Annotated in this window: 57 protein-coding genes and 7 pseudogenes (1 of these 64 running past the window's edge); 34 read left to right on the top strand and 30 right to left on the bottom strand. The window is 71.4% G+C overall.

Going from position 1 to position 54,086, the window contains the following annotated elements; all coding sequences use genetic code 11:
* Both AB0I51_RS21585 and AB0I51_RS21580 read left to right on the top strand, forming a co-directional pair.
* Nucleotides 1–510, top strand: partial view of a permease gene (locus AB0I51_RS21585; protein ID WP_362977424.1) — the 3' portion only. Its footprint begins 540 nt before the window's first position; only the last 510 of its 1,050 coding nucleotides appear in the window; its start codon lies off the left edge, out of view; the stop codon is at nt 508–510.
* Between the two features lie 30 nt (nt 511–540).
* Nucleotides 541–783, top strand: a complete 243-nt coding sequence (locus tag AB0I51_RS21580; RefSeq protein WP_362977422.1) for a thioredoxin family protein — start codon at nt 541–543, stop codon at nt 781–783.
* 263 nt (nt 784–1,046) lie between these two features.
* Here the strand turns inward: AB0I51_RS21580 and AB0I51_RS21575 are convergent, their stop codons facing one another.
* From AB0I51_RS21575 to AB0I51_RS21560, 4 genes and pseudogenes are all read right to left on the bottom strand, one after another.
* A complete protein-coding gene (locus AB0I51_RS21575) occupies nt 1,047–1,205 on the bottom strand; it encodes a hypothetical protein (protein ID WP_362977420.1) in 159 nt (52 codons plus the stop codon).
* 316 nt (nt 1,206–1,521) lie between these two features.
* A pseudogene (locus AB0I51_RS21570) lies at nt 1,522–1,769 on the bottom strand (IS5/IS1182 family transposase); the annotation flags it as partial.
* Nucleotides 1,766–3,019, bottom strand: a complete 1,254-nt coding sequence (locus AB0I51_RS21565; protein WP_362977418.1) for an MFS transporter — start codon at nt 3,017–3,019, stop codon at nt 1,766–1,768. The pseudogene AB0I51_RS21570 and the gene AB0I51_RS21565, both read right to left, overlap by 4 nt.
* Entirely contained in the window at nt 3,016–4,374 is a 1,359-nt protein-coding gene (locus AB0I51_RS21560; protein ID WP_362977416.1) for a rhodanese-like domain-containing protein, read from the bottom strand. Before AB0I51_RS21560 ends, AB0I51_RS21565 begins: the two co-directional genes overlap by 4 nt.
* 86 nt (nt 4,375–4,460) lie before the next feature.
* On the opposite strand from AB0I51_RS21560, the gene AB0I51_RS21555 reads away from it, so the two are divergent.
* The 3 genes from AB0I51_RS21555 to AB0I51_RS21545 all read left to right on the top strand — a co-directional run bounded on the left by AB0I51_RS21555 (nt 4,461) and on the right by AB0I51_RS21545 (nt 5,975).
* Entirely contained in the window at nt 4,461–5,129 is a 669-nt protein-coding gene (locus tag AB0I51_RS21555) for a metalloregulator ArsR/SmtB family transcription factor (RefSeq protein ID WP_362977414.1), read from the top strand.
* Nucleotides 5,126–5,272: a hypothetical protein gene (locus AB0I51_RS21550; RefSeq protein WP_362977412.1), complete on the top strand. Its 147-nt coding sequence runs from the start codon at nt 5,126–5,128 to the stop codon at nt 5,270–5,272. Before AB0I51_RS21555 ends, AB0I51_RS21550 begins: the two co-directional genes overlap by 4 nt.
* A gap of 472 nt (nt 5,273–5,744) precedes the next feature.
* Nucleotides 5,745–5,975, top strand: a complete 231-nt coding sequence (locus AB0I51_RS21545; protein ID WP_362977693.1) for a dsRBD fold-containing protein — start codon at nt 5,745–5,747, stop codon at nt 5,973–5,975.
* A gap of 205 nt (nt 5,976–6,180) precedes the next feature.
* On the opposite strand, the gene AB0I51_RS21540 is transcribed toward AB0I51_RS21545, so the two are convergent.
* From AB0I51_RS21540 to AB0I51_RS21500, 9 genes are read right to left on the bottom strand one after another with little or no spacing between them, the layout of a single operon-like run.
* Nucleotides 6,181–6,801 (bottom strand): V-type ATP synthase subunit D, encoded by a 621-nt coding sequence (locus AB0I51_RS21540; RefSeq protein ID WP_362977410.1) that lies wholly within the window; start codon nt 6,799–6,801, stop codon nt 6,181–6,183.
* 4 nt (nt 6,802–6,805) lie between these two features.
* Nucleotides 6,806–8,209: a V-type ATP synthase subunit B gene (locus AB0I51_RS21535; protein ID WP_362977408.1), complete on the bottom strand. Its 1,404-nt coding sequence runs from the start codon at nt 8,207–8,209 to the stop codon at nt 6,806–6,808.
* Nucleotides 8,206–9,942: a V-type ATP synthase subunit A gene (locus AB0I51_RS21530; protein ID WP_362977406.1), complete on the bottom strand. Its 1,737-nt coding sequence runs from the start codon at nt 9,940–9,942 to the stop codon at nt 8,206–8,208. Before AB0I51_RS21530 ends, AB0I51_RS21535 begins: the two co-directional genes overlap by 4 nt.
* Entirely contained in the window at nt 9,939–10,466 is a 528-nt protein-coding gene (locus AB0I51_RS21525) for a hypothetical protein (protein WP_362977404.1), read from the bottom strand. Before AB0I51_RS21525 ends, AB0I51_RS21530 begins: the two co-directional genes overlap by 4 nt.
* Nucleotides 10,463–10,684: a hypothetical protein gene (locus AB0I51_RS21520; RefSeq protein WP_362977402.1), complete on the bottom strand. Its 222-nt coding sequence runs from the start codon at nt 10,682–10,684 to the stop codon at nt 10,463–10,465. Before AB0I51_RS21520 ends, AB0I51_RS21525 begins: the two co-directional genes overlap by 4 nt.
* 2 nt (nt 10,685–10,686) lie before the next feature.
* Nucleotides 10,687–11,109 (bottom strand): ATP synthase subunit C, encoded by a 423-nt coding sequence (locus AB0I51_RS21515; protein WP_362977400.1) that lies wholly within the window; start codon nt 11,107–11,109, stop codon nt 10,687–10,689.
* Nucleotides 11,106–12,542, bottom strand: coding sequence for a V-type ATPase 116kDa subunit family protein (locus AB0I51_RS21510; RefSeq protein WP_362977398.1), 1,437 nt, complete (start codon nt 12,540–12,542; stop codon nt 11,106–11,108). Before AB0I51_RS21510 ends, AB0I51_RS21515 begins: the two co-directional genes overlap by 4 nt.
* The gene (locus AB0I51_RS21505) at nt 12,526–13,452 is read right to left on the bottom strand and encodes a hypothetical protein (protein ID WP_362977396.1); all 927 of its coding nucleotides are present in this window, start codon (nt 13,450–13,452) and stop codon (nt 12,526–12,528) included. Before AB0I51_RS21505 ends, AB0I51_RS21510 begins: the two co-directional genes overlap by 17 nt.
* Before the next feature lie 10 nt (nt 13,453–13,462).
* Nucleotides 13,463–13,921 (bottom strand): hypothetical protein, encoded by a 459-nt coding sequence (locus AB0I51_RS21500; protein ID WP_362977394.1) that lies wholly within the window; start codon nt 13,919–13,921, stop codon nt 13,463–13,465.
* A 182-nt stretch (nt 13,922–14,103) separates the two neighbouring features.
* On the opposite strand from AB0I51_RS21500, the gene AB0I51_RS21495 reads away from it, so the two are divergent.
* From AB0I51_RS21495 to AB0I51_RS21470, 6 genes and pseudogenes are all read left to right on the top strand, one after another.
* Nucleotides 14,104–14,970 carry a CBS domain-containing protein gene (locus tag AB0I51_RS21495; RefSeq protein WP_362977392.1) on the top strand — a complete coding sequence of 289 codons (867 nt, stop codon included), beginning with the start codon at nt 14,104–14,106 and terminating at the stop codon, nt 14,968–14,970.
* A 231-nt stretch (nt 14,971–15,201) separates the two neighbouring features.
* Nucleotides 15,202–15,528, top strand: a pseudogene (locus AB0I51_RS21490) (sugar ABC transporter ATP-binding protein); the annotation flags it as partial.
* Nucleotides 15,529–15,634: 106 nt separating this feature from the next.
* A complete protein-coding gene (locus AB0I51_RS21485; protein WP_362977704.1) occupies nt 15,635–15,976 on the top strand; it encodes a hypothetical protein in 342 nt (113 codons plus the stop codon).
* Nucleotides 15,977–16,212: 236 nt separating this feature from the next.
* Nucleotides 16,213–17,103 (top strand): universal stress protein, encoded by an 891-nt coding sequence (locus tag AB0I51_RS21480; protein WP_362977390.1) that lies wholly within the window; start codon nt 16,213–16,215, stop codon nt 17,101–17,103.
* A gap of 296 nt (nt 17,104–17,399) precedes the next feature.
* A pseudogene (locus AB0I51_RS21475) lies at nt 17,400–17,850 on the top strand (acetate--CoA ligase family protein); the annotation flags it as partial.
* A 31-nt stretch (nt 17,851–17,881) separates the two neighbouring features.
* Nucleotides 17,882–18,073: a CBS domain-containing protein gene (locus AB0I51_RS21470; RefSeq protein ID WP_362977388.1), complete on the top strand. Its 192-nt coding sequence runs from the start codon at nt 17,882–17,884 to the stop codon at nt 18,071–18,073.
* On the opposite strand, the gene AB0I51_RS21465 is transcribed toward AB0I51_RS21470, so the two are convergent.
* Nucleotides 18,048–18,362, bottom strand: coding sequence for a hypothetical protein (locus AB0I51_RS21465; RefSeq protein WP_362977386.1), 315 nt, complete (start codon nt 18,360–18,362; stop codon nt 18,048–18,050). The genes AB0I51_RS21470 and AB0I51_RS21465 overlap by 26 nt on opposite strands.
* A 128-nt stretch (nt 18,363–18,490) precedes the next feature.
* Between AB0I51_RS21465 and AB0I51_RS21460 the strand changes: the two genes are divergently transcribed.
* The 4 genes from AB0I51_RS21460 to AB0I51_RS21445 all read left to right on the top strand — a co-directional run bounded on the left by AB0I51_RS21460 (nt 18,491) and on the right by AB0I51_RS21445 (nt 21,607).
* Nucleotides 18,491–20,014: an FAD-dependent monooxygenase gene (locus tag AB0I51_RS21460; RefSeq protein WP_362977384.1), complete on the top strand. Its 1,524-nt coding sequence runs from the start codon at nt 18,491–18,493 to the stop codon at nt 20,012–20,014.
* A 236-nt stretch (nt 20,015–20,250) separates the two neighbouring features.
* Entirely contained in the window at nt 20,251–20,643 is a 393-nt protein-coding gene (locus AB0I51_RS21455) for a hypothetical protein (RefSeq protein WP_362977382.1), read from the top strand.
* Nucleotides 20,603–21,082 (top strand): hypothetical protein, encoded by a 480-nt coding sequence (locus AB0I51_RS21450; protein ID WP_362977380.1) that lies wholly within the window; start codon nt 20,603–20,605, stop codon nt 21,080–21,082. The genes AB0I51_RS21455 and AB0I51_RS21450 overlap by 41 nt, the downstream gene beginning before the upstream one ends.
* Before the next feature lie 234 nt (nt 21,083–21,316).
* Complete coding sequence (locus AB0I51_RS21445) at nt 21,317–21,607, top strand: zinc-ribbon domain-containing protein (protein ID WP_362977378.1); 291 nt, start codon at nt 21,317–21,319, stop codon at nt 21,605–21,607.
* A 296-nt stretch (nt 21,608–21,903) separates the two neighbouring features.
* Here AB0I51_RS21445 and AB0I51_RS21440 read toward each other — a convergent pair whose 3' ends face one another.
* On the bottom strand, nt 21,904–22,038 hold the full coding sequence (locus AB0I51_RS21440) for a hypothetical protein (protein ID WP_362977376.1): 135 nt from the start codon (nt 22,036–22,038) through the stop codon (nt 21,904–21,906).
* Nucleotides 22,039–22,313: 275 nt separating this feature from the next.
* On the opposite strand from AB0I51_RS21440, the gene AB0I51_RS21435 reads away from it, so the two are divergent.
* On the top strand, nt 22,314–23,321 hold the full coding sequence (locus tag AB0I51_RS21435; RefSeq protein ID WP_362977374.1) for an aminotransferase class V-fold PLP-dependent enzyme: 1,008 nt from the start codon (nt 22,314–22,316) through the stop codon (nt 23,319–23,321).
* Here the strand turns inward: AB0I51_RS21435 and AB0I51_RS21430 are convergent.
* The 5 genes from AB0I51_RS21430 to AB0I51_RS21410 all read right to left on the bottom strand — a co-directional run bounded on the left by AB0I51_RS21430 (nt 23,251) and on the right by AB0I51_RS21410 (nt 31,290).
* Nucleotides 23,251–24,234 (bottom strand): metallophosphoesterase, encoded by a 984-nt coding sequence (locus AB0I51_RS21430; RefSeq protein ID WP_362977372.1) that lies wholly within the window; start codon nt 24,232–24,234, stop codon nt 23,251–23,253. The genes AB0I51_RS21435 and AB0I51_RS21430 overlap by 71 nt on opposite strands.
* 50 nt (nt 24,235–24,284) lie before the next feature.
* Entirely contained in the window at nt 24,285–26,729 is a 2,445-nt protein-coding gene (locus tag AB0I51_RS21425) for an FtsX-like permease family protein (protein ID WP_362977370.1), read from the bottom strand.
* 20 nt (nt 26,730–26,749) lie between these two features.
* A complete protein-coding gene (locus tag AB0I51_RS21420) occupies nt 26,750–27,499 on the bottom strand; it encodes an ABC transporter ATP-binding protein (RefSeq protein WP_362977368.1) in 750 nt (249 codons plus the stop codon).
* Nucleotides 27,500–27,670: 171 nt separating this feature from the next.
* A complete protein-coding gene (locus tag AB0I51_RS21415; protein WP_362977366.1) occupies nt 27,671–30,406 on the bottom strand; it encodes a cation-translocating P-type ATPase in 2,736 nt (911 codons plus the stop codon).
* Between the two features lie 2 nt (nt 30,407–30,408).
* Nucleotides 30,409–31,290 carry a universal stress protein gene (locus AB0I51_RS21410; protein ID WP_362977364.1) on the bottom strand — a complete coding sequence of 294 codons (882 nt, stop codon included), beginning with the start codon at nt 31,288–31,290 and terminating at the stop codon, nt 30,409–30,411.
* 286 nt (nt 31,291–31,576) lie between these two features.
* Here AB0I51_RS21410 and AB0I51_RS21405 point away from each other — a divergent pair, with 286 nt between their 5' ends.
* Entirely contained in the window at nt 31,577–32,104 is a 528-nt protein-coding gene (locus AB0I51_RS21405; protein ID WP_362977362.1) for a cation:proton antiporter, read from the top strand.
* Here AB0I51_RS21405 and AB0I51_RS21400 read toward each other — a convergent pair.
* On the bottom strand, nt 32,034–32,927 hold the full coding sequence (locus AB0I51_RS21400) for a universal stress protein (protein WP_362977360.1): 894 nt from the start codon (nt 32,925–32,927) through the stop codon (nt 32,034–32,036). The genes AB0I51_RS21405 and AB0I51_RS21400 overlap by 71 nt on opposite strands.
* 146 nt (nt 32,928–33,073) lie before the next feature.
* Between AB0I51_RS21400 and AB0I51_RS21395 the strand changes: the two are divergent.
* Nucleotides 33,074–34,279, top strand: a pseudogene (locus AB0I51_RS21395) (alkaline phosphatase family protein); the annotation flags it as partial.
* Between the two features lie 84 nt (nt 34,280–34,363).
* On the opposite strand, the gene AB0I51_RS21390 reads toward AB0I51_RS21395, so the two are convergent.
* Nucleotides 34,364–35,044, bottom strand: a complete 681-nt coding sequence (locus tag AB0I51_RS21390) for a DUF2202 domain-containing protein (RefSeq protein ID WP_362977358.1) — start codon at nt 35,042–35,044, stop codon at nt 34,364–34,366.
* 173 nt (nt 35,045–35,217) lie between these two features.
* Between AB0I51_RS21390 and AB0I51_RS21385 the strand changes: the two genes are divergently transcribed.
* The 10 genes from AB0I51_RS21385 to AB0I51_RS21340 all read left to right on the top strand — a co-directional run bounded on the left by AB0I51_RS21385 (nt 35,218) and on the right by AB0I51_RS21340 (nt 43,599).
* A complete protein-coding gene (locus AB0I51_RS21385; RefSeq protein ID WP_362977356.1) occupies nt 35,218–35,913 on the top strand; it encodes a response regulator transcription factor in 696 nt (231 codons plus the stop codon).
* Nucleotides 35,903–37,390: a HAMP domain-containing sensor histidine kinase gene (locus AB0I51_RS21380; protein ID WP_362977354.1), complete on the top strand. Its 1,488-nt coding sequence runs from the start codon at nt 35,903–35,905 to the stop codon at nt 37,388–37,390. Before AB0I51_RS21385 ends, AB0I51_RS21380 begins: the two co-directional genes overlap by 11 nt.
* A 68-nt stretch (nt 37,391–37,458) precedes the next feature.
* On the top strand, nt 37,459–37,785 hold the full coding sequence (locus AB0I51_RS21375; RefSeq protein WP_362977352.1) for a rhodanese-like domain-containing protein: 327 nt from the start codon (nt 37,459–37,461) through the stop codon (nt 37,783–37,785).
* 46 nt (nt 37,786–37,831) lie between these two features.
* Nucleotides 37,832–39,061, top strand: coding sequence for an FAD/NAD(P)-binding oxidoreductase (locus AB0I51_RS21370; protein ID WP_362977350.1), 1,230 nt, complete (start codon nt 37,832–37,834; stop codon nt 39,059–39,061).
* Nucleotides 39,062–39,187: 126 nt separating this feature from the next.
* Nucleotides 39,188–40,573, top strand: coding sequence for a rhodanese-like domain-containing protein (locus AB0I51_RS21365; protein WP_362977348.1), 1,386 nt, complete (start codon nt 39,188–39,190; stop codon nt 40,571–40,573).
* A gap of 91 nt (nt 40,574–40,664) precedes the next feature.
* Complete coding sequence (locus tag AB0I51_RS21360; RefSeq protein ID WP_362977346.1) at nt 40,665–41,246, top strand: rhodanese-like domain-containing protein; 582 nt, start codon at nt 40,665–40,667, stop codon at nt 41,244–41,246.
* Nucleotides 41,243–42,208 (top strand): sulfite exporter TauE/SafE family protein, encoded by a 966-nt coding sequence (locus AB0I51_RS21355; RefSeq protein ID WP_362977344.1) that lies wholly within the window; start codon nt 41,243–41,245, stop codon nt 42,206–42,208. The genes AB0I51_RS21360 and AB0I51_RS21355 overlap by 4 nt, the downstream gene beginning before the upstream one ends.
* A gap of 64 nt (nt 42,209–42,272) precedes the next feature.
* Nucleotides 42,273–42,482, top strand: coding sequence for a hypothetical protein (locus AB0I51_RS21350; protein WP_362977691.1), 210 nt, complete (start codon nt 42,273–42,275; stop codon nt 42,480–42,482).
* 28 nt (nt 42,483–42,510) lie between these two features.
* Entirely contained in the window at nt 42,511–42,726 is a 216-nt protein-coding gene (locus AB0I51_RS21345) for a hypothetical protein (protein WP_362977342.1), read from the top strand.
* Nucleotides 42,727–42,993: 267 nt separating this feature from the next.
* A complete protein-coding gene (locus AB0I51_RS21340; protein ID WP_362977340.1) occupies nt 42,994–43,599 on the top strand; it encodes a class I SAM-dependent methyltransferase in 606 nt (201 codons plus the stop codon).
* A 25-nt stretch (nt 43,600–43,624) separates the two neighbouring features.
* Here the strand turns inward: AB0I51_RS21340 and AB0I51_RS21335 are convergent, their stop codons facing one another.
* Nucleotides 43,625–44,302: a peroxiredoxin gene (locus tag AB0I51_RS21335; RefSeq protein ID WP_362977338.1), complete on the bottom strand. Its 678-nt coding sequence runs from the start codon at nt 44,300–44,302 to the stop codon at nt 43,625–43,627.
* Nucleotides 44,303–44,587: 285 nt separating this feature from the next.
* On the opposite strand from AB0I51_RS21335, the gene AB0I51_RS21330 reads away from it, so the two are divergent.
* The gene (locus tag AB0I51_RS21330) at nt 44,588–44,881 is read left to right on the top strand and encodes a hypothetical protein (protein ID WP_362977336.1); all 294 of its coding nucleotides are present in this window, start codon (nt 44,588–44,590) and stop codon (nt 44,879–44,881) included.
* Nucleotides 44,882–45,244: 363 nt separating this feature from the next.
* Here AB0I51_RS21330 and AB0I51_RS21325 read toward each other — a convergent pair.
* The 4 genes and pseudogenes from AB0I51_RS21325 to AB0I51_RS21310 form a co-directional block, all read right to left on the bottom strand.
* A pseudogene (locus tag AB0I51_RS21325) lies at nt 45,245–45,613 on the bottom strand (PIG-L family deacetylase); the annotation flags it as partial.
* 1 nt (nt 45,614) lies between these two features.
* Nucleotides 45,615–46,088, bottom strand: coding sequence for a DsrE/DsrF/DrsH-like family protein (locus AB0I51_RS21320; protein WP_362977334.1), 474 nt, complete (start codon nt 46,086–46,088; stop codon nt 45,615–45,617).
* A gap of 64 nt (nt 46,089–46,152) precedes the next feature.
* On the bottom strand, nt 46,153–46,470 hold the full coding sequence (locus AB0I51_RS21315; RefSeq protein WP_262063326.1) for a TusE/DsrC/DsvC family sulfur relay protein: 318 nt from the start codon (nt 46,468–46,470) through the stop codon (nt 46,153–46,155).
* A gap of 35 nt (nt 46,471–46,505) precedes the next feature.
* Nucleotides 46,506–47,747 (bottom strand): FAD/NAD(P)-binding oxidoreductase, encoded by a 1,242-nt coding sequence (locus tag AB0I51_RS21310; RefSeq protein ID WP_362977332.1) that lies wholly within the window; start codon nt 47,745–47,747, stop codon nt 46,506–46,508.
* A 275-nt stretch (nt 47,748–48,022) separates the two neighbouring features.
* Here AB0I51_RS21310 and AB0I51_RS21305 point away from each other — a divergent pair, with 275 nt between their 5' ends.
* The 3 genes from AB0I51_RS21305 to AB0I51_RS21295 are packed head-to-tail and all read left to right on the top strand — an operon-like array spanning nt 48,023 to nt 50,589.
* Nucleotides 48,023–48,475, top strand: a complete 453-nt coding sequence (locus AB0I51_RS21305) for an OsmC family protein (RefSeq protein ID WP_362977330.1) — start codon at nt 48,023–48,025, stop codon at nt 48,473–48,475.
* Entirely contained in the window at nt 48,472–50,166 is a 1,695-nt protein-coding gene (locus AB0I51_RS21300) for an aminotransferase class V-fold PLP-dependent enzyme (protein ID WP_362977328.1), read from the top strand. The genes AB0I51_RS21305 and AB0I51_RS21300 overlap by 4 nt, the downstream gene beginning before the upstream one ends.
* A 51-nt stretch (nt 50,167–50,217) precedes the next feature.
* On the top strand, nt 50,218–50,589 hold the full coding sequence (locus AB0I51_RS21295) for a thioredoxin family protein (RefSeq protein ID WP_362977326.1): 372 nt from the start codon (nt 50,218–50,220) through the stop codon (nt 50,587–50,589).
* A 48-nt stretch (nt 50,590–50,637) separates the two neighbouring features.
* On the opposite strand, the gene AB0I51_RS21290 is transcribed toward AB0I51_RS21295, so the two are convergent.
* Nucleotides 50,638–51,225 carry a rhodanese-like domain-containing protein gene (locus tag AB0I51_RS21290; protein ID WP_362977324.1) on the bottom strand — a complete coding sequence of 196 codons (588 nt, stop codon included), beginning with the start codon at nt 51,223–51,225 and terminating at the stop codon, nt 50,638–50,640.
* An 83-nt stretch (nt 51,226–51,308) separates the two neighbouring features.
* On the opposite strand from AB0I51_RS21290, the gene AB0I51_RS21285 reads away from it, so the two are divergent.
* On the top strand, nt 51,309–51,596 hold the full coding sequence (locus tag AB0I51_RS21285; protein ID WP_101403955.1) for a metal-sensitive transcriptional regulator: 288 nt from the start codon (nt 51,309–51,311) through the stop codon (nt 51,594–51,596).
* 30 nt (nt 51,597–51,626) lie between these two features.
* On the opposite strand, the pseudogene AB0I51_RS21280 reads toward AB0I51_RS21285, so the two are convergent.
* A pseudogene (locus AB0I51_RS21280) lies at nt 51,627–52,082 on the bottom strand (sulfite exporter TauE/SafE family protein); the annotation flags it as partial.
* Between the two features lie 27 nt (nt 52,083–52,109).
* On the opposite strand from AB0I51_RS21280, the pseudogene AB0I51_RS21275 reads away from it, so the two are divergent.
* A pseudogene (locus AB0I51_RS21275) lies at nt 52,110–52,442 on the top strand (DUF302 domain-containing protein); the annotation flags it as partial.
* Nucleotides 52,443–52,951: 509 nt separating this feature from the next.
* Here the strand turns inward: AB0I51_RS21275 and AB0I51_RS21270 are convergent.
* Complete coding sequence (locus tag AB0I51_RS21270) at nt 52,952–53,788, bottom strand: hypothetical protein (protein ID WP_362977322.1); 837 nt, start codon at nt 53,786–53,788, stop codon at nt 52,952–52,954.
* Nucleotides 53,789–54,086 lie beyond the last annotated feature (298 nt).

Raw genomic sequence — 54,086 nt, 5'->3', positions numbered from 1 at the left:
CTGGGCCGCCTCGGTGTACAGAAATGGGTCGAACCCTTCGTGTTCGAGACCCGCCTGGGCGGGCAGGTCATCGACTCCACCGCCGGCCTCACGTTCGCCCAGCGTCTCCAGATGGGCGCCGAAGAGGTCACCACGATCCTGCGCAAGATCTGGCCCTATCTGCTTGTCGGCATCGGCCTCGGTGCCGTCATCCACGGCTGGGCGCCGGCCGACTTCTTCACCTCCCATGCCGGAGGCGGCAACGCCTTCGGCGTCCTGATCGCCGTCGCCATCGGCGTGCCCCTGTACTCCAACGCCGCCGGCGTCATGCCCCTCGTCCAGGCCATGTACGAAAAGGGACTCCCGATGGGCACCCTGCTCGCCTTCATGATGAGCGTCGTCGCCCTCTCGCTGCCCGAGATGATTCTGCTGCGCCGCGTCCTGAAACCGCAGTTGCTGGCCGCCTTCGTGGCCGTCGTCGCCACCGGCATCGTCGCCGTCGGCTACCTGTTCAACCTCGTCCTCGCCTGACCCTCACCCGATCCCGAAAGGACACCCCAAATGATCATCAAGGTACTCGGCCCCGGCTGCGCCAACTGCCGCACCCTGGAACGCGCGACCCGCGAAGCCGTGAACGCCCTCGGTCTCGACGCCACCATCGAGAAGATCACCGACTACCCCACCATCGCCGCCTACGGGATCATGAGTACACCCGCCCTCGTCGTCGACGAGAAAGTCCTCACCTCAGGCCGCGTCCCCACCCCCGCCCAGGTCCGCGAACTCCTTACCAACATCATCGGCTGACGACCGTCGTCGTTCCTCCCCGGCCGCTGCCGGCCCGGTCCCGGTGGCTGGTCGTGGGCCCACAGCAGGTCTTCGACGCGCCGAGCTCGGTGAGAACGTGCCCGCTTGTGCGTCTGCGACGCCCGGCCGTCGTTGCTCTTCCGCCCTTCCCCCGCCTTCGTGGTCGGCAGGGGAGTTGTCCGTGGGGCATGGGCGGTGGTCCTCCCTGGCCGGCCGTGATGCCCGTTTCCGACTCGGTCTGTCCGAGCGGTCGCCCGCCTCGGTCAGCGGTCCGTGCGGCGGATTTCGCTGAACGCGTTCACGTGGGCCTTCAGCGCCTCGTGGGCGAACGTGACACCCACTTCCACCACCTGCTCGATCGTCAGATCGGGTGCCGGGATGCTGCGGTGGACGAAGTCGGGAGCGAACCCGTTGAAGGCCAACGGCGTCTCCGGGGCGACCGCGGGACGTTCGGGTCCGGTAGCGGCGCCGATCAGCTCCCGTGCCTGGCCGAAATGGAAGTAGTCGCTGAAGACGCGTGCTTTGTGCTCACGCGCCGCCCGCCGTTCCTCGCCCTTCCCCTATCCGGGCCCGAGGACCTCGCGCTGTACGGGGTGAAGTCCGGCTCGTCGTAGTTCACGATCGTCTGCACCGGCCGCGGGGCATCCTCAACGGCCTCGGGTTCGGCGGAGGGATCGACGTCACCGAACCTCTCGCGCGTGAGTAGCCGGCTGTTCCACTCCCAGATTGCACCCCCTTTTTCAGCGCCCGCGTGTTCACCGGGCAATCGCGCAGCGCGACCGGCTCTCGGTGGGGTGCGGGCGCGCGGTCGGCCCGGATGGGCCGAACAGAGGCGGCAGTTGCTTCCAGGTTCGGCCCGAGGCGGCCAGACAGATGATCGCCGCAGGCAGCCCACGGTGCCCGCGGCGGCGTCGGCCGCCACCCTGCGGTCGGGTCGGCGCGGGCAGCACGACCCGCGGGGAGAGCTCCCATGATTCAGGTCTCAGTTCACCGAGCGTGGGTGGGTTTCGTACATGCGGATCGCGACGAGGAGGCCGGAGGTGGCGGTGAGGGCGGCAACGGTCCAGATGGCGGTGGTGAGGCCGTAGGCGTCGGCGAGGATTCCGGCGAGCAGGGCGCCGACGGCGAAGCCGCCGTCGCGCCACAGGCGGTAGACGCCGACGGCGCGGGCGCGCCAGGCGGGGTGGGCGACGTCGCCGATGACGGCGAGGAGCGTCGGGTAGACCAGCGCGGTGCCGATGCCGAGCAGGATCTGGGCGACGGCCCAGACGGAGAAGGTGGTTCCGGCGGCGACGAGGCCGATGGCGGCGGCCTGGAGCAGCATGCCCACGGTGATGAGGTGTTTACGGCCGACGTGGTCGGACCACCAGCCGGTGAGCATCTGGCCCGCGCCCCACACTGCGGGGTAGAGGGCGGCGAGGACGCCGATCTGGGCGATGGACAGGCCGTGGGCGGCGAAGAGCAGGGGGAAGATGCCCCAGGCGAGTGCGTCGTTGAGGTTGTTGACCATGCCTGCCTGGCTGGCGGCGGACAGGGCCTTGTCGGTGAAGCTGGTGCGGCGGGCGATCTGGGCCGTGGTCACCTCCTTGGCTGTCTGTACGGGGTGGAGTGCGGCCTCGGCGCGGGCGTGGTCGCGGGTCTCGCGGACGAAGATGGTGGACAGGCCCAGGGCCAGGACTAGGTAGGCGGCGCCGAGGAGGAACGGCTCCGGGCGTAGCCCGGCGTGTTCGGCGATGGCGCCGGTGGCCACGGCGGTGGCGGCGACCGCGACGTATCCGGCGGCCTCGTTGAAGCCCATGGCCAGGCCGCGGCGTTCCGGGCCGACCAGGTCGATCTTCATGATGACGGTGGTGGACCAGGTCAGGCCCTGGTTCATGCCGAGCAGGACGTTGGCGGCGATGATCCAGCCCCAGGTCGGGCCCCAGGCGAGCATGGCGGGTATCGGGAGAGCGATCAGCCATCCTGCGATAAGCACGGGCTTACGGCCGTAGCGGTCGGAGAAGGTGCCGGCGAAGAAGTTGGTGATGGCCTTGGTGGCGCCGAAGGCCAGGATGTAGGTGAGGGCGGCGGTGTAGGCGGACAGGTGGAAGACGTCGTCGGCGAGCAGCGGCAGGACGGTGCGCTCCTGGCCGAGCATGCCGCCGACCAGTGCGTTCACCGCGACGAGCAGGGTGAACTGGGCGAGGTTGGCGCGCAGTCCGAGCCGTATGCCACCGGGGGTGGCAGCGGTGGTCACGCGCCTTCCTCCAGGGTGCGGCCGGTGGCCTTGGCCCAGTCGCCCGGTCCACCGTCCAGGACGGCGAGGTTGTCGTGTCCGGCACGCGCGAGGAGGCTGGCGGCGGTCATGGCGCGCTCACCGTGCCCGCAGGCGACCACGGCGGCGGCCGGTGCTTCATTGGCATGGGCGGTCAGTTCACCGAGTTCGATGCCGACGGCGCCGGGGATGTGGCCGGCGACGTGCTCGGCCCGCTGTCGGATGTCGAGGACCGGACGGTCGGCGATGCGGTCGGCGGTGAGCAGGTCGATGGTCTGCTGCTTTCCGCCGTCCGCCTGCCAAGCGGTCCAGTCCAGGTGTCCGGCCAGCCGCTCGTATCCGATCTTCAGGGCCTGCCAGGTGAGTTCGGCGAGGTCCTGGCCGGCAGCGGTGACAAACACGAGGGGGGTGGCGTCGGGCAGCAGCCAGCCGAGCCAGGTGGCGAATTGGTCGCGCAGCGGGATGGAGATCGCGCCGGGTATGTGGCCGTGGGCGAAGTCCGTGACGGGGCGTATGTCGATGATCTGGGCGCCCTGGCCCAGCAGTTGGCGCGTCTCGGCCGCCGAGAGCGCGGCGAGGGTGGGGGGATTATCGAGGACTGCGGGGCCGCGCCGGTTGATTTCACCCAGGCGGTCGAAGTAGGCGGGGTAGGAGCCGAGGCTGCCGAGCAGCTGCCGTACGAAGGTGTCCTCGTCCAGTGCGGCGAGCAGGGAGTTGGCCCGCTTTTGGGCTCCGATGGTGGTGGTGCGTTCGGCGCCGGGCGGGGCGGAGCAGAAGGAACCGGCGCCGTGGGTGGGCCACACGGCGGTCGCGTCCGGCAGCTGGGTAAGGCGCCGCAGGGAGTGGTACTGGGCGCGGGCGAGTTCGTCCGCTCGCTCGGGGCCGAGCAGGTCGGTGCGGGCGGCGGAGCCGACGATCAGCGATCCGCCGGTGAAGACCCCCAACTCCCGGGTGCCGTCCAGGAGGAGGAAGGACAGGTGCTCGTCGGTGTGACCGGGAGTGGCCAAAGCCCGCAGGGTCAGCCCGCCCAGGTCGGTCTCGTCGCCGTCGACGAGTGCGGTGTGCGGGAAGGTGCGGTGGCCTGCGGCGGAGGCCAGGACCAACGCCCCATCATCGGCGGCAAGTTGGAGCGCACCGGTGAGAAAGTCGGCGTGCAGGTGGGTGTCGGCGGCGTAAGCGACGCTCAGCCCGCGCCGCTCGGCGACAGTGCGCAGAGCACGCAGATCCCGGCTCGCGTCCACCGCCAAGGCACGTCCATCGTCCAGGTCGACGAGGTAGGAGCTATTGCCCAGCCCTTCGTCGACCAGCGGTATCAGGTGATCGTCGGCGAAGCCCATCAGGTCCTCCTGGTGTCACGGTAGGCGCCGGGTGGTCACCGCACCCACCCACAGATACAATATTCCATGGATTTATGGAGGATGCCGTGGGAGACCCCGCACGCAAGTCGGCGCTATACGACGCCTTCGCCCACACCGGTAAGGCGCTGAGCAGTGGAAAGCGTCTGGAACTGCTCGATCTGCTGGCCCAGGGCGAGCGCACCGTCGACGCACTTGCCAAGGCCGCCGGACTGAACCTGACCACCGCCTCCGCCCACCTGCAGACCCTCAAGCAGGCCGGGCTGGTGTCCACCCGCCGTGAGGGCGTACGCATCCACTACCGGCTGGCCGGAGACGACGTCGCTGTCCTCTACGCCCTGCTGCGCCGGGTCGCCCAGACCCACCAGACCGGGGTCGAGGTCGCCCGCACCGCCTACCTCGGCGACGACCAGCCGGAGGGAGTCGGGCGCGAGGAACTGCTGTCCCGCGCGCAGACGGGCGAGGTCGTCGTCCTGGACGTGCGTCCGGCCGAGGAGTACGCCGCCGGGCACATCCCCGGCGCCATCTCCATCCCGGTCGAGGAACTCGCCGACCGCATCGCCGAGTTGCCCGCCGACACCGAGGTCGTCGCCTACTGCCGGGGCGAGTACTGCGTCCTGGCCCACGACGCCGTACGACTGCTCAACGCCCGCGGGCGCCGAGCCGTACGGCTGTCCGACGGCATGCTGGAGTGGCGCCTCGCCGACCTGCCCGTGACCACCGGAGAAGCCGCGTGACCCCCGCCCACCCGGGGCTGCAGGGCGGGCCGGTCCACCTGGACTACAACGGCGACCTCGCCGTCGCCTCTCTTGTGGAGGGCGGCAGTTCGGGCATCGGCTCCGCCGGCTGCGCCGTATGGGACCTGCTCACCGCAGGGTAGTGATACGCGGCCGGGCCTCTGCCTTCGCCGCCAGCCCGCCGCTCACCCGCCCCGGATCACCCGCCTCCGCACCGGTTTCGTGCTCCCGCCCCTGCTGATCGCCCACCGATCAGCAGGTATCGCGCAGACCGCCGTACGCCCCCATCGGTGGGCGTACGAGGCGACTCCGCGTCGCGCCTACGGAAGCGTGTCGTCCCGAAGGGCACCGTCCGCCGTGCCCTCTTCATTACGGCCGGACGGCCCTCACGAGCCGGAGACACCGCCCGGGAGGATGGACGATGACGCATTGCGGGCGGGCCGTTCGACCCTGGACCGCCCGTGCGGAGGGGCGCAGGCTGAGGAGTGGAGGCAGGAGCCGCCCCGCGCGCCCTCCCGCAGTCCCGCTCAGGATCCCTGCGGACCGGCCCACCCGGCCCTCACACCCTCCACTCGGGAGTGAGCACCATGGAAGCCAAGCGGTGGACCGGTACGGATCTACCTCACCGTAGAAGGCGACGACACGCACGCACGTGCCGTCCTGAACACCCGGGACACGTCGACGGTGACCGGCCGGGGAACGGCCCGCCGCAACCCGATCGACCGTTCCATTCCGGAGATCGGCGACGAACTCGCCGCCAGCCGCGCCCTGGAAGATCTCGCCATCCGGCTCCACGACGTCTACTTCTCCGACATCGTCCAGTTGGCGGGTCCCGCCAAGCCGTGACGACGCTCGGACTACGGCACACGTCGTACGCCGCCTCGCAGGTCACCGATCCGCCGTCGACAAGGCGTTGGCAGCCGACCGGAAGCTTCCGGTCGGCTGCCGGAAGCGAGGCGCGAGGAGGCTGACGACGAGGTTGTCCTTGTCTTCGCCGGTGGTCGCGACGCCGAGAGCCGCAGCCATGGGCGCGCGCTGCCGCCTGCTGCCGTCACAAACCGTCCTGAAGGGCACGGGCGGCCCAGCGCCGGCGCACCGCGTCCTCGTGCTCGCTCTGTTCCAGAGCGAGGTCGACGCGGGCCAGCGCCTGCTCCAGTCGCGGGATCCAGTGGCGCTGCAGGGCACGCACGCGCTGCCTGGTGCTGAGTACCTCGGCCCCGACGGCGCGTGCCGCGGCGCGGGTGACCGCGTAGTCGGCAGCGTCCCGCAGGGCTTCGGCGTAGGCGGCCTCGGCATGGATCAGTGCGGTGTTCGCGGGCGCCGGTGCGTCCGCTTCCCGCTCCGGCACCGTGCAGGACGCGGTCTGCGGGTGTCGTACGCCCATCGTGGACGTCCAGACGATCTCCACCTCGGCGGGACGCGTCGTGGGCAGCGTGTCCAGGGACTCTTCGCCGCCGATGAGCAGCCCGCGCCGTAGCCAGGTCTCGGCCTCCCCCAGACGCTCGTGCCAGTGATCCCGCGCGGTGTGCTCGGCGCGCAGCAGCTCCTCGTGCCGGGCACGCAGGATGCGTAGTTTCTGGTCGAGCAGGTCCGCTCCACGCCGCGCGACCTCCAGGCTGTGGCGCAGCCTCATCCGGCCGGCCCGTCCGGGCGGGATGCGCGGGTCCGCCATGGGATCACCCGCTCTCTGTCGCGCCGTGCGCGTCGAGGAACTCGGCGGGCAGCATGGCCAGTTGGCTGCGAGGCAGAGTGAGCAGCACCTGCCAGGCGCGCTCCAGGGTCTGCTCCAGCGTGCGCAGTTCGTCGCGCTGCTGGGCCATGAGCCCCCGGGCGAACGCCTCGTCGAAATCGAGGTAGCGGCGGTCGGTGGGACTGAGCGCCGCCTGTCCGACGAGGTCGGCCAGCTCCTTGATCTGCCGGGCCCGGGCCAGGGCGGCGAGCAGCTGGGCGGCGACGTCGAGGTGGTCGTCACGGGTACGGCCCGGACCGGCGCCCTTGCGCATCAGCCGGGACAGCGAGGACAGCGCGTCCACCGGCGGGTAGACGCCTTTGGCGTGCATTTCGCGGGAGAGCACGATCTGGCCCTCCGTGATGTAGCCGGTGAGGTCCGGTACCGGATGCGTGATGTCGCCCGCGGGCATGGTGAGCAGCGGCAGCACGGTGACGGATCCCGGCAGCCCCCGGATACGCCCGCACCGTTCGTACAGGGACGCCAGGTCGCTGTAGAGGTAGCCGGGATAGGCGCGACGGGCCGGTATCTCACCGCGGGCCGCGGACACCTCGCGCAGTGCCTCGGCGTAGCTCGTCATGTCCGTCATGACCACCAGCACGTGCCGGCCCTCGCCGAAGGCCAGCTGCTCGGCGACGGTCAGCGCAATGCGCGGGGTGAGAATACGTTCGATCACGGGGTCGTCGGCGGTGTTGAGCAGCAGCACCAACTCGCCCGCGGCAGACCGTCCCTCCAGCGCGTCGCGTACGAAGTCGGCGTCCGCGTGCGTCACCCCCATGGCGGCGAAGACCACGCAGAACGGCTCTCCACCGGCCGTCGACTGGGCAGCGATCTGCGCGGCCAGCTCCAGGTGCGGAAGACCGGCCGCCGAGAACACGGCCAGCTTCTGCCCTCGTACGAGGGTGGTCAGGGCGTCGATGGCGCTGATCCCGGTCAGCACCGGCTCGGCGGGCGGTTCACGGCGTACCGGGTTGATGGGACGGCCGCCCACCGCCGAGGCGGCGGCGCCGAACACGGGCGGGCCTCCGTCGAGGGGCTCACCGCGGCCGTTGCAGACCCGGCCCAGCCAGCCGGGGCCCACTGGCACTCGCAGCGGCGCTCCGGTGAAGCCGGCCCGGATCCGTTCCGGGTCGATGCCCGCGGTGTCCTCCAGCACCTGCACCACCGCCGTGCCGCGGTCGACTTCCAGGACGACTCCGTGCCGCTGCTCCCCCGAGTCGAGCGTGAACAGCACGAACTCGTCCCAGCCGACCCCCTCCACCTTGTCGACGACCGCAAGGGGTCCGCGCAGTTCGCGCACCGAGGTGTATTCGACGCGGCCCCAGTCGCTGCGGTCGTCGGTGCTGTTCACGACACCTCCCTGAGCCGGTCGAGCATGGTCTGGCGCAGCCCCTCCACGGTCGCCGAGTCGTTCGGGCCCGCCTCCTCGCGGGCGCGCAGCACGGGAGAGAAGTCGACGGCCTCGATGTGCGCCGCCGGTACCCCGGAGTCGGCGAGTTCGCGACACCGGTCGACGACGGCCAGCACCGCCTCGGACAGCGCGGCCGTCTTCTCCGCGCCGCTGTAGGCGTCGCGTTCGGACAGTGAGCTCTGCTGCAGCACGCCCTCGCGCACGAGCCGTCCGCCCAGGACGCTGATCCGCTCCTGTGCGGGCAGTGCGGTGATGCCTACCAGGTCGACCAGGTCGGCGAGCCGGTCTGCCTCGGCAAGCAGGCCCGCCACCCGCGCGCGGCGGGCGGGCCAGTCCGGGTCGTCCGTCGCGGCGTGGCGGGCGCCGAGCGCCTCGGCGTCGCGGGAGAACGACTCGGCCCAGGAGACGGCCGGGTAGTGGCGGGCGTAGGCGAGTTCGCGGTCCAGGGTCCACAGACAGCGCACGAAACGCTGGGTGTGGGCGGTGACCGGCTCCGCCATGTCGCCACCGGGCGGGGACACCGCGCCGATCACCGTCACCGAGCCGTTGCGGCCGCCCAGGGTCGTCACCGCTCCCGCCCGTTCGTAGAACGCGGCGAGGGCCGAGGCGAGGCCCGCCGGATAGCCCTCCTCGGCGGGCAGGGCGCCGGTGCGGGAGGCGAACTCGCGCAGCGCCTCGGCCCACCGGGAGGTGGAGTCGGCGATGACGACTACGTCCAGGCCCATGTCACGGAAGTACTCGGCGACCGTGACGCCGGTGTAGATGCTCGCCTCGCGGGCCATCATCGGCATGTTGGACGTGTTGGCGATGATCACGGTCCGGTCGGCGAGGCGGCCGCCGGTGCGCGGGTCGGTGAGCGCGGTGAACTCGTCGATGACGTCGGCCATTTCGTTGCCGCGCTCACCGCAGCCGACGTAGACGATGACGTCCGCGTCGCACCACTTGGCGATCTGCTGCAGCAGTACGGTCTTGCCTGTGCCGAAGCCTCCGGGGACGGCGACCGTGCTGCCCAGGGCCACCGGGAAGAGCAGGTCGATGGCCCGCTGCCCGGTGCCCAGCGCCCTGCCGGACCCCAGACGTTCCAGGACGGGGCGGGGCCGCCGGACGGGCCAGTCGGTCGCCATCCGGACCGGGGTGCCCGCCACGGACGCGACGACCGCGTCCGCGGGGTGGCGGCCCGCGCGCGCGATGTGGTCCACCGGGCCGGTACAGCCGGGCGGCACCAGAACCCGCAGCGGAACCGGCCCCGCACCGTGGATCTCACCGAGGACGGCCCCCTGCGCGACGGAGTCGCCCGCTGCGACCTGCGGCACGAACGCCCACTCGGGCCGCTGCCCGTCCGGTCGGCCGACGCCTCCGGGCTCCAGCCAGGCGCCCGCTGCCGCCAGCGGGCGCAGCAGCCCGTCGAAGATGCCGCCCAGCAGCCCCGGCCCGAGCGGTGCCGACAGCGGCCTGCCGAGTGGGCGCACCGGTGCGCCGGGGGCCAGACCGCCCGTGTATTCGTACGCCTGGACGGTGACGACCCGGTCGCGGATCGCGACGACCTCCCCGGGCAGCCCGGCGTCGCCGAGCGCGACCAGGTCGCTCATCGCTGTGCCTCCGAGGTCCTCGGCCTCGACGAGCGGCCCGGTGACCCGCAGCACGCGTCCGCGGCCGTGCGGTTCGAATGTCATGACGCCCACAACTCCTCCGCCTCCGTGCCGGTCCGCTCCAGTGCCCGGCGCGCGAACGCGGCCAGACTGCAGTCGAGCCTGCGACCCCCCGCCTCGCCGACCATGCCTCCGCCGTGGGCCTCGGTGACCCGGGCGTCGGGGCCCAGCACGTCGCGGACGTGCGCGGTCAGCCGGGCGCGGAGAACCGGGTAGGAATCGGTCCTGCGCAGGTCCTCCACACCGATCACGACCAGTCGGCCCAGCTCCTCCCAGCAGTCGCGGCGGGCGGCGAGCTCGCGGGCGCGGGCAGCCCTGCGGCTGCGGGTGCGCGCGGCGTCGCGGGCGGTGGTGGCGTCAGCTTCGCCCAGCCTGCGGGCATCGGCGAGAATCACCGCGGCCTGGCCCTCGGCGTCGGCGAGTACGGCCGCGGCATGAGCGTCCGCCTCGGCCAGCAGGGCCTCGGCTTCGGCCCTGGCGGCCCGCAGCAGCTGTGCCCGGACCGGATCGAGCGCGGCGTCGGCTTCCGGGGGGAGTGAGGTCCTCATGGCGGCATCACCGCGACGAGCGGGCCCTGCCCGTCCACCAGTACGTCGCCGAGTGCCTCGGCCGCGGTCGGCGTGACGATGACCAGTTCCACCTCCGGCGCGAGACCGTGCCAGGCCGTGCGCACTGCTTCCGGTTCCTCCGCGGGGCGCAGGACGACGCCCGCGGACGCCAGTCCGGCGATGCGCAACCACTCCCCGATCGCAGCGATGCGTGCCATGGTCAGGTCTTCCCGAGCAGGATGATGGCGACGACCAGTCCGTAGATGGCAATGCCCTCGGCGAGGCCGACGATGACCATGGCCCGGCCGAAGAGTTCGGGGCGCTCGCTCATCACCGCCAGCGCGGCGGCGCCGGTGTAGGCGACGGCGATCGCCGCTCCGATCGAGGCACCGGCGACCGCGATGGCGGCGCCGATGAGCGCCGCGGAATTGGAACCGGAGCTCTGCGCGGCCTCGGCGGCCGTATGGGCCTGCGCCGAACCGCCGCTCAGTCCAACCAGCAGGAGCACGAGGGCTCCGGTGAACAGTGCCGCGTCCGCCGCGAGGATCGACCGCAGCACCCCCGGACTGCGGCGGCGCAGCAGTCGGCGGGTGACGGCGAACGCCGCGACGAGCACGGGTAGCGCGATCAGCCAGGCGATCATGTCGTCGCCTCCGTTCCATGGAGTACGGAAAGTCCATTTTGCGTTGGTATATGCCAGGGTTGGAAGGGCCGGCCTTCGGTGTCGAAGACACGGGAGAACAGCTCGTAGAACTCCAGGCGCAGGGCCTGAACCCCGGCGACCAGTGCCTCCAGCGCGAAGGCGAGCGCATTGCCGAGGAGGAAGACGAGGAGCGCGGCGACGAGCATCACGGGCCCGCCCCGGGCCAGGCCGGTCGTGCCCTGCCACACGATCCCGCCGAGCGCGGCATGCGTGAGCCCGAACGCCGCGAGCCGCGCGAAGGAGATCGTGTTCGACCCGATCCGGACCACTACGTCGAAGAGCTGGATGCCGGTCTGCAGGCCGCCGGAGGCACCGCCTCCCGATGCCGCGAAGAGCCCGGTGCCGGCCAGCAGCAGCCCCGCCAGAACGATGGCCGAGCCGCTGACCGTAAGCACCGGCGCTTGCAGGAGTACTCCCCCGGCGACCAGTGCGAACCCCAGGAACACGGCGGCGCCGGCGATGCCGGACGGCGCGTACAGTGCTCCGGCGGGTCCGCTCTCCCGCCAGCGGTTGGCGATGCCCGCGGCGTAGGCCAGGGCGAGCAGAAACGCGCCGAATCCGACGGCGCTCGCCAGGAGCCGCACGGGTGCGTCGAGCGGATTCAGCCACAGCACCGGCAGCACGCCGGTGGGGCCGAAGAACTCCCCGTAGGCGAATCCGGCCAGGGTGCTCGCCAGCCCGGCCCCGGCGACGAAGGGCCATACAGGACGCAGCGACGCAAGTCGGCGGGGGCGTCCCAGCCGCAGCAGCAGCGCGCCGAGGAGCAGCAGCGCGCCATGGCCCGCGTCGCCGAACATCATCCCGAACATGACGACGTAGGCAATCCCGGCGGGCAGCGTGGGGTCGACGTCGGCGTACGGGACAGTCCCGTAGGTGCGCACCAGCGGCACGAGGGAGCGCCGTACCGGGCCCGTGGCGGGCAGTTGGGTCGGCGGATCGATGCCGCGCGGTGCGCGCAGGGGCACGACGGCGCCTCCCGCGTCGGCCAGACCGCTGCCGAGCCGGGGCACCTCGGTCACTGGGCACCAGCCGGCCAGTGCGGCCACCGCGCCGTGCCGCACCGCGGTCGCGCTGTACGTTTCGAGTTGCGCCTCGCCCGCCAGGAGGTCGGCCCGGTCCTGGCTCTGGAGAGCGTTGAGATCGGGCACCGCGCGGGAGAGCAGAGGCTTGACGGGCTCGGCACGCAGCGTCTGAAGCACGCGTGCCGCCGGGCCCGTGGCCCGGGCCGCGTCGTCGGCGCGGTCCAGTTCCACGCAGCCCGCGTCGGCGACCCGCACCAGCACCTCGCGCAGCGCGTCGAGGGGGGCGACGACGGCCACCCGCTGCATGCGGACGGGTGCCGCCGGTGCCAGGGAGTCACTCCAGGAGGTCATCGAAGTCCTCCCGTGCCCGGCCCTCGTGTGCTGCGGCCACCAGGGCGGCACGCACCCGCCACGCGTCGACGGTCAGCACCGCGGTCGCGCCCACGACCGGTGTCACGTCGAGGCGCGCCCTGTGCAGCATCCGCAGTCCGTCCTTCTCGACGGTGTGCCACCAGCGGGTCTCGGCCCGCCACAGGTCCGTGGGCTGCTCGGTGTCCGCCAGCGCCCAGCGGGCCGCCGACGGCAGACGTGTGCGGAAGTCGCCGTAGGACGAGGCCCGCACGGCGGACCGGCCCAGGATCCGCTCGGCATACGCCGTGGCCCGTCCAGCGGGGCCACGGCCCAGCAAGAAGGTCTCGCGCGCCACCAGCAGCGCGGCGTCGCCCGCCGCCCACCGAGCCGTCTGCGGAACGTCGGTCATGAGGCGGGCGTCCGCCGACAGCCGCATCCCGGTCACCACCGCTGACGCCGACTCGCCCCCGGGGTCTCCCCACGCGGAAGCCGTCAGTACGGCCCTCACCTCCCCCGGAGACGTGGTCCGGGCCAGCCGGGGCCAGGCAGTCGACAGCACGCCCAGCCGGTACGGCGCGGGCCGCGGCTCGCCGGAAAGGGCACGCAGGTGATCCCCGGTGTTCGCGATCTCGAAGCCGGCAGCCAACTGGCGCAGGGCGGCGACACCGAGGCGGGGCTGCCAGCCGGCGAGCACCCGCAGCTGCCACAGCAGGGCGGCGAAGACCGCCCGCCCGGCCTCGGCGGACTCGGCCTCCACGTCGAGGGCGCGCCGGTACGGGGTGCCGGCCAGTGCGCGCAGGGCGTCGGGCAGGGTGCCCGCGTCCGCCAGCTCGCGCACCCGTTCCAGGCCGAGGCGTCCCACGGCCATGGACCTGGCGCGTGTCACCCCCGCGACCCAGCCCGCGCCCATCGCAACCCTCCTAGTCCGATCCGCGTCGTTCGGGACCTTGGACCACGGTCAGTTCACCGGTCACCTGCGCCACGATGCGGGCCACGAAGGCCGGGATGCGCTCCACCTCCCTCTCGCGCAGCCTTTCCACCGTCCGCCGTGACGCGGCCTCGGTCCGTGCGGCCTCGGCAGCGGCTTCTCGCCGGATCCGGCTCGCGGTCTCGCCTCTCACTTCCAGGGCCTGTTCCCTGGCGGCCCGCACCACGCCTTCGGCTCGCAGGGCCGCGGCGCGGCGTCGCGCCGCCGCCTCCCGCACAGCGGTGGCACGGATCCGGTCGGCCTCGGCCGCAATGACGTCCAACTGCGCGAGCGGGGCTTCAAGCTCGGCCGCGAACTCGGCCGACCGGTCGGCAGGGACACCTCCCGGTGCGGCCGGGCCTGGTGAACCGGCCGGCCGAAGACGGATCCGGAACTCTCGGAACCCGAGCATGACAACCTCCAGGCCCGACGTCGACGTTCACCGTGGCCCACTCTCACGTTACGAAGGTCATGAAAGCCTCTCTAGGGCTGTTTGCCCCACGGAAGGGGCCGATCGGCCCTTTCATGGCCGATGCGCAGGCGAGACGGTGAGAACACAGGGGCTGTGGTCTCCACGCACGGTGGGAGGTAGCCATGAGTAACCGAGAGGCACGCGAACATGCGGCCGCGTCGGCGGAGGCACAGCGCACTGTGCCGGCCTTCGCCCCCGCACCGACCGAGGAGTTCCATCAGGACATGATGGTGCGCTACCTGCAGGCCATGGCCTCCCACTCGCACACGGCGAGCACCGCCGAGGCAACACTCCCCGCCGGGGAGACGCATGTCAGCAGCACCCACCACCATGGGCAGGCGAAGTCGATCGCGGATCTTCAGGTGAGTCACGTCATGCGGCGGTCCGTCACCGGAATTTCCGCCGACACACCGTTCTTGGACGTCGCCCGGATGCTGGCCCGCCAGCAGACCGGGGCCGTGCCCGTGGTGGACGACGCCCAGCGGGTGATCGGCGTGATCACGGAGTCCGACCTTCTCGCCCGGGCGGCATCCCTTGCCGCGGGCGATCGCCCCGGCGCGTTCGACCGTGTGCTGCACCGACGGCCACGTCCCGTGGATGCGGCAGAGACGGCTGCCACGCTGATGTCCGCGCCGGCGCTCACCGTCCACACCTGGACTTCGGTTGTCGTTGCGGCGCGCACAGCGGCCCGCTCCCGGATCCGGCAGCTGTTCGTCACGGACCACAAGGGACGCCTGGTGGGCGTCATCAGCCGCAGTGAGCTGCTGGAGGCTCTGGTCCGGGACGACGCGGCCATCCGCGCGGAAGTCGTCGCCGCGGTCATCGAGGGCGAGCTGGGCATCGATCCGGCACGCGTGAAGGTACGGGTCCTCAACGGCGTCGTCACGCTGACGGGCACTCTGGACGCCGAGCTGATCCCGAAGCTGAGGACGGCAGTGGAACAGATCGCGGATGTGGTCGCGGTGTCGGACCACCTCGTCGCGGTATGAGCTGCAAGAGCCGTATGAGAAGACACGTACCCGCCACAGCAGGTGGGCGCCATTGGCGGTGAACGCTCTCCACAAGGGCACTCCGAGGAGCTCCCGGTCGGCCAGGACCAGCATGTCCGGCCCGGTGGAGCGGACCAGGCGAGCGGCGAGGGTGAGTTCAAGTCCCTCTCCGGCCAGCGGCGGCGGGTGGCGACGGGGCGCGCCATCGTCCGCGAACCCCGGGTGTTCCTGATGGACGAGCCGCTGTCCGACCTGGACGCCAAGCTGCGCATGCAGACCCGCACACAGATCGCCGTGCTGCAGCGCCGTCTGGGCACCACCACCGTGTACGTCACCCACGACCAGGTCGAGGCCATCACGATGGGCGACCGTCTCGCCGTCCTCAAGGACGGGGCGCTGCAGCAGGTGGGCACGCCGAAGGAAGTGTTCGCGCACCCGGCCAACACCTTCGTCGCCGGCTTCATCGGCCCACCGGCAATGAACCTCTTCCGCCTCCCGCTGACCGCGGACGGCGTCCGACCGGACGGACTGCCCGTCCCGCTGCCCCACGACATCCGTCGCTCCGCAGCCGCCGAGGACGCCACCGAGCTCACGCTCGGCATCCTGCCCGAGCATCTCCAGGTGCTCTCCCCCGACGACCTGGAGACCCTCCGCGCTGGACCTGGTGATCGAAGCGGGCGAGGACACCGGAGCCGTCGCCCACCTCCACGCGACCGCGAAGCTCGGCCAGGACCTCACCCCGGTCGTCGTCAGGCTCCCCGGACGCCCCACCCACAGCAAGGGATCCGCGCTCCGCGTCGCGGTGCGCGGCGACGCCGTGCACTGCTTCCCTGCCGAAACCGGTCCACGGCTTTCCGCGGACACGGGGTCGGTCCGGGTGGACTTACGCGTCGCCGAACAGACCGTCTCGGCGGACGCACCGAGCCCTCAGGACATGGCCACCGATCACGCAACCAAACCGCTCGCGAAACGCACACCGGCCTGCGAGGGAACCCCGACGGACTGAGCCCGCCCCATACGGCTGGGCCCGAGCCCTGCGACATCGCCTGGGCAGTCCTCTCCGCGCCTCTCAAAGGTTCACCCCCTCGCCCGACCCGCCACAGGGCCGGACGGCCCCCTGGAGCGAACCGTCCGGCCCTCGCCCCGGCAGCCGTCCGGCGACGACCCTGGAAGTGACCGAAGTGGGGGGATGCGCGCGGCGCAGCAGTTCCCTGCGTGCCGCACCGACACAGGAGGTGCGCGATGACCGGTCCTGTCGTCGTCGGACTCGACGGCTCCCCAGCCGGCACGGCGGCCGCATGGTGGGCCGCCCGCGAAGCCGTGGACAGGCGACTGCCCCTCCTTCTCTTCCACTCCTGGACCACCCAGCCACTCGATGTGCCTGCCGCCCAAGAGGCCCTGAGCAGGCAGCAGTACGGGGGACGGGCACTCCAACGGGTCGAGACCGAAATCCGCCACCGGTACCCCGGTCTGACCCTGACCACGGAACTGGCCTCGTCCCCCGCCGCGGAGGCCCTGCTGGACCTCAGCGGGACTGCGGCCCTGCTCGTTCTCGGTTCCCGCAGACACGGATCGACGGCCAGCTTCCTGCTCGGCTCCAGCAGCCTGCACGTCCTGGGTCGCGCGCGCTGCCCGGCTGTCACCGTCCGGGCCGGCGACCCCACCGTCGAGAACGGCTGGGAGCACCCCGCGGCGGCGGACCACGACGAGATCGTGGTCGGCGTGAAGGAGCCGGGACCGCCCTCCGACTCCCTACTGGAATTCGCGTTCACTTCCGCCACGTCGCACGGAATGCACGTGCGCGCCGTACGAGCCCTCCCACTGTCCAGCCTGGTGCCCTATCCGCACACGATGGCCGCCGGGCGCGCCGACAGCCGCTACCAGGCGGAGGAACGCATACGGCTCGCGGCCACGCTGGCACCCTGGCGCGAGAAGTTTCCCGACACCCCCGTCGTCGAACAGGTCTCGACCGGTCCAGCCGCGGCGGTGCTGTTGTACGCCGCGACGCACAGCGCACTCGTGGTCGTGGGTCGCCAACGGCATCCGTCGCACCTGAACTGGAAACTCGGGCCAGTCGCGCACGCGGCGCTGCACCACGCGCCGTGCCCGGTCGCCGTCGTCCCGCACGACTGATACGCCCGGCGCAGCCGAGCGAGACTTCGATGGACCGCCACCATGAGCCGCGCCGACACTCAGATCGAACAACTCGCCCGGCGCATCGCCACCCCCTCGCGCTCGCCGACGCCGACGGGGGCCCGGCACCGGAGCGGTTTCGACGACCTGTGCACCTGCCTCTGCCGGCTGCACGCCGTACCGCGCACTTCACCCAGGAGGAGGAGAACGACTCCTCCCTCGTCCCGTGAGCCGTGGTGCGCGCCGGTGCCGGACGGCGGGCTGGATCGCATCGACGTCCCGGACTGGCGAACCGCCGGGACCTGGTCACCCGCTTCGGAGACCGGATGACCGGTGTGGTGATCCAGCCGCTCGCAGAGCGCGGCACCGAGCTGTTCGCCGGGGTCGTCCAGGACGAGGTCTTCGGACCGCTCGTGGTCTTCCGGACTGGGCGGCACCGCGACCGAGCTTCTCGCCGACCACGCGGGACGACTCGCCCCGCTCACCGACCGTGACGTCCACGATCTGATCACCTCTCCGCGGTGCACCCCGCTCCTCTTCGGCTATGCCGGCAGCCCCACCGCAAACCTCGAAGCCCTGGAGCAGCTGCTGCACCGGCTGTCCCGGATGGCCCTGGACCTGCCGCAACTGGCCGAGGCCGACCTCAACCCGGTGCTGGCCGGTCCCCACGGCGTCTCCGCGCTCGACGTCCGCGTGCGGCTCGTGCCACGCCACGCCCACGACCCGTACCTGCGCCGGCTGCGCTGACCGGGTCCCGACCGCTCAGCAGGGATCAGCAATGAAGGCCACGGAGGTCGGCTCTCTCATGGTGGACAACGTGGTCGCCGCCGAGTACGGCACACCCGTCGAGCAAGTGGTGCGCACGCTCGGCGAACACCGCATCAGCGGTCTCCCGGTCATCGACCAGGACGACAAGGTCATCGGCGTGATCTCCGAGACCGACCTCATGCTCCACCAAGCCCAGTGGTGACCCGTTCGGCGACGCCCTGAGCGTGGGCAGCCTCGCGCAGTTGTTCCAGGCCGACTGGGCTGAAGTCGCTGGCCAGCACGGTGAAGCCCTCGCGGGCGAAGAACAGGGCATCGCGGCCGTGACTGGCGCCCAGCTCCAGAACGTCGCGGGCGCCGACGGCCCGGAACACCTCGGCGGCGTGGACGGCCGGTTCGGACGGCTCCGCGCCGTACATGCCCGGGTTCCCACAGTAGGTCTGCTGCCAGTGCTCGCGCTGGGCTTCGGCCAGCTCCCGTTCGTGCTTCGACATGCCGGCCACCTTTCTCGCCGCCTGCGTCAGGGGTGGAATCCGTATCTGTTCAGCGGGCGCAGTCGCTCCTCATGATCGCCCCTACGACGGCAGGAAGCATCGAACCGGTCGAGCACTACCGTGGATCCATGACGGCACATTTGGACGTGCTCGTGGTCGGCGCAGGACCCACCGGGCTCGCTCTCGCCGCGCAACTGCGGACCTACGGGACCACTTTCCGGATCGTCGACCGCTCCCTGGACCGGGCCCATGAGTCGCGCGCGTTGGCCATCCAGCCACGCACCCTGGAAGTGCTCGCCCCCTTCGGGGTGACCGACGAACTGGTCGGACGCGGCAACCCCGCGATGCAGCTGAGGATGCATCTGCCGCACCGGGTGGTGCAGATTCCGCTTTTCGACATCGGGCTGGCCGACACCGCGTACCCCTTCCTGCTGTTCCTCTCGCAGGCGGAGACCGAGAGCGTCCTCTCGGAGCATCTGAGGGGCGAGGACGTGGACGTGGAGCGAGGCACGGAGTTGGTCCGTCTGGAGCGCACGGGCTCGTCCGTCGCCTGTCGGCTCCGGCGCGGCGATGGCAGCGAGGAGGCCGTGGAGGCGACGTACGTCGTGGGCTGCGACGGTGCGCACAGCACGGTGCGGGCTCAAGCGGGCATCGGCTTCGAGGGGTACGCCTACCCGCAGACCTTCCTGCTTGCCGACCTGGAGGTCGATGGGCTGGAGCCCGGGGCGGTGCACACGTACATGACGGGAGCCGGGATGCTGTTCTTCTTCCCCCTGGGCTCGCCGGCCACCTGGCGGTTGCTCGCGATGCGGCCGCCGGGCGCCACGGACACCGAGGTGGATCTCAGTCTCCTGCAGGAGATCACCACCCGATACGCCGGCAGCCGGCTGGCGTTGCGCGACCCGGTGTGGATGACCGACTTCCGGCTCCACAACCGCGGCGCCGCCCACTACCGCTCGGGGCCCTTCTTCCTCGCCGGGGACGCCGCCCACATCCACAGCCCGGCCGGCGCCCAGGGCATGAACACCGGCATCCAGGACGCCCTCAACCTGGGCTGGAAACTCGCCCTCGTGTGCCAGGGCCACTCGCCGGAGGAACTGCTGGAGACCTACGAGGCCGAGCGCGCCCCGGTCGGCCGCAGCGTGCTGCGCTTCACCGACCGTGCCTTCACCGTCGCCACCAGCGGCAACCCGGCCATCCGGCTCGCCCGCACGCGCCTCGCTCCGCGTCTGGTGCCGCTGGCGGTGCGCGCGAGGGGGCCGCGCGGGCGGGTCTTCCGCACGGTGTCAGAGCTGGGCATCCACTACCGGCGCAGTCCCGCCTCCACTTCGGGCTCGCGGCCCCCGGGACGCGGTCCACGCGCCGGTGACCGGCTGCCCGACCTGCCGCGCGGGTTCCAGGCACGGACTGCGGGGCCGGGCTGGCACCTGCTGCTGGCCGGGCCGCCGCGCCTCTGGTCCGACGGGCGGCTCGCCCCGGTCCTGGCAGGCCGGGCCGAGGTACTCACCGTTCACCGACTCGGCGAGCAGAGTCCCTGGCCGGGCGTTACTCACGGGCTCGTACGCCCCGACGGCTACCTCGGTTATGTCTCACGCGGCGCCGATGTGAACGGGCTGAGCGGGTACCTCGACCGGTGGCTGCGGCGCGTATGACGCCACGGTGAGGGGCGTGGGAACGCATCGTCCGAGGCGTCGCCGCGTTCGTAGAGGTAGAGACGAGTGCCGGGGAAGGTGCGGGGTGAAAGCCGACAGGCCCTCGTTGCCCGACCCTTTTCGTGGTCACTGGATCCGATCAGCGCACTGGGGCGAGAAGGCCGCCGTGTACTGCTGTGCGGTGGCGGCCTCCCCGGCCCCGGCCGGGCGCGGGTTGGCGTGGCGGGGAGGCCGGCGTGAAGTCGTGCGAGGGCGTCAGGGACCAGGTCGTAGCCGATCCGACGGCCGCGGCGGCTGCAGGTGACCAGGTCCGCCGTGCCGAGGATCTTCAGGTGGTAGCTGAGGAGGTCGAGGGTGGCTGGCGTACGGCTCGACCAAGGGCCGCCGCGGCACGTGCGCCTCTTGCCTGTCCCCTTTCGACTCGCAAGTTCCTGCGTGAGTACGGCGAGAGCGCTGTCCTCGACAAGCTGCGGGAGCGCTGGTTCGACCGCATGTTCACCGCAGACAAGGCCGTCCACTGCTTCGTCGGCAACATCGCCGCGCACCCGAAGACATTCATGCTGCTGGGCCTCTTCTACCCGAAGACGAATGGCGTCCAGTACGTCCAGGACAGCCTGTTCGGCGACTGAGGAGGCTTTGCGCCGGATGTACGACCTCCCCGGCGCCGCGGCCGTGCGGAAGCAGATGACCGAACTCAACAAGCATCTGGACACCCTGCAGAACGTCATCGCCACCGGACGGGCCGGGCTACTGTTCCTCATCCCGGGACGCACCAACACACTCAGAGTCAACGGCCGGGCCTGTGTCTCCACCGGCGCGGAGCTGCTGTCGCAGCTGACCGCCGTGGGCAAGCCGCCGGCCAGTGCGCTGGTGCTGGGAATCGAGAAGGTCTACCCGGACTGCCCCAAGTCGCTGCCGCGCAGCGGGACCTGGAAACCGGAGCAGTGGCTGCCGGCCGACAAGCCGGCCTCCGCCGAGGTGACGCCGGCCCAACTGCGGATGCCCGAGCTGACGATCGCCGACATCCAGCAGGCGGAGGCGGACTCGATGAAATACCGCTACGAGTAACGGACCGACCCGCGACCGCTGAACCACCAGCCACCCGAACCCCCAGGCCGGCACACCAAGACCAATCGCGGGTTAGGTTGTTACCGGGGCGGGTCCTTCACCCGTTCCCGGCGGCCACTTGGGGGATCTGAGGGAAGATCTTGGTCGGGGCCTGCCAGGCACCCCTCTCGTGGCATTGTTCTTGGACGAAATCCAGACGTCCATGAGCAGGCACCTTCAGAAAGAGCGCACAGCATGATTATTTTCGGCACCAAGGGATACCTCTACCAGCTCGCGATATTGACGCTGGTGTGCGGTCACTGCGGCAATCCCGCCGCGCACACGCTCAGGAAGCGCGTCACCAAGTTCACGCTGTTCTTCGTGCCGTTGTTCCCGTTCTCGACGAAGTACGCGACGCAGTGCACCTTCTGCGGAGCAGAGCAGAAGGTGACCAAGGAGCAGGCCGAACAACTGCAGGCGCAGGCCGCGAGCGGCCACGGCGGTCAGGCGTACGGGCAACCGCAGCAGCAGCCGTACCAGTCCTGAGGCAAGGTCGAGGAACTGCCGCAGATCACCGTGTGGCAGCGTGCGGTGTGGCCCGAAGGCAGGGGCGTGGAGCGGCCGGGCGCCTTCTTGTGTCGGAGGCCGACTGGTGGCCATGTGCGCGTTCGGCGCCTCACCAGGCACGATGTCGCAAGGTGTATGGGCACAGTGGCCGCGCATGGTTTGGCCGACGTCTTGGCTCGTCCCGGCTGTTGCGAAGCGGCCCCCAGCCGTCACGGGGGTGAGACGGTGGGGGCCGACCTGCGCAGTGCGCGTCCTCAGTGTGCCAGGCGGTGTTGTCAACTGGTGGCTGCGGCAGGGGTAGTGCGGCCGCCGGTGGCCAGGAGGTAGTCGCCGACGAGGACTCCGGCGGTGAGGTCGCTGGAGACGTGGCCGGCCATGTAGAGGCGGGAGTAAGCGACTTCGGCCGCCATCCGCTGGTACTCGGCGGCGCGGTGGGGGTCCAGGCCGGTGAGGTAGGTGACCCGCGGCGGGAGGGGTAGGAGCAGGGACCCTTCTGCCCGGCCTTGACGTGCTTGTCGGGCCGCAGGGCCGGGTCGAGGACGTAGAGGGCGGGGCTTTGTAGCGGGCGGCCAGTTGGTCGGTGATGGTCTTCGCCATCTTGAGGGCGGACTTCAGCTGTGCCTTGTCGGCGTTGCCTTCGGCCTGGGGGAGCAGTTCGCGCTGGTCGTGGCCGTAGAGCTTCCAGATGTCCTTCTTGCCGTGGACCTCAAGCCGGGTCGCGGCCTTCTTCCCGGCTGCACTGCGGGTCTTGGCGAGTTGCTGGACCTGGTGCAGTTCCGTGGTGCGGACGGCCTGGTTCGGCGGGGCGGGCACCTCGGATTCGGCCCAGGTGGTGAAGGCATGGTCGTCGTGGGTGGTGCCGTGGGCCTTCGTCCACTGGGCGAAGTGGGTGTCGGCGGTGTGCTTCTGGGCCGTCAGCAGCCGGGAGATACCGGCGACCTGGGAGTCGGTGAACAGGGCGGGCGGCGGGTTCTGCTTGATGCGGTCGGTGGCCGACAGCTTGGCGGTCTTCGTGGAGGCGGCGGATGCGGAGTCCTGGAAGACGACAGGCGGGGCGAGGCCCACGACGGCCGCCGTCGTGGCGACCCCGGCGATGACGACGTACTGCCACTTCAAGCGGCGGGCGGTGATCGGGCACAAGATGTACGTCCCGAAGGGCGTGGCCGCCCTGCGCACCGCCACGGTGCAGTCCTGGAACCCTTGCTCTGTCTACGGCGGAGGTCAGCAGCGCGGGCTGCGGGCAGGCACGGAGAACATCGCTCTCACCGTCGCACTCGGTACGGCCGCAGAACTGGCCGGGGGCGGCCCCGAGCACATGGCCCGGCTGCCCGACCGCCTCCACGCCCGGCTCGTCGATGCCTTTCCCGCGTCGGGTGCGGCTCGACGGCCGGTGGAGCCGCGCCTGCCCGACACTCTCAACGTCATGGTCGACAGCGTCCTCGGTCATGAACTCCTCACGGCCGTACCGGAGATCGCCGCTTCGGCCGGTTCGGCCTGCCACAACAGCACCCACGCGCCCTCGCCGGTCCGCATCACGGACAAGGAGGCGTGCGCCCGGCGCGGATGCCGGGCGGAATTCAGGCAGATGTGCCCCGGTCGGCGATGGCACGTGCTCGGGCGCGTCACCGGTGCGGCCGCGGCACGGGCAGGACGGTGCGGTCCAGGACACCGCCGTCTTCACCCACCGCGGTGACGGTCACGCGGGTCGCGGTGGCTTCGACGGCGGTGAAGTGGTGGCGTGAGGTGGCGGCCGCGCGGTGCGGGGTCCGACAGCCCGACGCAATGGGGTACAGCGGGGCGCCGCCTCCACCCGTCACGATGTAGGTGACGCCGCGCGCGGAGGTGAATCGCTGGTAGTTGTGGTCGTGGCCGCTCAGAACGAGCGTGACCCGGTGGCGTTCCAGGACGGGAACCCATCGGGTGTCGACCGCCGGCGTGGAGCCGTGCCGCGAGCAGGACCAGGCGGGCTGGTGGAAGACCACCATGCGCACCGGGGGGCCGGAGGCGGACAGGCGGTCCTCCAGCCAGCGGGTCTGGGCGGCGTCGGGGTGGTCGGCGTCGAGGAACAGCACCTGGATGCCGGGCAGTTGCTTCGCGTACGGCAGGTTCGGCAGGCCCAGGTGGCGTAGTTCGGCACTCCCGTGCCCGTGCAGAACGTCGTGGTTGCCGAGGGTGATCCACATCGGGCGTGGCAGGGCGCTGTAGGGCCGGTCGAGCCGGGGCGCGAACAAGTGCGGGTTCCCGTCGGGGTAGACGTTGTCTCCGGTGGTGACCAGGGCGTCCACCCGGTGTCCGGTCCGGGCCCAGCGCTCCATGGCCCGGGCGACCGCGTTCTGCGCCGCGCCGCCGGTGCCGAAGTCCCCGAACGCGACGAAGCCCGACCGTACGTGCTCTGCACCCCGTGGGGCGTCGGAAGCCGCGGCGGACGGGAGCGGAGGTGTCGTACCGGCAGCGGGGCCGGGCTGTCCGCTGCAGTCGGTGGCCGACAGCAGGACCACGGCGGCTGCGCCCAGGGCAATGCGGCGGAGCAGCCGCGAGGGCGGGCGGCGGCCACGGTCTGGGCGCGGGCGGGCGTGCTCGTCCCTCCTCGTGAGGCCGGCCTTCACGGTCCCTCTCCCGCTGTGACCGCACCCGGACCCCGGTGACCGCTGCGCGGTCATTCGACGACTCGGAGGGTCGCGGGGATGTTCATGCGGCGCAGGCGGCGGGTGGTGAGCAGCGGGGTGAGTGCCACGGCTCCGATGCCGAGCAGGAGTGCGGTCAGGTAGGTGCCGGGGGCCAGGGTGACGTCGAAGCCGATCTCCGGCATGGTGCGGGCGAGTTGGACCTGGACCATCCAGCGGTCGATGCCCTGGCCGATCAGGATTCCGGCGGCGGTGCCGAGCGCGCCGAGGAGGGCGCTCTCGGCCACGGCCATGGTCAGGACGGTGCGGACGGGCAGTCCGAAGGCGAACATGGTGGCGTTCTCCCGGGAGCGTTCGTCGGCGGAGATGCTCGCGGCGTTGAAGGCGATGAGTACCGCCAGGGCGAGTGTCACGCCGGCGGCGATGTCGAGGATGCCGGTGAACTCCTCGACGCCCTTGCGCAGCGCGTCCACGGTCTCGGTGGCCGTCTGTACTGCGGTCACACCGGGGGTGGCGGACAGGGTCCGCCTCAGGTGGTCGGGTTCGGTGCCGGGGGTGGGAAGGACCTCGACGGCGTTGGCGGTGCCGGCGAGTCCGAACAGGTCGGTGCGGGACCGGTCGAGGTAGGCCACCGTGCGCAGTGGGTTGGGCTGCAGGGCGGCGACCGTGACTCGGCTGTCGGCGAGGGTGAACGTGCCCTGCGCCGACCGCCGGGGGTGGCGGAGGACGAGGGAGTCGCCGGGCCGGACGCCGAGGTCGTGCGCGGCCTTCTCGGAGAGCACCAGACCGCCGGGGTGCTCTGCGAGGCTGCCTGCGGTGAGTGTGGGCCGCCATATCCCGCCGCCGAGGTCACGCAACTCGACCAGCAGGGTGACGGTCTTGCGGTTGCCGTTGCGGGCGGTGGCGGGCATGGTCAGCAGAGGCATGGCGTGGTCCACTCCGTTCACGGCGGCCACCGCCCGCACCTGGGCGGAGTTGTCGGCGTGGTAGCCGTCGAGCTGGGCGATGACGCGACCGCTGCCGCCCCGGGTCGCCTCCTGTTCGCTGTCGCCGAGCATCGCCGCGAAGGAGTCCAGCATGCCGAAGACGGTGATCATGATGGCGACGGCCGCGCCGATCCCGAGTGCAGTGAGCGCCGTCCGGCGCGGTGTGCGCAGCACATTGCGCAGTGGCATCTGCCGGTAGCCGCGTCCGGGGACGGGCAGCCTGCGCAGCAGCGGGGCCAGACCCCCGCCGCGTGCGGCCAGGTGACCGACCCTGATGGCGTCGACGGGGCGGACGCGGACCGCCCGCCACACGGGCCAAGCCACAGCCAGCAGCGGAAGGGCGAAGCCGAGCAGGGCTGCGTACAGGAAGGTGCGGTACTGGAAGGGGGTGTCCCAGACGGGCAGGGGAAGCAGTCCGGTCAGCAGCCCGGCCATGGCCCGGCTGACCATCACGCCGACGCCGAGCCCGAGGGCGACACCGAGCAGCGCGACCTGGACGCCCAGCAGCAGCGGCCGGGCGGCGATGCGCGACCGCGGCACTCCCAGCGCCATGCCGATGCCGATCTCCCGGCGCTGTGCCTCGACGACCCTGCTGGTGAGGTTGAACGCGCCGAACGCCGCCCCCAGCAGCAACAGCAGGGCGATGACGTCGAAGAACCGGGCGTCGCCGTTGATGTCCTCGTACAGCGCGTGGTAGCCGATCTCGTCGTCGCGGACGGTCACGGTGCCGGACAGCGAAGTGGGGCCCTGGCCGAGTGCCCGCTCCAACTGGCCCGCGACCGCCTTCTGGTCGGTGCCGGGGGCCAGGGTCAGCACGACCTCGTTGACCTGCCCCTTCGCGTCGCCCAGGCGCTGTACGATGGCGAGCGGCACGAACAACACCGCGAAGCTGGATTCGCCGATCATCGGGATCCCGCTGTCCGCGGCCGGGCTGAAGTAGTCGGGCGCGGTGCCCTGGCCCACGTACCGCACACGGGTGCCGCCCGAGATCCGTACTGTGCCGGAGGACGGCAGGTCGTAGTAGCGGGCGAAGGCGCGCTCCAGCACCGCGATCGGACTGCCGCTCTCGCCCGGGCGGACCTGTCGGCCCGCGTAGACATGGACGCGGTCCACCTCCGCGCCGGTGGCCGCGCCCACCAGACGGCCCGCCACCAGCACCTCGCGCCCGCCGCGTGACGCGTCGACCTGGGTGGGGACCGTGAGGCGTTCGGCGACCCCGCTCACGCGGTCGGCCGACGGTATGCGGGCGACCAGGTGCCGCAGTGTCCCCGCGGGCGCCGTCGTGCCCTTGGTGAGGGTCACGCGTACGTCGTGCATGTCCAGCTTCGCGTAACTGGCGTCGTAGGACCGGGTACGCCAGTCGGCGGTGCCGGTGAAGCCCGCGTAGGCGCCGGTGCCCAGGGCGATGGTGAGGGCTATGGCCAGCACCAGCACCCACCGCCGGCGCAGATCCCGCCAGGACCAGCGAAGCCAGATCAGCCGACTGCTCATCGGCGCATCACCTCCCAGCGCTACCAGCGCAGCTCGGAGACGTCGGCGCGGCCTGCCGACGGCGGTCCGTCGCTGACGACACGGCCGCTGGAGAGCTCGACGACTCGGTCGGCGACCCGGGAGATCTCCCGGTTGTGCGTGACCACCAGCACCGTCTTGCCCTCCGCGGCCTGTTCCCGCAGCAGCCCCAGGATCTGCACTCCGGTCCGGAAGTCCAGTTCGCCTGTCGGCTCGTCCGCCAGCAGCACCGGGTTGCCGGTGGCCAACGCCCGTGCGATGGCGACCCGTTGCTGTTCTCCGCCGGACAGTTCGTGGGGGAAGTGCCGTACCCGGTCGCCCAGGCCGACCTGGCCCAGAGTGTCCGCTGCCAGTCGTACCGCGTTCTGCCGGCCGGTGACATCGGCGCCGAACTGCACGTTCTCCAAGGCGGTGAGGCCGGGGAAGAGGTTGAAGCTCTGGAAGACGAAACTCACGGTGTGGCGGCGGAAGCGCTGCAGGTACCGCGGCCCGGCGGCCGTGATGTCCTGCCCGGCGATGCGGATCCGGCCCGCGCTCGGCGCGTCGAGCGCTCCGATCAGGTTGAGCAGCGTGGTCTTGCCCGAGCCGGAGGGGCCGAGCACGACGACGAAGGCGTTCTCGTCCACGTGCAGGTTGACGTCCTCCAGTGCGGTGACGGTGGTCTGGCCCACCCGGTAACGGCGGCACACGTCGTCCAGGTCGATCCGGGTGCCCGTCGCCGCACGGTCGGCCGTGCCGACCACGGTGTCCATGCAGGCCACCTCCCGACCTTGGTCCGCGGCTGCTCGCGCGGCAATGTGACGCTCTCCCGCCTCCGTCCGTACGTCCTCAGGCCGACGCTAAACCCCCCACTGCAACGCCGCCCAGTGCCACTGGGCCTCCACTTCCTGCCGTTGGACCCATCGACCGTCGGCCGGAGGTTGTCACCCCCGGGGCGGGCGTTGGGCGCGGGCGGCGCGCGAGAGCCACGCCCGCCCGGCCCGCCAGGCGTGTTCGGTCAGGACCACCGTGGAGGCGGTGGCCAGGCAGATCGCCCACTGCGCGGCGCCGAGGGGGACGGTGTCGAAGACGCCCTGCGCGAACGGCGCCTGCACGGCGACGGCCTGGAGGACGAGGACTGCGGCCAGGGAGATCCACAGGGTGCGGTTGTGCAGCTGGTACCGGCCCAGGACGGGGTCGTCCTCGCTGCGGGCGACCAGGGCGTTGAACAGCTGGAACAGGACGAAGGTGGTGAAGGCCATGGTGGCCGCGGTCGCGGCATCGGTGAGCTGACGGGCGGCGGCGAAGACGGCCACGGTGCCGGTAGCCATGACGGCGCCGGAGCGGGCGATGTCGGTCAGGCGGCGGGTGTTCAGGATGCGTTCGTCGGGCGAGCGGGGCGGGCGGTGCATCACGTTGCCCCGCGGGGGATCGACTCCCAGGGCCATGGCGGGCGGCCCGTCCATGATGATGTTGACCCACAGCAGCTGGATCGCCGACAGGGGGGCGGGCAGCCCGGCCAGCACGGTGACGAGCAGGGTGAGGATGGCGCCGATGTTCGTGGACAGCTGGAAGCGGACGAAGGTGACGATGTTGTCGTAGATGGAGCGGCCCTCGCGCACCGCGCGGACGATGGTGGAGAAGTCGTCGTCGGTGAGCACCATGTCGGCGGCCTCTTTGGCGACGTCGGTACCGGTGATGCCCATTGCGACGCCGATGTGCGCGGCGCGCAGGGCGGCGGCGTCGTTGACGCCGTCGCCGGTCATGGCCACGATGTGGCCGCCCTCGGAGAGGGCCCGCACGATGGTGACCTTGTGTTCCGGGGCGACGCGGGCGAAGACGCCGATGTCCTCGATGCGGGCCGCGAGGTCGTGCTCGCTCATCCGGGCCAGTTCGGCACCGGTGACGACCTCGCCGGTGATGCCGAGTTCGCGGGCGATGGCGGTGGCGGTGTCGGCGTGGTCCCCGGTGACCATCTTGACGGTGACGCCGGCCGCCCGGGCGAGGGCGACGGCGTCGCGGGCCTGGGGGCGGGGCGGGTCGGCGATTCCGGCGATCGCGGTCAGGGTCAGTCCCGTCACGTCGTCGGGGTGCGGCTGGTCGGTGACCGCGGTGGCGGCGCCGAGGACGCGCAGACCCTGGCGGCCCATCCGCCGGGCGGCATCGTCGGCCTCCCGGCGGCGCTCCGCGGTGAGCGGGGCGGGCCCCTGGTCGGTCAGGAGGTGGGTGCAGCGGTCCAGCAGGACGTCGACGGCGCCCTTGGCGTGGATGCGGGTGGATCCGTCGGCGTCGGTGTGGAAGGTGGCCATGTACTTGGCGGCCGGGTCGAAGGGCACCTCGCCGTCACGCGGCGAACGGAGGCGCTGGGCCTCGGTGTCGAGGCCGGTCTTGGCGGCGAGTACGAGCAGGGCCGCCTCGGTGGGGTCGCCGATGATGCCGTCCGGGGTGAGGCGGGCGTCGTTGCACAGCACGAACGGCCTTAGCGCGTCGTGCAGTTGTGTGGTGTTGTCGCCGTCGGTGGAGCGTACGGTGCCGACGGTGTCGTAGCCCTCTCCGGTCACCTCGTACACGCGCCCCGCGGTCCACAGGGCGCGGGCGGTCATCTCGTTCAGGGTCAGGGTGCCGGTCTTGTCGCTGCAGATCACGGTCGCCGAGCCCAGCGCCTCCACGGAGGCCAGGCGTTTGACGATGGTGCCGCGGTGGGCCATGCGGTGGACGCCCAGGGCCAGGGTGAGGGCGAGGACGGCGGGCAGTCCCTCGGGGATCGCGGCGACCGCCAGGGCCACCGCCCGCAGCGCCAGGTCGGCCAGGTCCTCGCCGCGGACGAGGGCGACGAGCGCGTAGGCGGCCACGGCGATGCCGCTGACCAGTGCCAGCCGCCGGCCCAGGCTGTCCATCTGGACCGCCAGTGGGCTGGGCGGTTCGCCGCCGGTGCGCAGCGCCTCGGCGATCGCGCCGACCTCGGTGCGCATGCCGGTGGCGGTGACGATCACCTCGGCGCGGCCACGGGTGAGCGCGGTGTTCATGAAGAGCATGCCGGTGCGCTCGGCGACGGGCACGGCCTCGGCGCCGTCAGCGGGACTGGGCGCGGTCGTCTTGGCGACCGGCTGGGACTCGCCGGTCAGCGCGGCCTCTGCGGCCTCGACCGAGGCGGCGACCACCAGGCGCCCGTCGGCCGGTACACGGTCACCGGCTTCCAGCAGGACCACGTCGCCGGGCACCAGCTCCCGCGCCGGCACCACCAACACCTCACCGTCGCGGCGCACCCGGGCGGTGGGCACCAGCATCTGGCGCAGCGCCTCCAGGCTGCGCTCGGCGCGGCGTTCCTGCAGGTAGCCGAGGATGGCGTTGACGGTGAGGACGACGGCGATGACGAAGGCGTCCTTGATGTCTCCGATGATCCCGGCGACCACTGCGGCGACGAGCAGCATGCCGATCAGCCAGTTGCGGAACTGGTCCAGCAGGCGCAGCCACTGCGGCCTGCGGACCGGCTCGGCCAGTTCGTTGGCTCCCCAGGTGTCGGTCCGCCGCTGAACGTCGTCCGTGGCCAGGCCCGTGGCCGGTGCCACACCGAGCAGGTCCGCCACCTCGGCGGCCTCCCGCCGGTAGGCGTCCGCCACCGGTTCCGTCTGGCTGGCGACCGCCTCGGGCCCGGTGGTGGTGGGGGTCTGCCGTGACATGGTCACTCCTTGCCGCGGACGACGGTGACGGGACAGTGGACGTGGTGCAGCAGGGCTTGGCTGACCGAGCCCAGCAGCAGACCGGTGAAGCCGCCGCGGCCCCTCGCCCCGGTCACCACCAGCTGCGCCTGCCGGCTGGCGTCGATCAGGGCGGGGCGGATGCGGGAGCGCACCAGGCGCCGCTCCACGGCGACCTGCGGAAAGACCTCCTGGCCGGAGGCAACCGTCTCGTCCAGCAGGTGCTGCTCGGCCTCTCGGAGGTGGGCGGCGTCCACCACGACGGCGGTCAGCGGGTCGCCGGGGCCTTCGTAAGCTCTCTCGCTCCAGGTGTTCCACACGTGCAGCGCCACCAGGGGCGCCTTGCGCAGTGCGGCCTCCGCGAACGCGAACTCCACCGCCGCCTGCCCCGCAAGGGAGCCGTCCACCGCCAACAGCACCGGACCGGTCGGGGCGGCGCGTCCGCGCGCCACCATCACCGGGCAGCGACCATGGGCGGCCAGATGCACCGCCGTCGAACCGAGCAGCAGCCCGGCGAAGGCGGAAAGGCCACGGTCGCCGACCACCGCCAGCACCGCCGAACGCGACTCGATCTCCAGCACCTCGAACGCCTCACCGGCCACCACGGACCGTGTGATCCCGATGCCCGGCGCCACCTCGTGCGCCCGTTCCTCGGCGCGGGCCAGCACCCCGTGAGCCATCGCCTCCAGGCCGCGGTCCCCCGGGTCCCACGGTGTGGCACCGGTCGGCAGACGCGCCGAGGGGCGGCCGAGGGCATGCACGATCCGCAGCGGCACTTCGCGCAGGTGCGCCTCACGGGCGGCGAGATCGACCGCGTCGAAACCCGAGGCGGAACCGTCCACTCCGACGATCACCGCATCGCTCATGGCGCACTCCCGTCTCCGTGGCGTCACCGGCGGCAGCCGCTTTCAACACCCAGGGTCGATGTGCCCCTTTCGCGGCGCCAGGGGCCATCCGGTCGCGCGAGGGACCGCTCGGCCCTGCCGGTTCCCCGCGAACGGCCACGACACTGACAGCACGCCGTACCGATCAGACCGGGCACCGCAACCGTCGTCCCGGAGCCCACCGGCACCTGCCGCCCGTCTGCACACGGCGCACCGGCGGTACGGGTTCGCACACGTACCGGACCATGGCTGACGAGGGTGATCGAGTGTGGATGTCAACGAGGTACTGCTGCCCGGCGTGGGCCTGCGCTACGAGTTCGTCAACCGCGAGGGCGACCGGATCGGCGTCGTCGCACAGCGCTCGGGCGACCTGTTCGCGGCCGTGTTCTTCCTCGCCCTCGGGTTGTCCGTCGATCCCGGTGACCTGCTGCCCATGCTGCCCGCCGCCATCGCGCTGGCCGTGGCCGGAGCGGCCACCAAACCGGCCGCCGGCTGGTACGCCGCCGGCCGCGACGGCGCCGGCCGACGGGGCCGACTGCGGGCCGGAACCGCCCTGATCGCCCGCGGCGAGTTCTCCGTCGTCATCGTCGGCCTCGCCGGCACCGCACAACAGCGCCTCGGGGCCCTCGTCACCGCCTACGTGCTGATCCTCGCCGTGTGCGGACCCGTGCTGGCCCGCTTCACCCCGACCCGCCCCGCAGCCCCTTCCCTGCGGACCACGGCCGTCACTGATACTCGCCCGCTCCCCGCACCACCACCACCGGGCAGTGCGCATGGTGCAGCAGAGCCTGGCTGACCGACCCCATCAACAGGCCCGCGAACCCGTCCCGCCCCCGCGCCCCGACCACCATCAGCTGGGCGGACCGGCTCGCCTCGATCAACGCCTCCCGCGTCCTGCCATGCGCCACCCTGTGCTCGACGGCCACCTCCGGATACCGCTCCTGGTGGCCGGCGAGTGCCTCGGACAGCAGGCGGCCTTCCTCCTCTGCCAGCGCGCCCGGCGGGTTCGCGTACGGCAGGGACGGATCCTGCGGCGCAGGCAGCGGCGCGTTCCACGTGGTCCAGGCGTGCAGAGCGGTCAAGCCGGTCCTGCGGAACGCCGCCTCGGCGAAGGCGAAGTCCACCGCCCGCTCGCCGGCTGTCGAGCCGTCCACACCCAGCACGATCGGCCCCTCGACCCTCGGCTGCTCACGCACCACCAGCACAGGACACCGCGCATGCGCCACCAGATGCACCGCCGTCGATCCCACCATCAGTCCGACGAACCCGCCCATTCCCCGGGAGCCGACCACGACCAGCTCGGCGGCACGCGACTGGGCCTCCAGGACCGTCAGCGGTTCACCGGTCACCACGACGTGGCTGACATCGACCTCCGGTGCCGTCTTACGAGCACGCTCCACCGCCTCGGCCACCAAATGTTCGACCATGTTCCGGATCCCGCCGTCGGGCGGCCCCAGCGGCCACGGCCCCACCGGCACGTGCGTCGGCGGCCACAGGAACGCATGTACGACCCGTAGTCCCGCCTCGCGCAGCCGTGCCTCGCGTGCCGCCACGTCCACCGTGGCAAGACTCGAGGCCGAGCCGTCCACGCCCACGACCACCAGCCCGCTCGTCACCATGTCGCCTACCTCCAGACGCCAATGTCCCTCCGCCTTCAGGCTCGCACCGGCCACCCCTCCCTGCCATGGGGCCTGATGGCCCTACCCGGGCCGACCACCGCCTCCCCGCAAGGCGGGAAGAGCCTCGACGCCGACGCCGACGCCGCCCGGACCCGTACACCGTGGTCTCCCCGAACGCCAAGGGCATCGGCACGGTCGTCAACGACCCCGACCCGGCCTACGACGACTGCTCGGACAAGGACCACACCGCGACCAGCGCGCTCGCGGCGATGCAGGGCAAGAACATCGGTGACCTGCTCAACAACAAGGGCGTGAGCTGGGGCTGGTTCCAGGGCGGCTTCCGGCCCAGCACCGCCTGGGACGGCAAGAGCGGCGACTACGCCAAGTGCGCCGGCACCACCCACACCAACGCCGGCGGCGCAGCGGTGGTCGACTACAGCCCGCACCACTCGCCGTTCGAGTACTACAAGTCGACGTCCAACCCGCACCACCTGGCCCCCAAGTCCATCGCCGAGATCGGCCACAACGGGCGCGCCAACCACAACTACGACCTCACGGACTTCGACGCGGCGCTGAAGGCCGACAGCCTTCCCGCAGTCAGCTTCCTGAAGGCGGCCCAGTACCAGGACGGGCACGCCGGCTACTCCGACCCGACCGACGAGCAAAACTTCCTGATCAAGGAGATCAACACGATCCAGCAGTCCCCGGAGTGGAAGTCCACCGCCGTCGTCATCGCCTACGACGACTCCGACGGCTGGTACGACCACGTGACCTCCACGGTGCGCAACGGCTCCACCGACTCCACCATCGGCTCCAACGGCAAGGCCCTCGACAGCCCGGCCTGCCAGGCCGGTCCGGCCGCCAAGGGCGGCTACGCGGACCGCTGCGGACCGGGCACCCGGCAGCCGCTGCTGGTCATCTCGCCGTACAGCAAGGTCAACAAGATCGACCACACGCCCACCGAACAGACGTCGATCACCCGGTTCATCGAGAACAACTGGCACACCGGCCGGATCGGAGACGCGTCCTTCGACCAGCGGGCCGGCAGCCTCACCCACATGTTCGACTTCAAGCACCCCAACAACAAGCAGGTGCTGCTGAACACGAACGGCTCAGTGCAGTCGGTCAAGCGGATCCCGCACTACTCCCAGACGGCGTCGACGGCCACCACGGCCCCGTACCCGGCATACGTCCAGGACCTGAAGGCCCAGAACGTCGCCGCCAGCCAGGCCGCCTCCAACACGCCGGCGATCGCGATCGGCGCGGGTCTGCTGACCGCCGGCACTATGACCACCGCGTTCGCGCTGCGCCGCCGCAGCGCGCGTGCGGGGACCCCGACAGCGGCCGTGTAGGCCCCACGGCCTCTCTCCGACGAACCCAGACGGTCCCGGCCAGGTACAGGCCGGGACCGTCTCCCTTTGCTCGTCCTGCTCGTCCTACTCGTCGGCGATCCAGTGCTCGAATGCCGTCAGGTGCCTCTCGGAGGCGGCGAGCAGGTTGGTGTACACCTGGCGAGTGTCCGGGGCGGTGAGTCCGGACAGCGCCTTGTTCAGTGCGGCGATGTCGTCGGTCTCGACCGTGCGGGCCGCCTTCAGGGCTCCGGTCAGGCTGTCCTCGCCCTGCTTCAGGAGCCGGTCGTAGGTGGCCTGGACGCCCGGATCGGTGAACTCACCGGCCGACTTTCCGGCGGTCGGGTCGGTGACGTCGTAGCGGTCCAGCAGGGTGCGCACGGCGGTCAGGTGCTGGGTCTCGGCCGACGCGATCCGCTCGAAGACCCGCACGTCGTAGCGTTCGGCGAACGCCGTGTAGAGGTCGTGCGCGAGCTTCTCCTCATCGGCCATGCTCGCCAGCGTGGCCTTCTGAGCGGCCGTCAGGGTGCCCTGCTCGGCCAGGGCGGCTCCGTTGCAGGTTCCGTCGTGCTGCCGAATGCCGTCCGTGGTGCCGCCATGGTGACGCGCCTGGTGCTGAGCGTCCGTCATCATGCTCTGGGACATGGTCTGCCCGGCCACCGGCCCGCCACTGCCGGGGTCCGCGATCACCGGGCCCACCGCCAGCACGCCGCCGATGGCGAGAGCGCCTGCGGTGACCGCTGTCGCGATCTTGATGTTGCGCCTCATGGCGAACCTCCTCGGTTCCGTGGGAGCGTCTCCCGTTCCCACACCGTCACCGTCGCGCCGGGCCCTGAAGTCGCCGTGCGGTGCGTGTGGAGACGGGATGGAGACATCGGCCGGGCGGGTTGGGGCTGTTCGGCCCCTCCCGGGGGCGTGCGCGTGGCGCGTAGGTGTGGGACATGACCACCACCGTGCTCGTCGTCGAGGACGAGAAGGAGATCCGCGAGCTGCTGCGCCGCTACCTGGAACGCGCCGGATACGGCGTGCTGACGACCGGCTCGGGCGCCGAGGCCGTACGGCTGCTCGGCGAGCGCGGGATCGACCTGACGCTCCTGGATCTCGGGCTGCCGGACGTGGACGGTGACGAGGTGCTGCGCGAGGCCCGCGAGCGCGGACGGGTGCCAGTGGTGGTACTGACCGCGCGCAGCACCGTCGAAGACCGCATCCACGGGCTGCGGCTGGGCGCCGACGACTACGTGACCAAGCCGTTCAGTCCCACCGAGGTGGTGCTGCGGGTGGGTGCGGTGCTGCAGCGCGCCCGGGGTACGGCGACGGGGGCGGCGCCCGTCGCGTCGTACGGCGAAGGACGGCTGCGGATCGACGAGGCCCGACACGAGGCGGTGTTGGACGGCTGTTCCCTGGAGTTGACGCCCACCGAGTGGGGTCTGCTGACCACACTGGCGTCGGTGCCGGGGCGGGTGTACTCGCGCTATGAGCTGGTCAACCGGGTGCGCGGCTATGAGTTCGCCGGGTACGAGCGGACGATCGACTCGCATGTGAAGAACCTGCGCCACAAGCTCGGGAGCGCGGGCCCCGACCTCGTGGAGACGGTGCTGGGCGTGGGCTACCGGCTGGGGTGGGCCCATGACGCGTGAGCCACGTTCGCCGCGCTCCGGCATTCGGCCGTCCGGTGGGCTCGGCCCGCTCGGCCGACGGCTGTTCGCCGCGTTCGCCGTGGTGGCACTCGCGTCCGTGGCCCTGCTGACGGTCGCTGCGCTCGTCGGAACCGACCGCGGGCTCAGCAGTGCCCACCAGGCGGACCGGCAGCGCACCGCCTCCCGGGTGGCCGCAGCCGCCGCCGACGCCTACCGGACTGCGGGCGGCTGGGCATCGGCCGACCTGTCGGCCGCGCGCTCCGTCGCAACCGGCGCCGGCGCGGTGCTCACTGTGCGGGACGCGGACGACGAGATGATGTCCGGTGGCTACGGTGCCGGGTCGGAGGACGGGCACGGCATGTCCGGCTCAGGATCCGGGCATCACGGGCAGGGCACCGGCTCGGGACCAGGCGCGAGCGCGCCCGTGGTGGTCGACGGCAGCACCGTCGGCTCCGTACGTCTCGTCTTCTCGGCCGGCTCCGGGTCGGCGGGCCTGTCCGTCGCCTGGGGCTGGGTGGCCGCGGCTGCCGTCGGCGCCGTCGTCCTGGCGTTGGCCGTGAGCTGGTTCGTCACCCGGCGTCTGACCGCTCCCGTGGTCCGGGTCGCGGCCACCGCCCGCGCGCTCGCCGGCGGAGACCGCACCGCGAGGGCCCGCGTCGACGCGCCCGGGGAACTCGGCGACCTCTCTCGCGCCTTCGACGCCATGGCCGACGACGTCAACCACGTCGAGCAGGCCCGCCACCGGCTCGCCGCGGACGTCGCCCACGAGCTGCGTACGCCCCTGACCTCGTTGCAGGCGGGGCTGGAAGAACTGCGCGACGGCTACGCCGACCCGTCGGCCGAGCGCCTGGCCTCCCTGCACGACCAGGCCTTGCGGCTGGGCCGCATCGTCGGTGACCTCGGGGAACTCGCGGAGGCTGAATCGGCCCGGCTGTCCCTGCACCTGGCCGAGGTGGATCTGACCGCCCTGGCCGCCGCCGCCGTGGCCGAGCGCGAGGCCGAGCTTCGCACGGCGGGGCTGACCGTACGCACCGCCCCCGGCCCCGCTCCCCTGCTGGTCCGCGCGGACGCCGACCGCCTGCACCAGGCCCTCGGCAACCTGCTGAGCAACGTCGCCCGCCACTGCCGTCCCGGCGACACCGCCACGGTCACCACCTCCGCCACGCCCTCTGAGGCTCTCGTGGAGGTGTCGGACACCGGTCCGGGCATTCCCACCGACGAGCTGCCACACGTCTTCGACCGTCTGTGGCGCGGGGCCCGCGCTCGTTCCGCGGGCGGCAGCGGCATCGGTCTGGCCGTGGTCAAGGAGCTGGTCACCGCCCACGGCGGCACGGTCACGGCGGACTCCGGACCGGGCGGCGGGATGCGGATGACGCTGCGGCTGCCCAGGTCCGCGCCACACGGCTCACGGCTCGTTTCCGCCCCCGGCGTCGAGCCACGTCTTACCTCCCAGGCAAATACCCCTAGGGGTATTTGACGCTCCCCTCCGGACCGCCGTACTCTCGCCGGAGAGATACCCCCAGGGGTAATTGAGGAGGCAATGAAGTGGCTCGTGAAGTGACACAGGAAGCGTTCGCGGCGGCCTGGGCCGACGGCGCGCTCGTGGTCGACGTCCGGGAAGCGGACGAGTACACGGCCGGGCACGTACCGGGCGCGCGACCGATGGCGCTGCGCACCGTGCCCGGGAGGTGCGGTGAACTGCCCACCGACCGCCCGGTGTTCGTGATCTGCGCCAGCGGCAACCGCAGCAGGACCGCCGCCGACCTGATGACCTCCCGCGGCATCGACGCCTGCTCCGTGGCCGGCGGCACCTCCGCCTGGGCCCGCGCCGGACGTCCGGTCGCGGCCGGTTCGCACGAGCACGCCGCCTGACCCCGGCCGACACCCGCACAACGGCCAGCCGGAAAGGAGCACCGCCTTGGCCGCCACACCCTCCCCCACCGACGCCCCGATCTCCGGTCGCCACCGCGTCGCCGTCATCGGCGGCGGCAGCGCCGGCATCAGCGTCGCCGCCCGCCTGCGCCGCGCCGGCGTCAGCGACATCACCCTGATCGAACCGTCCGACACCCATTGGTACCAACCGCTGTGGACCCTGGTCGGCGGTGGTCAGGCACCCCTGCACACCACCCGCCGCCCCGAAGCGTCCGTGATACCCGACGGCGTGCGCTGGATCCGCCGGCGCGCCCAGTCCGTCGATCCCGAAGCCCGCGCGGTGACCCTCTCCGGCGGAGACGAACTCACCTACGAGCATCTGGTGTTGACGCCCGGCCTCCAGCTCGACTGGGGCGGCGTGCCGGGCCTGGCCGATGCGATCGGCCACGACCGGGTGAGCAGCAACTACGCACCCGAGTACGCCCCGCGCACCTGGGACCTGATCAAGAACATGCGCTCGGGCACGGCCGTCTTCACCCACCCGGCCACACCCCTGAAGTGCGGCGGCGCCCCGCAGAAGATCGCCTACCTGGCCGCCGACCACTGGCGCAAGCAGAAGGTCCTGGACGACATCCGCGTCATCCTCGTCATCCCGGACGCGGCGATGTTCAAGGTGCCCGCCTGGTCACAGGTACTGGAGAAGGTGGCCGCCCGCTACGGGATCGAGGTGCGGCTGCGCTCCGAGATGACCGCCGTCGACGGCGACGCCCGCGAGGTCACCGTCACCGACCATGCGAACGGCACGAAGGAGACCATCGGCTACGACCTCCTGCACGCCGTGCCGCCGCAGAGCGCCCCCGACTGGATCAAGACGGGCCCGCTCGCCGACCCGGCAAGCCCGCAGGGGTTCGTCACCGCGGACAAGCACACGCTCCAACACCCCTCCTACGACAATGTCTTCGCGCTCGGTGACGTGGCGAACCTGCCCACCTCGAAGACCGGTGCCGCGGTGCGCAAGCAGGCCCCGGTCGCAGCCGGCAATCTGCTCGACGTCATGAACGGCCGGGCTCCGTCACACCGTTACGACGGCTACACGTCCTGCCCGCTGGTGACCGCCCGCGACCGGATGCTGCTCGCCGAGTTCGACTACGACCTCAACCCCACACCCTCGTTCCCCCTGCTCGACCCCTTCAAGGAGCGGCGCACGATGTGGGTGTTCAAGCGGTACGGCCTGCCGCCGGTGTACTGGCACGGCATGCTCACCGGCCGCCTCTGACCGGTCGGCCCGGGCATCCCCCGACCCGGGCCGACCACCACTCCCGCCCTCCGACAAGGGCGGATCAGACCCCGCCATATACCCCCCGGGGTAATCAAATCCTTCTGACACGGAGGTCACCCGCCCATGTTCTTCGCCCAGTACTACCTCGACTGCCTCTCCCAGGCGTCCTACATGATCGCCGACGAGACCACCGGCAAGGCCGTCGTCGTCGACCCGCGCCGCGACGTCTCCGAATACCTCACGGACGCCGCCGAGCACGGTTTCACCATCGAGGCCGTTCTCAACACCCACTTCCACGCGGACTTCCTCGCCGGTCACCTGGAGCTGGCCGACCGTGCCGGCGCCTGGATCGGCTACGGGCAGCGTGCCGAGGCGGAGTACCCCATCCGCAAACTGACCGACGGCGAGCGCATCAGCCTCGGCGACGTCCAGCTGCAGATCCTCGAAACCCCCGGCCACACACCGGAGTCGATCAGCGTCCTGGTGTACGAGCACGCCGGCGACACCGTCCCCTACGGCGTGCTGACCGGCGACGCGCTGTTCATCGGCGACGTGGGCCGGCCCGACCTGCTCGCCTCGATCGGCGTGACCGCCGACGAACTCGGCAAGATGCTCTACGACACCATCCAGCACAAGCTGATGGCCCTCCCGGACGCGGTGCGCGTCTTCCCCGCACACGGCGCCGGCTCCGCCTGCGGCAAGAACCTCTCCACCCAGCGCCAGTCCACCATCGGCGAACAGCGCGCCACCAACTACGCCTGCCGCCCGATGAGCGAGAAGAGGTTCGTCTCGCTGGTGACCGAGGGCCAGCCGTCCGCGCCCGCGTACTTCGTCTACGACGCCATCCTCAACCGCAAGGAGCACGGACTGTTCGACGCAACCTCCGCGCCCCGGCCGCTGTCCGTCGAGGAGTTCATGCAGCGACGCGCGGCGGGGGCGATCGTCCTCGACGCCCGCTCGCCGCAGGACTTCGCGCCCGGGTATCTGCGTGGGTCGGTCAACGTGCCCGCGGACGGCCGCTTCGCCGAGCAGGCCGGCATGGTCGTCGCCCCCGAGCAGGACGTCGTCGTCATCGCACCGCAGGACCGCGAGGAGGAGGTCGTCACCCGGCTCGCCCGGATCGGCTTCGACAAGGTCGGCGGCTATCTCCGCGAGCCCGAGGGCGCCTTCCCCGCGCTGGCCGACGAGATGGAACAGGCCAGCCGCCTGACCGCCGACGAGCTGCGCCACCTGCTCGGCGGCGACGAACCCCCGCTGGTCCTGGACGTGCGCAACACCGCCGAGCGCGAAGAGGGATTCATCGAGGGCTCCCTGCACATCCCGCTCGCCGAACTGGCCCGCCGTATCGACGAGATCCCGGACGACCGGCCCCTGGTCGTCCACTGTGCGGGCGGCCACCGCTCCTCCATCGCGGCCAGCCTGCTGCGCCACGAGGACCGCACCGACGTCTCCGACCTGCTCGGCGGCTACGGAGCCTGGCTCGCCCTGCCCGCATCGGCCGACGTCTGATCCACCCCGCTCCCGGGCGGCGGCCGAAACCGTCGGCTGCCGCCCGGTCCCCCTCACAAGAAGAACGCTTCACAGACAGCAGGGACCCCCGATGACCACCAGTGCCGGCAAACCCCGACTCGATCCCGCGACCCTGCGCGAGCTGACCCAGGAGGGCGAAGGCCCGCGCCTGCTGGACGTGCGTACGCCCGGCGAGTTCCGCACCGCCCACATCCCCGGCTCCTACAACGTGCCCCTCGACACCCTGCGCGAGCACCGCGGCGAGCTGCTGCACCACCTCGACGAGGACGTCATACTCATCTGCCGCTCCGGCGCCCGCGCCGCCCAGGCCGAACAGGCCCTGGCCGAAGCCGGACTGCCCAACCTGCGCGTCCTCGACGGCGGCGTCATGGCGTGGGAGACCGCCGGAGGCCCGCTCACCCGCGGCCCCGAACGCTGGGACCTGGAACGCCAGGTGCGCCTGGTCGCCGGATCCATTGTGGTGGTCACCGGTATCGCGGGCCTGTTCCTGCCCGGACTGCACCTGATCGGCACAGCCGTCGGGGCCGGGCTGACCGTCGCCGCGCTCACCAACACCTGCGCGCTGGGCATGCTGCTGGCGAAGCTGCCCTACAACCGCGGCCCGCGCGCCGACCTCGACACGGTCGTCGCCGCCCTGCGGGGCCCGTCGTGATCGCCCTGGTCGTCGCCTCGTCCCTGCTGATCGGGGCCGGCCTGGGCGTCCTGGGCGGGGGCGGGTCCATCCTGACCGTGCCGGTCCTCGTCTACCTGGCCGGGATGGAGACCAAGGAGGCGATCGCCACCTCCCTGTTCGTCGTCGGCGTGACCAGCGCCGCCGGAGTCGTCCCGCACGCCCGTGCCGGGCGGGTGCGGTGGCGCACCGGGCTGATGTTCGGCGTGGCCGGCATGAGCGGCGCGTACGCGGGCGGCCGGTTGGCGGCGTTCGTCCCCGGCACCGTGCTGCTCCTCCTGTTCGCCCTCATGATGATCGCCACCGCCGTCGTCATGATCCGCGGCCGTCGGAAGCCGCAGCAGATCCGCCACGAACTTCCCGTGGGGCCCGTCCTGTTGAACGGCGTCGCCGTCGGCCTCGTCACCGGGCTGATCGGTGCGGGCGGCGGCTTCCTCATCGTCCCCGCGCTGGCCCTGTTCGGCGGGCTGCCGATGTCCGTCGCCGCCGCCACGTCGCTGCAGGTGATCGCCCTCCAGTCGTTCGCGGGGTTCGCCGGTCATCTCTCCGGTGTGCACATCGACTGGGCGCTCGCTGCCGTCGTCACGTCGACCGCAGTCGTCGGCAGCCTGGTCGGCGGCCGTCTCGCCGGGCGCATCCCGCAGGACGCGCTGCGCCGGGCCTTCGGCTGGTTCGTCGCCGCCATGGGCGTCTTCGTGCTGGTCCAGCAGATGCCCCCGGGCGTGCGCCACGCCCTCGTGACGAATCCATGGGTCTGGTCCATGACGGCCGCGACCGCCGGGGCCCTGTTCAGCTGGTACGTGCTACGCCGCTCCGGGCGGACCCGGGACCGGGCGGACGACGCGTCAGGGCCCGCAGTCGAGGAGGACGGTCGCCCGTACCCGCATCCCTCACACCAGGACACGACGTCCAGCCACGCCGCCCGGTCACCGCTCGACACGTAGCAGCGTAACCCCGCCTCCGACGAACACGCCCCCAAGGAGATGCCCCGTGAAGGACACGGCACTCGTGAACGAGGTGCACGACTCGCAGGCCGAAGTGCTCAACCGGCTGCGTCGGGCGCAGGGACAACTGGCCGCGGTCTCCCACGCCCTGGACCGGGCCGGCTTCAAGATAGTGGCCAGCGGCATGCTGCAGTGCCTGACCGAACGACAGCAGGGACACATTCCTCCGCTGACCGAGGCCGAACTGGAGAAACTGTTCCTGGCGCTCGCATGACCCGGGCGCCCTGTCCCAGGGGGTGCAGGTGTTTCCCTTCCCCGTCATCACCGGGTCGGCCATCCAGCCGGGCCGCCACTGCCCCGACACCCACCCGGCCGCCCCAGCGACACCAGCGGCGGACCAGCGCGCCCGCCAACACGTCCGGACGCGGCTCATGAGCCGGTTCGCGGATGTCCCGGCCGAGACACTGGCGACGGCAGAGGCGTTCACGCACTTCGCGGACGCGCGTGTCCGGCACTAGGTTCCCGTTCTGGCCTTCAAACGCGCCGCACGGCAGCTGTCCGCCGGCTTCGACACCCGGGACGATGCGGGCGGCGCGGCACGAGACCGGCGCCGAAGTGCGTCATCGACCGCTCTCGTCCCTGCAACGCCTGCATCGCCCCGGATCCCAGCAGCCGCCCCTACCCGTATCTGCTCGCCGGGGACGACGCGGAAGACCCGGACGGCGGCAACGGCACGGACGAGGATTCCACTGACCCGGAACGACCGGAGGAATGGGGTACGCACGATGGACGCAGCGGGCTGGGACGAGCGGTACCGGGGCAGCGAGCTGGTGTGGAAGGCCGAGCCCAACCGGTTCGTCGAGGAGGAGCTGGCCGGTCTGGAGCCGTCGGGGTGGGCGGTGGATATCGCCGCCGGTGAGGGACGCAACGCGGTCTGGCTCGCGGAACGGGGCTGGGAGGTGGACGCCGTCGACTTCTCCGCCGTCGCGCTGGAGAAGGCCGAGCAGATGGCCGCCGGCCGCGGCGTGCGGCTGCACACCGTCCGCACCGATCTCACGGCCTGGGCTCCCCGCGAGGCGACGTACGACCTGGCGCTGATCGCCTATCTGCACCTGCCGTGGCCGGAGATGTCACAGATACTGCCCCGGGCCGCCACTGCCGTACGCGAGGGCGGAACCCTGCTGCTCGTCGGCCACGACGCGGCCAATCCCGAGCACGGTCACGGCGGCCCGCAGGATCCACGCGTGCTCTACAGCGCCGGGCAGGTTGCCGATCTGTGGCGGCCGTACGCCGACATCCTGCGGGCCGAGACGGTCACCCGGCCGGTGACCGACGCCGAGGGCGGAAGCCGTACGGCCCTCGACGCGCTCGTCCACGCCGTACGGCGATGAGACCGTCCGACGAGGCCATACCGGGTCAGGATGGCGTGCCGGGCTTCGTCGCCAGGTACCAGTCGGTGAGCTTGACGCTGTCGTCGACCAGCCGGGCATCCAGTTCCGCCTGGGTGCGCGGGGCGCCCAGGACGACATCCTCGCCGAGATGCCAGTTGGCGGGGCAGGAGACGCCGTCGCGGTCGGAGGTCTGCAGGGCGTCGACGAGCCGCAGGATCTCGGGGATCATGCGTCCGGCGTTCATCGGGTAGTACAGCACCGCCCGTATGGTCTGCTCAGGGTCGATGACGAAGACGGCGCGTACGGCGGCGGTGCCGGAGGTGTTCGGGTGGAGCATGCCGTAGGCGTGCGAGACGCGCATGTCCAGGTCGGCGATGATCGGGAACGGGATCCGTACGCCCAACTTCTCCTCGATCGCGCGGGTCCAGGCGAGGTGGCTGTGGACGGAGTCCACGGAGTTGCCGAGCAGGGCGGTGTTGCGGGCGGCGAACTCGTCGGCGAGTTCGGTGAAGGCGACGAATTCGGTGGTGCACACCGGGGTGAAGTCGGCCGGGTGACTGAAGAGCACCAGCCAGTGGCCGGCGTAGTCGGTCAGGCTGACCGGGCCGTGGGTGGACTCGGCCTCGAAGCCCGGCGCCCTGTCGCCGATGAGAGGCAGACGGGTGTACTCGGTGGACTCGGCCAGTTGGTCAGAGACGGTCATCGGAGGATCCCTCCCGGACGATCACGGATTCGGATACTCCCCAGGGTATTTTCAGGACCCTGGTCGGTGCAGGACCACACGGCCTGACATTCGCCCCCATCGGCCCTTGCGTCTGCTGTCCGACGAGACCCTCCCCGCATCGCACGGGAACACCCGGGCGCGGGCGGGGGCGGGGGCGGAACAATTCGGCCTCGCACCGCGCTGTTCCTTATACCCCTCCGGGTATGCAAGTCGTAGTCGGTGCCCGGGGACCGCGACCGGACCCGGCGAAGGAGCGTGAGCCCGATGGCGACAGCAGGACATGACGGACCTGCCAGGACAACCGAGGACACCTGTCTTGTGACGACCTGCGGGCGCAGGATCGCGGTGCGGTGTCTGCGGCTCGCTCCCGCACACCGACCCATCACCCGGGTCACCCTGGACGTGGGCCAGGACCAGGGCGGCGAGCCGGGAGTGTGGGCGGCGCTGACCGCCGACGAGGCCCGCGACCTGGCCCGCCGGCTCCTCCTGCACGCCGGCCTGGCCGAGCGCGGCACCGACACCCTCGGGTCGCCACCGAAGAGCGACCCTTCCTTCTGACTTCGGCGACGGGCACGTCACCCCAGGATCCGCAGGTATTCGCGGTCGCCGAAGGGTTCCAGACGGCGCCAGAGCACCGGATTGTCCGACGACCGGCTGGCGATGGGGGTCCCTCCCGGTCGAGCGAAGCCGAGACTGGGGGAAGGCGATGGCGCGGCGCTGCCGCTGCCGTGACACGGGTTCGACGACTCGGCACTCGGCCCGGTCACGACCCTTGAAGGACGTGCCGAACCCGGCGTTCAACCGGTCCGCCACCTCCTGGGGCAGCGTCCAGCCCAGCATCGCAACACCGGCCCGGCGGGCGGCCGACAGCGCGGCCTCGGTGGCTCGTCGGTGGTCCCGGTGTCCTGTGACACCTTCCGTGTCGAACACGAGCAGGTGACTGGGGCGCTCCTCGCCGATGAGGCCGGTGACGTGGGCGGTGAGCCGGTCCAACGGGATGTCGCTCAGACCGCCATCCGGATGTCCGGCCAGTTCCACGCGCTGGACGCCCAGTTCCCGTGCGGCGCAGGCGAACTCGCCCGCGCGGACGGTGTGCAGGTCGCCGGGCCTGCCGTGCAGGGTGGACGCCTCACCGTGGGTGAAGCAGAGGACCGTCGTGGGCACGCCGCCCTCGGACAGCAGGGCCAGCAGTGCGCCCAGCCCGAACGACTCGTCGTCGGGATGGGCGACCACCGCCAGCACACGCCGCACTCCGTCCGGCAGACCGCGCCCCGAGCCAGTACCGGTCATCTCAGGTGTAGATGATCTGGCCGCCGGCCGCGTGCTCGTAGAACTCGCCGACCGTGATGATGTCCTGGACGTGTTCGACGAGGTCGTCCTTGTCGAGTTCGAAGAGGTCGACCGACGCCTTGCAGGCGTAGATGCCGGCGCCGGTGTCGGCGATCATCTCGATGAACTCGGGGATCGGCGGGATGTCGAGCTTGTCCATTTTGCGTTCCATGTACCGGGTGACCAGGTCGGGGACGCCCGGCATGCCGCCCAGCAGGGTGGGCAGGTGGAGGCCCGGGTTGCCGACGGTGGCCAGCTTGATGTGCTCCCAGCGCTTCTTCGTGATGGCGTCGAGGCCGAAGAAGGTGAAGAACAGGTCGGCCTCGATGCCTTCGGCGCGGGCGCCGTTGGCCATGATCAGGGCCGGGTAGATCCCTTCCAGGGATCCCTTGGAGACGATGATCGAGACCTTCTCGATCGTTGCGGTGTCGGCCATGACGGCGTGCTCCTCGATGACAGAGACGGTGGCGGAGGTGATGGCGGAGGCGGTGACCGGGAGGTCAGATGCAGCCGCGGGGCTTGGGGATTCCGGCGATCTTCGCCGCGGTCTTGGCGGGCCCCTTGGGGAAGAGCTGGTAGAGCTCCTTGACGCTCACGCCGGATGTCTTGCCGAGGACGCGGACCGTGGGGCCGGTGCCCTTGGCGGCGTATTCGGCGCGCATGAAGTGGATGACCGTCCAGTGCCGGTCGGTCAGCGCCTCGATGCCCGCCTCGTGGGCGATCTGCTCGGCCATGGGCTCGGTCCAGCGGTCGGGATCGGTGAAGAATCCCTCGTCGTCGACGGGGACGGCTGTGGAGCCGTAGGTGGCGGTGGGCATGGCGGCGTTCTCCTTCGCTCAGACGGTTCAGACGTTCAGGCGTGGACGTGGTGCTTGCCGTGCTCGGGCATCGCCGAGTCGATGCCGGGCAGTTCCCGGCCGGGCAGGAGGCTGTGCCAGTACAGCCACTCGAAGGCGAGCTTGCCGAGGTGGTTGGCGTGCGACTCCTTCAGCAGCGGCAGGCCGAGAGCAGCCGGGAAGTGGCCGGGCAGCGGCTCGGTGTCGTAGTTGAAGTCGATGAGCAGGGCCTTGTGGAAGCCGGTCTCGACGAAGCAGTTGGTGTGCCCGTCGAAGGTCGCGTCCAGCGACTGCCCGGCCAGGAAGCGGCCGATGTTGTGCGTGAGCGTCTCCCCCGCGAAGTGCGCCACCGAACCGGCTTTGGACGCCGGCAGCCCGGCCGCGTCGCCGATCGCGAACACCTCGGGATGCCGGGGGTGTTGGAGGGTGTGCTGGTCGACAGGGATGAAGCCCAGTTCGTCGCCGAGGCCCGGGGAGCGTTCGACGTACTCGGCTCCTCCGTGCAGCGGCACGACCACCGCCAGGTCGAAGGGCACCTCGCGCTCGTCGTACGACAGCAGCCGGCCGCCCTCGCCGTCGACCTCGCCGAGCGTGAACTCGGTGACCAGCTCGATGCCCTTGGCGGCCAGCAGCCCACCCAGCGCCTCGGCGGCGACGGGCTTGGTGAAGGCGCCGTCCAGCGGGGTGGCGTACGTCAACTGGACCTTGTCGCGGATGCCGCGCCGCTGGAAGTACCAGTCGGCGAGGAAGGCGAACTCCAGTGGTGCGACCGGGCACTTGATGGGCAGGTCGGCCACGTTCACCACGACGCGCCCGCTCTCGAAGTGCTCCAGGGCGTGCTGCAGGCCGACGGCGCCGGGCAGGTCGTAGAAGGTGAAGACCTTCTCGCCCCAGCCGGGACCGGTCAGCCCCTCGGTCTCCTCCGGGAGGAGGGTGGCGCCGGTGGCGACTACGAGGACGTCGTAGGTCAGCCGGATGCCGCCGCTGAGGTGCACCGTCCGTGCCTCCAGGTCGACCCGCTCGATGCGTGCCTGTTTGTAGTCGACGGCGGCGTGCAGCTGCTGCGGGCGGGAGCGGACGAGGTGGTGCGGCTGGGCCGCCCCGAAGGGGACGAACAGCAGGCCGGGCTGGTAGACGTGGTCGTCGTCCTGGTCGACCACGGTGATCCGGCAGTCGTCCTCGTCGTACATGCGGCGCAGCCGGTTGGCCGTCAGCGTGCCTCCGGTGCCGCCTCCGAGTATCACGATGTGTGTGCCCATGCCCCCACTGTCGTGCGGGAGATGAGGCCCGGGCATGGGCCACAGGTCCCCATCCGGTACCCACCCGGGTATGTCTTCGCCCCGCCCCCGCAGGCCCAGCGCGCCGCCGGCCCGCCATGAACCTCCAGAAAAAATACCTACCAGGGTATGTCGCGACGGCTTCCGGCGCGAGGGCCGAACGGCCCCTGGCACACCCCGTCGGCCTCTCGATCAGCAGCGCGGTTCGCGGTCGACTGGAACTGGCAGCAGTCGACGCCGACGAGAGAGGTCCGGCCATGACCGGCACCGCACCGCAGACCCTCCCCACGATCCAGCCGCAGGACGCGGACGTGCACCGCTTCGAGGTGACCCACGCCCAAGGCGACATCTACACCGTGGACATCCGCGGCCACCGCTTGCATGTCGACCAGCCCGTCGAGGCGGGCGGCACCGACATCGCACCCACTCCCACCGAGTTGTTCGCCGCCTCCCTGGCCACCTGCGTCGCCTTCTACGCGGGCCGTTTCCTGCATCGCCACGGCCTGGACCAGGCCGGGCTGCGTGTCCGTACGGAATTCACCATGGCCACCGACCGGCCCGCCCGCGTGGCCTCCGTGCACGTCACGATCGTCCCGCCGCCCGGACTGTCCGAGCAGCGCCGCGCGGCCCTGCTCGCCGTCGCCTCGCGCTGCACGGTCCACAACACACTGCAGCAGCCGCCCGAGATCGGCATCGGGCTGGCACCATGAGCGCGCGCCTGGCACCGCCCGCCTCCCCCCTTCTGGCCCGCATCCGCCGCGGCCTCATCGGCGACGGCGAGGTGCTGGAGGGCCCTTACGGCCCCCGGCGCCTCGTCTACGCCGACTACACCGCCTCCGGCCGTTCCCTGGACTTCGTCGAGGACTTCGTGCGCGAGCAGGTGCTGCCCCTGTACGGCAACACGCACACGGAGAGCTCCAGCACCGGGCTGCAGACGACCCGGCTGCGGGAGGACGCCCGGCGGATCATCCGCGACGCGGTCGGCGGCAGCGAGGACGACCTCGTCATCTTCTGCGGCTCAGGAGCGACCGCGGCGGTCAACAAGCTGGTGGGCATCCTGGAACTGCGCCGGACCGACCCGCTGCCGCAGGCCATGCGCCCGGTCGTGTTCGTCGGCCCGTACGAGCACCACTCCAACGAACTGCCCTGGCGGGAGTCGGTCGCCGACGTCGTGGTCATCGGCGAGGACGCGGACGGTCACATCGATCTCGGCGAGCTGGAGGCGCAGTTGGTCCGGTACGCCGGCCGGCCGCTGCGTATCGGCAGCTTCTCCGCCGCCTCCAACGTCACCGGCATCCTCACCGACACCGACCGCGTCGCCCGGCTGCTGCACGCGCACGGCGCGCTGTCCTTCTGGGACTACGCGGCCGCCGCCCCGTACGTCCCGATCCGGGTCGCCGAGAGCGCCCCCGGCGCGGGCGATCACAAGGACGCGGTCTTCCTGTCGCCGCACAAGTTCGTCGGCGGTCCGCAGACCCCTGGCGTCCTCGTCGTCCGCCGCGAGCTGGTCCGCAACCCGGTGCCCACCGCGCCGGGCGGCGGCACAGTCGCCTTCGTCGACCCGATCGGCCACCGGTATCTGGACGACCCGGTCGCCCGCGAGGAGGGCGGCACCCCGGCGATCGTGGAGTCCATCCGCGCCGGGCTGGTCTTCGCCCTCAAGCAGGCCGTCGGCACCGACACCATCCAGGCCGCCGAGGAGCGGCACTGGAAACGTGCGCTCGCCCGGTGGGACCGCGACCCCGGCATCGAGATCCTCGGCAACCACCACGCCCGCCGCCTGTCCATCATCTCGTTCCGCATCCGGCACGGCGACCACACCTACCTGCATCACAACTACGTCGTCGCCCTGCTCAACGACCTCTTCGGCATCCAGGCCCGCGGCGGCTGCTCCTGCGCCGGCCCCTACGGGCACCGCCTGCTCGCCATCGACGCCGCCACCTCCCATGCCCTGCTCGACGAGGTCGTCCACGGCTGCGACGGCATCAAACCCGGCTGGATCCGCCTGAACTTCAACTACTTCATCAGCGACACCGTCCGCGACTACCTCATCGACTCGGTCGACCTGATCGCCGCGCGCGGCCACCGGCTCCTGCCCGACTACCGCTTCGACCCGCACACCGGCCTGTGGCGCCACCGCACCGGCCCGGCCTCTCCCCCGCTGCGGCTGACCGACGTGCGCTTCACCGCCGACGGACGGATCACCGCGTCGACGGTCCGCCACCATCGGCTGGGCGAGGAAGCGCTGTCGGGCCAGCTCGACCGTGCGCGCGAGGTGTTGACCTGCCGTGCGGATTCCCTCGACGACGACCCCACCGGGCTGCCGGCCGACTTCGAGCGGATGCGCTGGTTCCCGCTACCGCCCGTCTGCCTGGAACAAACCCGGACCGGCACCGGTTGAACCGAAGGGATCCAGATACCCCACCGGGTATACGAGAGGAGACCGGAAACCATGCCCACCGTGGAACTGACCAAGGACAACTTCGAGGAGACCGTCACCGGTTCGGAGATCGTACTGATCGACTTCTGGGCGGCATGGTGCGGACCGTGCCGCAGGTTCGCCCCCGTGTACGACAAGGCGGCCGAGAGCCACCCGGACATCGTCTTCGGCAAGGTCGACACCGAGGCGCAGCCCGAACTAGCCGCGGGCTTCCGCATCTCCTCCATCCCCACCCTGATGGCCGTCCGCGACCGGACCGTCCTGTACTCGCAGCCGGGCTCCCTGCCGCCGCAGGCCCTGGAGGAGCTCATCGGAAAGATCAGGGCCGTCGACATGGACGACGTGCGCCGGAAGGCCGCCGCGGGCTCGGCGGGAGCGAACTGACCTCCAGGGCGCCCATGGAGTCTCCACGGGCGCCCTGGAACGTGGGGTTCAGCGGCTGCGCAGAGCAGCCAACGCGGCATCGATATCGGCCGCGCGCGGGCGGTTGTGCGGCAGCTTGCCGAGCACGGCCGCCATGCCACAGGTGTTCGTGAGGGCGGAGAAGACCGGACCGCCCGCGATACCGGCCGAGATCAGCAGGAGGGCCGGGTGCACGAGCAGGCCGAGGAGGAGTCCCAGGAGCACCGCCGTGCCGGCGGTGAAGCGCACTTGGCGCTCCATGCTCCAGCCGGCCCGGGTGTCGCAGGCGGCCGGACGGTGCAGGTCGTGGCCGTCGGCGGCCCAGGCGCCGGTGCCCCCGGCGAGGGTGGCGGTCGGTATGCCCTGCTCGGACAGGAGCTTGCAGGCGTTCCCGGAGCGGGCGCCGGAAGCGCACACGACGAGGACGTCACCCTGCTCCGAGGCGTGGCGTATCTCCGGCAGGGCGCGGCGGACGTGGTCCAGGGGGATGTTGAGGGCGCCGGGGAGATGGCCGGAGGCGTACTCGGCGGGTGTGCGCACGTCGATGACGGTGAGCTCGTGCAGCCGGGTACGGGCCTGCTCGGTGGCGAGGGTGACGGGGAGGGGAGAGCTGGTCATGTCAGATGTGATCCTTCATGGTCGACGCCGTCCCGAACCGGGACGTACAGTACCCCTAGGGGTATTTTCTTTGAGGAGTGGTCGTGGAGCTGGAGCTTGAGGGTGCGGACCTGAAGTCCGTGCTGAACCGCCTGCGCCGTGCGCAGGGTCAGATCTCCGGCGTGATCCGGATGATCGAGGAGGGGCGCGACTGCGAGGACGTCGTCACCCAGCTCGCCGCCGCCTCCCGCGCGCTGGACCGTGCCGGTTTCGCGATCATCGCGACCGGCATGCAGCAGTGCATGACCGACATCGAGTCCGGCCGCAAGAACGGCGAGGACGCCCAGCAGATGCGCGCCCGCCTGGAGAAGCTGTTCCTGTCCCTGGCATAGAGTCCACCCGGGTCTGTCCGCCGCGGCGCGTCATGCCGCCGCGTCGGTCAGCATGAAGGCCGCCACCGCCAGCAGCACCAGCGCGAAGACCCGCTGAAGCGTGTGCCCGGAGACCTTCACGGCAAGCCGCTTGCCGTCCCAGGCCCCGAGGATCGCAGCCGCGACGAACGGCCCGACGACCGACCAGTCCAGCCCCTCGACCGTACCGGCGCGCATCGCCAGCGCGGCCAGCGAGTTGACGGTGATGACGAGCAGGCTGGTGCCCACCGCGTAGCGCATCCGCAGGCCCAGCACCCCCACCAGCGCCGGTACGGCGAGGAAGCCGCCGCCGACACCGAGGACACCGGTGACCGCGCCGAGCCCGCCACCGGCTGCCGCTACCCGCACCGGCCGCACCGTCACGGCGCCCTCCGCGGCCGGCCGGGACCGCAGCATGCGCAGGGCGGCCGCTCCCGCGACCACGCCGAAGGCCGCTGTCAGCACGGCCACCTCGACACCGACTTCGCCACCACCGTGAGCCGCGTCCGCGAAGCCCTCGCCGCACAGGGATTCGGCATCCTCACCGAGATCGACGTCACCGCCACACTCAAGGCCAAGCTCGACCACGACATGGAGGACTACGTCATCCTCGGCGCCTGCAACCCGCCCCTCGCCCACCGCGCCCTGGACACCGACCGCACCATCGGCCTGCTGCTCCCCTGCAACGTCGTCGTCCGCACCGACGGCGACCGCACCGCCGTACAGGCACTCGACCCGAACACGATGGTCGCCCTCACCGGACTCGACGCGCTACGCCCCGTCGCCGAAGAGGCCATCCAGCGCCTCGACGCCGCCCTCGCCTCCCTCACCACGGCCGACGCGACGCGGACAGCTGACGGAACGCCGAGCGAGCGCCTGCATCCGCTGCCGGCTGCGGGGTGCACGGGCGGACGAGCCGTCCTGGCCCTGATACCCCACGAGTTGGTGGACGAACGGCCGGAAACGCGCCCCTGGGCGGTGCCGTGGATCACCGCCGTCTGCGCGCTCGCCGCAGCAGTGGACGGCCGCCCGGTGCGCCGTGTGACCCTCACCCTCGGTTTCGGCATCGACGCCGACGCGGCACGCCACGACTGGCAGCCCCGCGGCACACGCCACGGTGACCTGGGCCACGGCTGCCGACACGCTGACCTGCCTCGGCTGCGGACGGGACTACCCCGGCGACCGCCTCACCCCCTGCCCCGTCTGCGGGGCGGACGGACTCGTCACCCGCCCCACGCCCAAGATCGAGATCCTCGCCTACGCGATCTCACCGGTTGCCGCCGGATGAGATGCAGCGCGACGTCGTGGGCGTGGTCGGCCGTCGTGTGCCCGCGTGGTCAGGACTGGAACGCCTTCTGGTACAGCTTCAGCACATCGCTGTCGAAGTAGGGCGAGAAGTTCTCGCCCGGGAGATTGCCGTCCTCATAGCTCTCCACGCCGTTGACGTAAAGGTGCCCGGGGACCAACCAGGGGCCACCGCTTGACCCCGGTGTCAGATTCCCTTCCTTCCCGATGGTGTTCAGGGTGGGCTGGCGGGTGAAGCCGCCCTGGCAGCTCCACATGCGATGCCCGTCGAACAGGTAGCCGGGTACGGCAACCGCCGGGTAGCCGAGGACGTCCCACTCACGGACCTCGGGCCGGTCGACGAGGAGCTCGAAGTGCCCGGTCACGTTGCCCAGCACGCTGAAGCCGTTCTTGCCGCCCAGTCCGACTTTGCTGAATCCGTAGTCCCAGGCGCGGTTGACCTCTGCCTTCCACCGGTCGGGCACGACGGGCTCACCGAACAGGGGCCACTGGCCCAAGGGTTCCTGAAGGTCCCGATAACCGGGCACGTAGGCCGCCTTGGTCGGGTACTTGCGCACCTTGCTCCCGTACAGGCAGTGAGCGGCGGTCAGGATGCCGTTGTGGGTGATGGCCGACGCGCTGCCCCGAAGGTCCACTCCCTCGCGCACGTAGAACAGGGCACCTGCCCGCCGGTAGTAGGAGCTGGTGGCCGGGTTCTGCACCAGGGTCGTTTTGAATGCGCCGGGCAGGGCGGACGGCGGCGCCGGAGTCTCCTCGGCCATGGTGGGGACCTCTTCCGGTATGGCCGCGGCCATCCGCTCGGGCGTCCAGTACTCGCTGATTTCCAGCCAGCGCTCGTGGTGGGCTCGCGCACTGTGTGTCGTAGACATGACGACTGTTCCTTCCGCTGGGTCCTTCTCCGTGGTGGTGTTGGCGGGCGCGGCGGAGATGCGGCCTCCGGGCCACGTCGTCATGCCTCGTCCGGCACGGCGACTCGCCGTGTTGCTGTTCATCGCCCCGTTGGCTGACGGCCGGTACCCGGGGTCGGGCTTTCGGCGTCGCCGTTCCCGTCTCTGACGCGGTTCTCCTGGTACCGGGCCCCGGCGTGATCACAGTCGCTGTCCGTCGAAGTGCGGCGCCTGTCTGTCGCTTCGTGGAGCAGCCGGTCCCAGGCGGCTGCCACGGTCG

The organism is Streptomyces sp. NPDC050549 (assembly GCF_040655035.1).
Lineage (GTDB): Bacteria > Actinomycetota > Actinomycetes > Streptomycetales > Streptomycetaceae > Streptomyces.
Note: the sequence above shows the minus strand (reverse complement) of the source record. Positions and strands in the feature narration are given on the sequence as shown.

What these genes read in the sequence shown, in the direction of transcription:
- AB0I51_RS21580 (WP_362977422.1), top strand. Translation starts at nt 541, where the DNA reads ATGATCATCAAGGTACTCGGCCCCGGCTGCGCCAACTGCCGCACCCTG.
- AB0I51_RS21560 (WP_362977416.1), bottom strand. Translation starts at nt 4,374, where the DNA reads ATGGGCTTCGCCGACGATCACCTGATACCGCTGGTCGACGAAGGGCTG.
- AB0I51_RS21540 (WP_362977410.1), bottom strand. Translation starts at nt 6,801, where the DNA reads ATGGCGGACCCGCGCATCCCGCCCGGACGGGCCGGCCGGATGAGGCTG.
- AB0I51_RS21530 (WP_362977406.1), bottom strand. Translation starts at nt 9,942, where the DNA reads ATGACATTCGAACCGCACGGCCGCGGACGCGTGCTGCGGGTCACCGGG.
- AB0I51_RS21525 (WP_362977404.1), bottom strand. Translation starts at nt 10,466, where the DNA reads ATGAGGACCTCACTCCCCCCGGAAGCCGACGCCGCGCTCGATCCGGTC.
- AB0I51_RS21520 (WP_362977402.1), bottom strand. Translation starts at nt 10,684, where the DNA reads ATGGCACGCATCGCTGCGATCGGGGAGTGGTTGCGCATCGCCGGACTG.
- AB0I51_RS21515 (WP_362977400.1), bottom strand. Translation starts at nt 11,109, where the DNA reads ATGATCGCCTGGCTGATCGCGCTACCCGTGCTCGTCGCGGCGTTCGCC.
- AB0I51_RS21510 (WP_362977398.1), bottom strand. Translation starts at nt 12,542, where the DNA reads ATGACCTCCTGGAGTGACTCCCTGGCACCGGCGGCACCCGTCCGCATG.
- AB0I51_RS21505 (WP_362977396.1), bottom strand. Translation starts at nt 13,452, where the DNA reads ATGGGCGCGGGCTGGGTCGCGGGGGTGACACGCGCCAGGTCCATGGCC.
- AB0I51_RS21500 (WP_362977394.1), bottom strand. Translation starts at nt 13,921, where the DNA reads ATGCTCGGGTTCCGAGAGTTCCGGATCCGTCTTCGGCCGGCCGGTTCA.
- AB0I51_RS21495 (WP_362977392.1), top strand. Translation starts at nt 14,104, where the DNA reads ATGAGTAACCGAGAGGCACGCGAACATGCGGCCGCGTCGGCGGAGGCA.
- AB0I51_RS21480 (WP_362977390.1), top strand. Translation starts at nt 16,213, where the DNA reads ATGACCGGTCCTGTCGTCGTCGGACTCGACGGCTCCCCAGCCGGCACG.
- AB0I51_RS21470 (WP_362977388.1), top strand. Translation starts at nt 17,882, where the DNA reads ATGAAGGCCACGGAGGTCGGCTCTCTCATGGTGGACAACGTGGTCGCC.
- AB0I51_RS21465 (WP_362977386.1), bottom strand. Translation starts at nt 18,362, where the DNA reads ATGTCGAAGCACGAACGGGAGCTGGCCGAAGCCCAGCGCGAGCACTGG.
- AB0I51_RS21460 (WP_362977384.1), top strand. Translation starts at nt 18,491, where the DNA reads ATGACGGCACATTTGGACGTGCTCGTGGTCGGCGCAGGACCCACCGGG.
- AB0I51_RS21450 (WP_362977380.1), top strand. Translation starts at nt 20,603, where the DNA reads ATGGCGTCCAGTACGTCCAGGACAGCCTGTTCGGCGACTGAGGAGGCT.
- AB0I51_RS21445 (WP_362977378.1), top strand. Translation starts at nt 21,317, where the DNA reads ATGATTATTTTCGGCACCAAGGGATACCTCTACCAGCTCGCGATATTG.
- AB0I51_RS21440 (WP_362977376.1), bottom strand. Translation starts at nt 22,038, where the DNA reads ATGGCGGCCGAAGTCGCTTACTCCCGCCTCTACATGGCCGGCCACGTC.
- AB0I51_RS21435 (WP_362977374.1), top strand. Translation starts at nt 22,314, where the DNA reads ATGTCCTTCTTGCCGTGGACCTCAAGCCGGGTCGCGGCCTTCTTCCCG.
- AB0I51_RS21425 (WP_362977370.1), bottom strand. Translation starts at nt 26,729, where the DNA reads ATGAGCAGTCGGCTGATCTGGCTTCGCTGGTCCTGGCGGGATCTGCGC.
- AB0I51_RS21420 (WP_362977368.1), bottom strand. Translation starts at nt 27,499, where the DNA reads ATGGACACCGTGGTCGGCACGGCCGACCGTGCGGCGACGGGCACCCGG.
- AB0I51_RS21415 (WP_362977366.1), bottom strand. Translation starts at nt 30,406, where the DNA reads ATGTCACGGCAGACCCCCACCACCACCGGGCCCGAGGCGGTCGCCAGC.
- AB0I51_RS21410 (WP_362977364.1), bottom strand. Translation starts at nt 31,290, where the DNA reads ATGAGCGATGCGGTGATCGTCGGAGTGGACGGTTCCGCCTCGGGTTTC.
- AB0I51_RS21400 (WP_362977360.1), bottom strand. Translation starts at nt 32,927, where the DNA reads ATGGTGACGAGCGGGCTGGTGGTCGTGGGCGTGGACGGCTCGGCCTCG.
- AB0I51_RS21390 (WP_362977358.1), bottom strand. Translation starts at nt 35,044, where the DNA reads ATGAGGCGCAACATCAAGATCGCGACAGCGGTCACCGCAGGCGCTCTC.
- AB0I51_RS21385 (WP_362977356.1), top strand. Translation starts at nt 35,218, where the DNA reads ATGACCACCACCGTGCTCGTCGTCGAGGACGAGAAGGAGATCCGCGAG.
- AB0I51_RS21380 (WP_362977354.1), top strand. Translation starts at nt 35,903, where the DNA reads ATGACGCGTGAGCCACGTTCGCCGCGCTCCGGCATTCGGCCGTCCGGT.
- AB0I51_RS21365 (WP_362977348.1), top strand. Translation starts at nt 39,188, where the DNA reads ATGTTCTTCGCCCAGTACTACCTCGACTGCCTCTCCCAGGCGTCCTAC.
- AB0I51_RS21360 (WP_362977346.1), top strand. Translation starts at nt 40,665, where the DNA reads ATGACCACCAGTGCCGGCAAACCCCGACTCGATCCCGCGACCCTGCGC.
- AB0I51_RS21340 (WP_362977340.1), top strand. Translation starts at nt 42,994, where the DNA reads ATGGACGCAGCGGGCTGGGACGAGCGGTACCGGGGCAGCGAGCTGGTG.
- AB0I51_RS21335 (WP_362977338.1), bottom strand. Translation starts at nt 44,302, where the DNA reads ATGACCGTCTCTGACCAACTGGCCGAGTCCACCGAGTACACCCGTCTG.
- AB0I51_RS21330 (WP_362977336.1), top strand. Translation starts at nt 44,588, where the DNA reads ATGGCGACAGCAGGACATGACGGACCTGCCAGGACAACCGAGGACACC.
- AB0I51_RS21320 (WP_362977334.1), bottom strand. Translation starts at nt 46,088, where the DNA reads ATGGCCGACACCGCAACGATCGAGAAGGTCTCGATCATCGTCTCCAAG.
- AB0I51_RS21315 (WP_262063326.1), bottom strand. Translation starts at nt 46,470, where the DNA reads ATGCCCACCGCCACCTACGGCTCCACAGCCGTCCCCGTCGACGACGAG.
- AB0I51_RS21310 (WP_362977332.1), bottom strand. Translation starts at nt 47,747, where the DNA reads ATGGGCACACACATCGTGATACTCGGAGGCGGCACCGGAGGCACGCTG.
- AB0I51_RS21305 (WP_362977330.1), top strand. Translation starts at nt 48,023, where the DNA reads ATGACCGGCACCGCACCGCAGACCCTCCCCACGATCCAGCCGCAGGAC.
- AB0I51_RS21300 (WP_362977328.1), top strand. Translation starts at nt 48,472, where the DNA reads ATGAGCGCGCGCCTGGCACCGCCCGCCTCCCCCCTTCTGGCCCGCATC.
- AB0I51_RS21295 (WP_362977326.1), top strand. Translation starts at nt 50,218, where the DNA reads ATGCCCACCGTGGAACTGACCAAGGACAACTTCGAGGAGACCGTCACC.
- AB0I51_RS21290 (WP_362977324.1), bottom strand. Translation starts at nt 51,225, where the DNA reads ATGACCAGCTCTCCCCTCCCCGTCACCCTCGCCACCGAGCAGGCCCGT.
- AB0I51_RS21270 (WP_362977322.1), bottom strand. Translation starts at nt 53,788, where the DNA reads ATGTCTACGACACACAGTGCGCGAGCCCACCACGAGCGCTGGCTGGAA.